General features: G+C 51.3%; 46 protein-coding genes (2 of these 46 only partly in view). 15 read left to right on the forward strand and 31 right to left on the reverse strand.

Going from position 1 to position 57,671, the window contains the following annotated elements; genetic code table 11:
* Positions 1-262 carry the final stretch of a Ger(x)C family spore germination protein gene (locus tag MAMMFC1_RS04885; RefSeq protein WP_126306974.1) on the forward strand. Its footprint begins 1,019 nt before the window's first position, so only the last 262 of its 1,281 coding nucleotides appear in the window; its start codon lies beyond the left edge, outside the window; the stop codon is at positions 260-262.
* A gap of 15 nt (positions 263-277) precedes the next feature.
* Positions 278-442, forward strand: a complete 165-nt coding sequence (locus tag MAMMFC1_RS22245) for a hypothetical protein (protein ID WP_232035671.1) — start codon at positions 278-280, stop codon at positions 440-442.
* Positions 443-460: 18 nt separating this feature from the next.
* On the opposite strand, the gene corA is transcribed toward MAMMFC1_RS22245, so the two are convergent.
* The 10 genes from corA to recQ all read right to left on the reverse strand — a co-directional run bounded on the left by corA (position 461) and on the right by recQ (position 13,955).
* Positions 461-1,540 carry a magnesium/cobalt transporter CorA gene (gene corA, locus MAMMFC1_RS04890; RefSeq protein WP_126306976.1) on the reverse strand — a complete coding sequence of 360 codons (1,080 nt, stop codon included), beginning with the start codon at positions 1,538-1,540 and terminating at the stop codon, positions 461-463.
* A 225-nt stretch (positions 1,541-1,765) separates the two neighbouring features.
* On the reverse strand, positions 1,766-2,929 hold the full coding sequence (locus MAMMFC1_RS04895; RefSeq protein ID WP_232035672.1) for a type III PLP-dependent enzyme: 1,164 nt from the start codon (positions 2,927-2,929) through the stop codon (positions 1,766-1,768).
* Between the two features lie 328 nt (positions 2,930-3,257).
* Positions 3,258-4,946 (reverse strand): methyl-accepting chemotaxis protein, encoded by a 1,689-nt coding sequence (locus MAMMFC1_RS04900; protein ID WP_126306980.1) that lies wholly within the window; start codon positions 4,944-4,946, stop codon positions 3,258-3,260.
* Between the two features lie 331 nt (positions 4,947-5,277).
* Positions 5,278-5,904, reverse strand: coding sequence for a DUF3793 family protein (locus MAMMFC1_RS04905; RefSeq protein ID WP_126306982.1), 627 nt, complete (start codon positions 5,902-5,904; stop codon positions 5,278-5,280).
* 74 nt (positions 5,905-5,978) lie between these two features.
* Positions 5,979-6,308, reverse strand: a complete 330-nt coding sequence (locus MAMMFC1_RS04910; RefSeq protein WP_126306983.1) for a YnfA family protein — start codon at positions 6,306-6,308, stop codon at positions 5,979-5,981.
* Between the two features lie 9 nt (positions 6,309-6,317).
* Positions 6,318-6,611, reverse strand: a complete 294-nt coding sequence (locus tag MAMMFC1_RS04915; protein ID WP_126306985.1) for a DUF2325 domain-containing protein — start codon at positions 6,609-6,611, stop codon at positions 6,318-6,320.
* 208 nt (positions 6,612-6,819) lie between these two features.
* Entirely contained in the window at positions 6,820-7,998 is a 1,179-nt protein-coding gene (locus tag MAMMFC1_RS04920; RefSeq protein WP_126306988.1) for a M20 metallopeptidase family protein, read from the reverse strand.
* Between the two features lie 219 nt (positions 7,999-8,217).
* Positions 8,218-10,014, reverse strand: a complete 1,797-nt coding sequence (locus MAMMFC1_RS04925) for a helicase-associated domain-containing protein (protein ID WP_126306990.1) — start codon at positions 10,012-10,014, stop codon at positions 8,218-8,220.
* Between the two features lie 33 nt (positions 10,015-10,047).
* The gene (locus tag MAMMFC1_RS04930; RefSeq protein ID WP_126306992.1) at positions 10,048-11,763 is read right to left on the reverse strand and encodes a DNA repair helicase XPB; all 1,716 of its coding nucleotides are present in this window, start codon (positions 11,761-11,763) and stop codon (positions 10,048-10,050) included.
* A 47-nt stretch (positions 11,764-11,810) separates the two neighbouring features.
* Complete coding sequence (gene recQ, locus MAMMFC1_RS04935; RefSeq protein WP_126306994.1) at positions 11,811-13,955, reverse strand: DNA helicase RecQ; 2,145 nt, start codon at positions 13,953-13,955, stop codon at positions 11,811-11,813.
* 263 nt (positions 13,956-14,218) lie between these two features.
* Between recQ and MAMMFC1_RS04940 the strand changes: the two genes are divergently transcribed.
* The gene (locus tag MAMMFC1_RS04940) at positions 14,219-14,722 is read left to right on the forward strand and encodes a flavin reductase family protein (protein ID WP_126306995.1); all 504 of its coding nucleotides are present in this window, start codon (positions 14,219-14,221) and stop codon (positions 14,720-14,722) included.
* A 279-nt stretch (positions 14,723-15,001) separates the two neighbouring features.
* Here MAMMFC1_RS04940 and MAMMFC1_RS04945 read toward each other — a convergent pair whose 3' ends face one another.
* The 3 genes from MAMMFC1_RS04945 to cydD form a co-directional block, all read right to left on the reverse strand.
* Complete coding sequence (locus MAMMFC1_RS04945; RefSeq protein WP_126306997.1) at positions 15,002-15,697, reverse strand: DUF2225 domain-containing protein; 696 nt, start codon at positions 15,695-15,697, stop codon at positions 15,002-15,004.
* 80 nt (positions 15,698-15,777) lie between these two features.
* Positions 15,778-17,553, reverse strand: a complete 1,776-nt coding sequence (cydC, locus tag MAMMFC1_RS04950; protein WP_126306999.1) for a thiol reductant ABC exporter subunit CydC — start codon at positions 17,551-17,553, stop codon at positions 15,778-15,780.
* A gap of 249 nt (positions 17,554-17,802) precedes the next feature.
* Positions 17,803-19,539, reverse strand: coding sequence for a thiol reductant ABC exporter subunit CydD (cydD, locus tag MAMMFC1_RS04955; protein WP_232035673.1), 1,737 nt, complete (start codon positions 19,537-19,539; stop codon positions 17,803-17,805).
* Positions 19,540-19,739: 200 nt separating this feature from the next.
* Between cydD and MAMMFC1_RS04960 the strand changes: the two genes are divergently transcribed.
* A complete protein-coding gene (locus MAMMFC1_RS04960; protein ID WP_232035785.1) occupies positions 19,740-20,093 on the forward strand; it encodes a hypothetical protein in 354 nt (117 codons plus the stop codon).
* Between the two features lie 159 nt (positions 20,094-20,252).
* Here the strand turns inward: MAMMFC1_RS04960 and MAMMFC1_RS04965 are convergent, their stop codons facing one another.
* From MAMMFC1_RS04965 to MAMMFC1_RS22590, 13 genes are all read right to left on the reverse strand, one after another.
* Complete coding sequence (locus tag MAMMFC1_RS04965; RefSeq protein ID WP_126307003.1) at positions 20,253-21,344, reverse strand: mechanosensitive ion channel family protein; 1,092 nt, start codon at positions 21,342-21,344, stop codon at positions 20,253-20,255.
* 80 nt (positions 21,345-21,424) lie between these two features.
* Positions 21,425-22,636 carry a Crp/Fnr family transcriptional regulator gene (locus MAMMFC1_RS04970; protein WP_232035674.1) on the reverse strand — a complete coding sequence of 404 codons (1,212 nt, stop codon included), beginning with the start codon at positions 22,634-22,636 and terminating at the stop codon, positions 21,425-21,427.
* Complete coding sequence (locus MAMMFC1_RS04975) at positions 22,605-24,281, reverse strand: PAS domain-containing sensor histidine kinase (protein ID WP_126307007.1); 1,677 nt, start codon at positions 24,279-24,281, stop codon at positions 22,605-22,607. The genes MAMMFC1_RS04970 and MAMMFC1_RS04975 overlap by 32 nt, the downstream gene beginning before the upstream one ends.
* 266 nt (positions 24,282-24,547) lie before the next feature.
* Complete coding sequence (locus MAMMFC1_RS04980; RefSeq protein ID WP_126307009.1) at positions 24,548-24,754, reverse strand: hypothetical protein; 207 nt, start codon at positions 24,752-24,754, stop codon at positions 24,548-24,550.
* A gap of 71 nt (positions 24,755-24,825) precedes the next feature.
* Entirely contained in the window at positions 24,826-25,437 is a 612-nt protein-coding gene (locus tag MAMMFC1_RS04985) for a 4Fe-4S single cluster domain-containing protein (RefSeq protein WP_126307011.1), read from the reverse strand.
* Positions 25,434-25,634 carry a DUF2997 domain-containing protein gene (locus MAMMFC1_RS04990; RefSeq protein WP_126307013.1) on the reverse strand — a complete coding sequence of 67 codons (201 nt, stop codon included), beginning with the start codon at positions 25,632-25,634 and terminating at the stop codon, positions 25,434-25,436. The genes MAMMFC1_RS04985 and MAMMFC1_RS04990 overlap by 4 nt, the downstream gene beginning before the upstream one ends.
* A gap of 295 nt (positions 25,635-25,929) precedes the next feature.
* A complete protein-coding gene (locus tag MAMMFC1_RS04995; protein WP_126307015.1) occupies positions 25,930-27,474 on the reverse strand; it encodes an AAA family ATPase in 1,545 nt (514 codons plus the stop codon).
* 25 nt (positions 27,475-27,499) lie between these two features.
* Positions 27,500-27,880 carry a DUF1257 domain-containing protein gene (locus MAMMFC1_RS05000; RefSeq protein ID WP_126307016.1) on the reverse strand — a complete coding sequence of 127 codons (381 nt, stop codon included), beginning with the start codon at positions 27,878-27,880 and terminating at the stop codon, positions 27,500-27,502.
* 17 nt (positions 27,881-27,897) lie between these two features.
* Positions 27,898-29,421 (reverse strand): Hsp70 family protein, encoded by a 1,524-nt coding sequence (locus MAMMFC1_RS05005; protein WP_126307018.1) that lies wholly within the window; start codon positions 29,419-29,421, stop codon positions 27,898-27,900.
* Positions 29,422-29,570: 149 nt separating this feature from the next.
* A complete protein-coding gene (locus MAMMFC1_RS05010; protein WP_158618648.1) occupies positions 29,571-31,709 on the reverse strand; it encodes a WD40 repeat domain-containing protein in 2,139 nt (712 codons plus the stop codon).
* Between the two features lie 201 nt (positions 31,710-31,910).
* Positions 31,911-32,915, reverse strand: coding sequence for a cytochrome d ubiquinol oxidase subunit II (gene cydB, locus MAMMFC1_RS05015; RefSeq protein WP_126307022.1), 1,005 nt, complete (start codon positions 32,913-32,915; stop codon positions 31,911-31,913).
* A complete protein-coding gene (locus MAMMFC1_RS05020; RefSeq protein ID WP_126307023.1) occupies positions 32,906-34,291 on the reverse strand; it encodes a cytochrome ubiquinol oxidase subunit I in 1,386 nt (461 codons plus the stop codon). The genes cydB and MAMMFC1_RS05020 overlap by 10 nt, the downstream gene beginning before the upstream one ends.
* Positions 34,288-34,422 (reverse strand): Rrf2 family transcriptional regulator, encoded by a 135-nt coding sequence (locus MAMMFC1_RS22590; protein WP_145987613.1) that lies wholly within the window; start codon positions 34,420-34,422, stop codon positions 34,288-34,290. The genes MAMMFC1_RS05020 and MAMMFC1_RS22590 overlap by 4 nt, the downstream gene beginning before the upstream one ends.
* Positions 34,423-34,767: 345 nt before the next feature.
* Here MAMMFC1_RS22590 and MAMMFC1_RS05025 point away from each other — a divergent pair, with 345 nt between their 5' ends.
* Positions 34,768-36,348: a bifunctional metallophosphatase/5'-nucleotidase gene (locus MAMMFC1_RS05025; protein ID WP_158618649.1), complete on the forward strand. Its 1,581-nt coding sequence runs from the start codon at positions 34,768-34,770 to the stop codon at positions 36,346-36,348.
* A gap of 30 nt (positions 36,349-36,378) precedes the next feature.
* Complete coding sequence (locus MAMMFC1_RS05030; RefSeq protein WP_126307027.1) at positions 36,379-37,113, forward strand: hypothetical protein; 735 nt, start codon at positions 36,379-36,381, stop codon at positions 37,111-37,113.
* 87 nt (positions 37,114-37,200) lie between these two features.
* Here MAMMFC1_RS05030 and MAMMFC1_RS05035 read toward each other — a convergent pair whose 3' ends face one another.
* Complete coding sequence (locus MAMMFC1_RS05035; RefSeq protein WP_126307029.1) at positions 37,201-37,683, reverse strand: hypothetical protein; 483 nt, start codon at positions 37,681-37,683, stop codon at positions 37,201-37,203.
* 599 nt (positions 37,684-38,282) lie between these two features.
* Between MAMMFC1_RS05035 and MAMMFC1_RS05040 the strand changes: the two genes are divergently transcribed.
* From MAMMFC1_RS05040 to MAMMFC1_RS05075, 9 genes are all read left to right on the forward strand, one after another.
* Entirely contained in the window at positions 38,283-39,989 is a 1,707-nt protein-coding gene (locus MAMMFC1_RS05040; protein ID WP_126307031.1) for a sensor histidine kinase, read from the forward strand.
* Entirely contained in the window at positions 39,986-40,648 is a 663-nt protein-coding gene (locus MAMMFC1_RS05045) for a response regulator (RefSeq protein ID WP_126307033.1), read from the forward strand. Before MAMMFC1_RS05040 ends, MAMMFC1_RS05045 begins: the two co-directional genes overlap by 4 nt.
* A 158-nt stretch (positions 40,649-40,806) precedes the next feature.
* The gene (locus MAMMFC1_RS05050) at positions 40,807-41,214 is read left to right on the forward strand and encodes a hypothetical protein (protein WP_145987614.1); all 408 of its coding nucleotides are present in this window, start codon (positions 40,807-40,809) and stop codon (positions 41,212-41,214) included.
* A complete protein-coding gene (locus MAMMFC1_RS21330; RefSeq protein ID WP_232035675.1) occupies positions 41,201-41,359 on the forward strand; it encodes a hypothetical protein in 159 nt (52 codons plus the stop codon). Before MAMMFC1_RS05050 ends, MAMMFC1_RS21330 begins: the two co-directional genes overlap by 14 nt.
* 276 nt (positions 41,360-41,635) lie before the next feature.
* Positions 41,636-42,115, forward strand: a complete 480-nt coding sequence (locus MAMMFC1_RS05055; protein WP_232035786.1) for a GNAT family N-acetyltransferase — start codon at positions 41,636-41,638, stop codon at positions 42,113-42,115.
* Positions 42,116-42,169: 54 nt separating this feature from the next.
* Entirely contained in the window at positions 42,170-46,888 is a 4,719-nt protein-coding gene (locus MAMMFC1_RS05060) for a carboxypeptidase regulatory-like domain-containing protein (RefSeq protein WP_126307037.1), read from the forward strand.
* A gap of 187 nt (positions 46,889-47,075) precedes the next feature.
* A complete protein-coding gene (locus MAMMFC1_RS05065; RefSeq protein ID WP_126307039.1) occupies positions 47,076-47,612 on the forward strand; it encodes a phage tail protein in 537 nt (178 codons plus the stop codon).
* A 45-nt stretch (positions 47,613-47,657) separates the two neighbouring features.
* A complete protein-coding gene (locus tag MAMMFC1_RS05070) occupies positions 47,658-48,188 on the forward strand; it encodes a phage tail protein (protein WP_126307041.1) in 531 nt (176 codons plus the stop codon).
* A 14-nt stretch (positions 48,189-48,202) separates the two neighbouring features.
* The gene (locus MAMMFC1_RS05075; protein WP_126307043.1) at positions 48,203-48,733 is read left to right on the forward strand and encodes a phage tail protein; all 531 of its coding nucleotides are present in this window, start codon (positions 48,203-48,205) and stop codon (positions 48,731-48,733) included.
* A gap of 610 nt (positions 48,734-49,343) precedes the next feature.
* Here the strand turns inward: MAMMFC1_RS05075 and MAMMFC1_RS05080 are convergent.
* The 4 genes from MAMMFC1_RS05080 to glgD form a co-directional block, all read right to left on the reverse strand.
* Complete coding sequence (locus tag MAMMFC1_RS05080) at positions 49,344-52,856, reverse strand: bifunctional glycogen debranching protein GlgX/4-alpha-glucanotransferase (RefSeq protein WP_126307045.1); 3,513 nt, start codon at positions 52,854-52,856, stop codon at positions 49,344-49,346.
* 34 nt (positions 52,857-52,890) lie between these two features.
* Positions 52,891-55,371, reverse strand: a complete 2,481-nt coding sequence (locus tag MAMMFC1_RS05085; RefSeq protein ID WP_126307047.1) for a glycogen/starch/alpha-glucan phosphorylase — start codon at positions 55,369-55,371, stop codon at positions 52,891-52,893.
* A gap of 76 nt (positions 55,372-55,447) precedes the next feature.
* On the reverse strand, positions 55,448-56,893 hold the full coding sequence (gene glgA / locus MAMMFC1_RS05090; protein WP_126307049.1) for a glycogen synthase GlgA: 1,446 nt from the start codon (positions 56,891-56,893) through the stop codon (positions 55,448-55,450).
* A gap of 1 nt (position 56,894) precedes the next feature.
* On the reverse strand, positions 56,895-57,671 hold the 3' portion of the coding sequence (glgD, locus tag MAMMFC1_RS05095; RefSeq protein WP_126307051.1) for a glucose-1-phosphate adenylyltransferase subunit GlgD. The gene runs 345 nt beyond the window's last position; the window shows 777 of its 1,122 coding nt (coding positions 346-1,122); its start codon lies off the right edge, out of view — the gene reads right to left on this strand; it ends in the stop codon at positions 56,895-56,897.

Genomic DNA, 57,671 nt, shown 5'->3' on the forward strand with positions numbered 1-57,671 from the left:
CTCCTACCGGGAATTGCTGGAGAGCCAGGTTTCCCAAATGCTTACCGGGCAAATCAGAAGCATGGTAAAGCACACCCAGGAACTGGGCAGCGATCCGGTGGGGTTCGGCATGCACCTGCGTCCGAAATTTCCCAACTACGACGCTTTGAAGCAGGCAGATCTGACAACACTGTATCAGGCGGCCGATATCCAAATAAGTGTCACAACCAAAATCCGCCGCACCGGCCTAATTTGGCGGACATCACCTGCACAACAAAATTAACGGAAGGGTGTTCATATGATTCGTATCATCTTCCTCGTCGCCGGCATTGTCGCCGGCATCCATGTCTATACCTACGGCCGCTGGCTGAAACAGCAGGGCAATATCCCCGGAGCCATCCTGGCCTTCATCTTCGCCGCTCTTGCCGCAGTCCTGCCGGCTTGGGACATGCTCACACAATGAAACAGCGGCTAAATCCCATCAAAGCCAGCCGCGGCGGTAAAAGTACCTTATCATATAAAGGCTGATCCCCAGCATGACTACCCACACCAAATAATAACCATATTCCCATTGGAGTTCCGGCATATTTACAAAATTCATGCCATACACCCCGGCGATGAAGGTTAGCGGAATAAAAATGGTGGATATAATGGTCAGCATTTTCATTATTTCACTCATCCGGTTGCTGATGCTCGACAAGTAAATATCCAGCATGCCGGAAAGCATATCCCGGTAGATCTCCACCGTCTCCAAGACCTGGATGGTATGGTCATAGACATCCCGCATATAAATATGGGTACTGTCTTGAATCAATGCCGCTTCCTCCCGGTCCAGCGAGCCGATTACTTCCCGCAGCGGCCACACTGCCCGGCGGATGGTCAGCATTTCATGTTTCAAATCATAAATACGCCGCAAAAGCTCAGGTCCGGGGGAATTTACGATTATTTCCTCCATTTCTTCTATGTTGTCTCCTATATGCTCCAAGACCACATAATAGTGGTCAACCACCGTATCCATCAGGGCGTATAACAAGTAGTCCGGACCGAAACGCCGGAGCCTCCCCCGCCCGCCGTCAATCCTTTCTTTGATGGAATTAAATATATCCGGTTGTTCCGGACCTGTTTCCTGAAAGGAAATGAGGAGATCTTTCCCGAGAATCAAACTAATTTGCGCGGACTGTAATACCCCCTGAGCGGTTACCCCGGTCAGGGATTGGAGAACAACGTACAGGTAATCACCATAGTCTTCCAGCTTGGGCCGCTGGTTGGTATTTACAATATCTTCCAATACGAGTGGATGAATGCAAAATACTTGCCCAATTTGTTCAATCATCTTCACATTACTAAGACCGTCGACTTTAATCCATTTTATTAAACCGCTGTCTGAATTCTTGATGCTTTCCAGATCTTTTACGGTGTGAATTGGGTAGTCTTTTACCTGATCTGCCGAGTACTCAATAACATGGATATGTACTTGTTCCGACCGGGTGTCACCGACATAGAGCATCGTCCCCGGCGGCAGCCCTACTTTTCGCGCTAACGGCTTTCTATTTCCGGCCATTTATCCAGCCTCCTTAAAGATTGCACATTAGGAATGAATTTTGGAATTTCTTAAGTGAACTCGTTTAGCTTCTGCTAAACTTCGGGGCTTCGGTGGGGGACTCTACCCCCACCGAAGTTTGGAAGTGGTAACACCCACTTATAGAAGTGGGTGTCTTCGAAATTGGATAAAAAGATGCTATTAAAGCAATAATTCGCTTTAATAGCATCTTTCCCTCCGACGCAATTATCCGGCAGTTGCCAATTCCAGTTTTGGTTTGATTGCTTCATATACCTCTTCCCACACTACTATGGGCGTTTTGGCAAAGCCGTTAAACTCAGTGGCGGATGCCGAAGTATAGGCCCCGCAGTTGGGCACCAGAATGAGGTCGTCGATATCTAGCGGCACTGTAAGTTTTTCCTTAAACATAATATCCAAAGAGTCGCAGCTTGGTCCGGCAAAAGTAGCCGACACCCGTTTTCCCGTCTTAAAGGTTTCCAGTTCATAGTCCCAGTGGTCAAATATCACCCCGGAGAAAGAGCCGTACAAGCCGTCATCCAGAAAGTACCATTGCTGATTATTGCGCAGCTTGGTCCCAATTACCCGCGTAATCAAATTTACAGCTGTGCCGCAAATATACCGGCCGGGCTCAGCCCAGATTTCTGTTGCGGGGAAGTATTCCTTAAAAGCAGCGTTGATAGCGTCAGCCATCGCCGCAACATCAGGCTTTTCGGTTCGGGTAGGCATGGGGAAACCGCCGCCGATGTCGAGAACGCTAAGATTCATTCCCGCTGCCGCCGCTTCCTTAAACAACTTGCGGCAAATCTTGAGAGCATTGAGATAAGCGCCCACATCGGTAGATTGACTGCCTACATGAAAACACAGCCCGACAACATTAAGGCCGGCAGCATGAGCCTTGTGCAAAAGGGCTAGAGCCTCGGCAGGATAGGCGCCGAATTTCTTATTCAGGTCAACCAAAGCCTTAGGATTATCCACCCGAATCCGGAGAAGGGCATTGCCGCCGGGAACAGCTGCTGCCATTTTGGCGATCTCGCTTTCGCTGTCAAAAGTAAATTTGTTGACCCCAACTTGGCCGGCCACTTTGAGACCGTTGGGAGTCTTAACGGGGTTGGCATAAACCATCCGCTCCGGCGCAATGCCAATGCGGCTCAGCAACCGCATTTCGCCGTCGGAGGCAACGTCAAAATACCCGCCTAAAGCGGCCAGTTTCCGAATAATCCGTTCATCAGGGTTGGCTTTAACCGCGTAGTATATTTTCGCCCCTGGCAAATGTTCCAGCAGCAGGTTATAGTTTCGTTCAATTTGCTCCAACGACACGACGAGCAGCGGTGTACCGTAGCAATCGGCCAGAGCCGCAACGGCTTCCTGGGATAATCTAAAATAATTCACCACAAGTCACCCCTTTCCCAAACATGATATGATTTTATCATAACTGTCACAAAGTGCAAGAAAATTTTTGTTAAATAACCATTAGCGTCTGTTTCCAGATACTTAATTATTGTTCACTGACGCCCGCCATTTTCATGCATAAGAAAAAAGGCCCCCTGAACGCCATCTATATATGCCGCATTAAAGAGTAACATCCGGGTATTAGGATAAGCTGAGGTTAAGCGACAGCGTCGAAGCGTTCCTAATACCCGGATATCATTTCAATTCTTTAATGCGCTCCATATATGCGGTTCAAGGGGGGGTTATCCTAGATTTATTCCAGTTTATTCTAGAAGCGGAAATTCCCAATTGCATTTTTTAGTTCTTCGGACATTTGGTGCAGCGTTTGACTGGATGAAGCGATTTGCTGCATGGAAGCCGACTGTTCCTGGGCAGCGGCGGAAATTGTTTGCGTGCCGACCGCCGTCCTCCCGGCCGCCTGTTTCACACTTTCCACCGCAACCAGGACACTGTCGCCGGAAGCCGACAGTTGTTCGGCCGCCGCGCTAATCTCCTGGATTTGGCGGTTGAGTTCCTGCACCAGATTGATAATGTGTTTAAATTGTTCTCCGGTGGATGCAATTACTTCCGTGCCCCGGGCTACATCCTGAGTTCCCTGGGTCATCACAGCCGCCGCGTCCCCTGACTCCTGCCGGATTTCCGCAACAATGCGGCCTATCTGTTCGGCGGCTTGCCTGGACTCTTCCGCCAGTTTACGGACTTCATCGGCGACCACGGCAAAACCCCGGCCCTGTTCGCCGGCCCGCGCCGCTTCTATCGCCGCATTTAAAGCCAACAGGTTGGTCTGTCCGGCAATGCCGCTGATAACACCTACGATCTCACCGATTTGACGGGAACTGTTTCCTAACTTTTCCACCACTTGCGCCGAATGCGCAACCGAACGATTGATGGCTTGCATTTGGGCCGTGGCTTCATTGCCGGCCAGTTCTCCCTCAGACGCCGCTTTGGCCGCCTCCTCCGACTTAAAAGACACCTGCCCGGCATTATCAGCAATGTGCCGCACGGCAGTTGTCATCTCCCGCACAGCGTTGACCGCTTCCTCCACTGCCGCCACTTGACGGGCAGTACCTGCGGCCACTTCCGCCACCGTCTCGGCTACCTGCACCGCTGCTTGCGCCGAATTGCCGGCGCCTGAAGTCAGTTCTTGCGCCGAACCGGCTACCTGGTCCGATGCGCCGGCAACCTGGGTAACCAGTTTTTTCAGGTTCTCCGCCATACGGCTGAAAGCTTTGGTAAGATCGCTGATTTCATCATTGCCATGGTAGCTGATACTTTTAAATCTGAGCCCGCCGTCGGCGATTTCATCCGCCGCCGCAACAGCTTCGGCCAGCGGCCGGGATAGCCTGCGTTCAAAGAAAACGGCTATTCCCACTACAATTACGAAAATAATTATATTGAGTAAAACAATTACTTTATTGGTATTTCCCACTGCCAAATCGTTTTCCTGCATCCGTTTGCGCATTTGATCATTAAGGAAATTAGCGTAATGATAAATCTGATTGTCGACAGCCGCCAGACTCTGCTGCTCTTCAGCCAGAACTTGCATCGCCGCCTCCAAACCTTTTTCGCCGCGGACGGCAATTACCCGGTCCATGGTACTGTAAAAGGAATTGACCACCTGTTTTAAATCGGCAAACTGTTTTTTCTCTTCTTCACCGGTCAGTTTTTGCTCCAGGCCGGCCAATTTGGCATTCATATTTTGCCGGGATATAATATAAGATTGCACATAACTGGGGTTAACTGCTATGAGATAGCTCCGCATCTGAGCGTTTTGTGTCTTAAGTTCGGCATTAATATCTTTGATGTCAAATACCAACGGCACATCCACCGAAATAATGGACTGGTAATTTTTTTCCACCGCTTGCATTTTGAAATGGGTATAAATGCTGATACCGGAAAACATTAAGGCCACCAATATGCAAATGGCAATGATCTGGCGGCCGATTGTAAAGCGCAATCCCTTACCCTTCTTAATTCCTGATCCCTGTTCCCTGCTGTCGCGGGCAGGCGTCAACAACGGGAATAATTGAGAAAAAAGAGAGCCGGGCTTTTTTATCGCTGGCAGTTTAAGCTTGAACTTAGAGTTGAACTTCAGGTTGACCCACTCCTATTAAGAAAACGTGAAGCATTTTCGAACTGTGAGGCTTAGAGGCTTTTAAAGGCTTAATTGATTATAATATACATTCACATTCGATTCGACAACGTTCCGCAAAATCCTTTCTACGCTACGAAAATTTAACAAAATGTTCCTGTTTACAGCTTTTGGGTTGTTGCCTGTGGACAAGACACTAGGCAGTTTGCTCATAATAACCCAAAAGAATATTATGTGGATTCACCCCGTTTTGCAATATTTCCGCCACTACCCGTTTACTGTCGTTAATTTTCCGCATCAAGGTCAGGGAAAGCTCCGGGTCGCCGTAGATACACCATAAACCCTTGCAGCTGCAATATTCTTTACTAATACCCATAAATCCCAGAACATCTTTCAACGGGATTCCCAGCCATAACCCAATTTCGTGGGGACATTCTCCCTGATAACGCTTTTTCAGGTAAGCCATATTCTCACTTAAAGAACATTCGGGTTTATAACCGTGAGCAGCTAAAAAGCGGCAGTTCTCACCTTTCTTTAGCCATTCCTCCAGCAATTGCGGCCGATAAAACAGGATTACCCTCTTGCGGGCGCATTCCCGCAAAACCACCCATTCAATTCCCGACCGACGAAGAAAACCGGGCCCATATTGCTGCCAAAAAGACAGCCGGGGAAAACTGAAACTATCAGACAGTGAAAGTAATGTTGCCGGTTTATAGCCGTGAATGGTCGGCGCCAATTCCACAACCAGCCACCGAAAGAAATAGGCGGGACACTTTCGGCTTTCGCCCTTTAATAACGTTTCACCGGTATGCATGTTCTTCATACTGAAACTAGGCCCCCTTTCCCCTATACTCTACTTCACTCTGTTATAGTCATATGTAAATAAATACCGATTGGTCACCCTCTGGGCCACCACATTATGATTACCACCCCGATAAGCGCTATTGCGCCTCCCAACAGGTCGTACCGGTCCGGGGTTACCTTATCTACCGCCCATCCCCAGAAGATGGACAGTACAATGAAAATACCGCCGTAAGCCGCGTACACTCTCCCAAAGCCGGGCGCCTGCAAGGTTGGAATTATTCCGTAGACCGCAAGAATTACAGCGCCGAGCAGGCCATAATACAAGTCCTTTCCTTCCCGCAGCCACAGCCAGATTAAATAACCGCCGCCGATTTCGCATAAACCGGCCAATATAAAATATAGGAGCGATTTTATTATTTCCATCACAATCTCCTACCTGCCGATAATCCCCTCGGACTTCAGTTTTTCCGCAACTGAAGTCCATGATCGCTTGGCGAAGATCAAGGGAATAGAGTGGGCTTTAGCCAAATTCTTCGCCATAGCTGCAGTATTATGATTTATATAGTCTGTCAAAACTAATACCGCGTCAGTTTTCTTGGAAATTGCCAATTTCGCTTTCGCCGGTGAATTGCGCCCGGAAATATGGGTCAACTCCTGGACCCCGACAGCATATAAATTTTTCTCAATGGAACCTAAATGATCACCGCCAATAACCACAATCGACATAATTAACCTCCACTACAATTAAGTAATTTTCCCTTGCCCATAAAACACGGTTGGTTATCGATATTGATAATTATTATCATTTATTTTTATTGTAACCCGGTGCGAGCCGGATTGTCAATACTGATACTATCAATTTCATCAAAGGAATTGCTTTGCAGCAGCTGAATCCGCCGAATCTCTGCCCCTTTTGGCGCAGGGGATGCACCTCCTAACCAGTCAGGTCAGCCAATATTTTAAGAGTCGTTCGCAGTAAGATCTCTGCGCCATGAATCATTGCTGTCTCGTCAAAGTCAAACTGCGGGTGGTGATGAGGACTGACAATACCCTTCGCGGCGTTGCCTGCGCCCACCAACCAGAATGCTCCCGGCACTGTTTCAAGGTAGTAGGAAAAATCCTCACCGGCCATTACCGGCTTGATCATCCAGACATTTTCCTCCCCCAGCGCCTCCTGTCCGGCGGCGGCGGCGATTGCCGCAATTTCCGGATGATTAATAACCGGCGGATATCCCCGGTAAAATTCCAACTTATGGTTAGCGCCATACGCCGCGCATATGCCTTTCACCATTTCCTCGATCCGGCAAAAAATTGTCTCTCGGAGCTCCAGGTCAAACACCCGTACAGTTCCTTTGATCACGGCGTTATCGGCTATAATATTGTAAACCTTCCCGGCTTGAAACACTCCCACCGACACAACGGCGGCTTCCTGCGGGTTAATATTCCGACTGACAATGGTGTTGAGAGCGTTGACAATCTGTGCCCCTACCAGAATTGCGTCCACTGTCTGCTGCGGCATGGAGGCATGACCGCCTTTGCCTAAAACGGTAATGCAAAATTCGTTGGCGGATGCCATAATGGGCCCGTAGGTTATGCCCATTACTCCTAACGGCAACGGCTGCCAAAGGTGTATTCCCAATATGGCGTCAACACCGCTAAGTCCGCCCGCATTAATCATATTTAGCGCTCCTCCGGGCAGATGCTCTTCACTGGGTTGAAACAGAAAACGGACGTTACCGCTAAGCTCCCCTTTTCGATCAGACAGTACCTTAGCTACCCCAAGCAATGTGGCCATGTGACCGTCGTGACCGCAGGCATGGCAAACACCGGGAACTTGAGAGCAGTATGGCTTATCCAGTTCATCATGCAAGGGGAGAGCGTCCATATCGGCCCGCAGCGCCACGGTTTTCCCCGGCCTGCCGCCGGTTAGTTCGGCGACAATGCCCGTGCCGCCGCATTTGCGGGGCTCAAGTTCCAGTTTCCGCAGTTCATCCATAATCTTCGCCTGGGTTTTTTCCTCCTGCCCGCTGAGTTCAGGATTGATATGAAAGTAGCGCCGCATTGCCACCATGTATTCAAATTGGTTGTTTATCTGCTGTAATAAATCTAACATTTTAACCCTCCCCCGAGGCTGGTTGAAAACGCCCATCTGCGTCGTTGCCTAAGCTTCCGCCGGTCTGTTAATGTCAGCTTATCTTATAGTAGGCAGCTAATTGGCACGATGAAGGCCGCATATGCAACGGTGGTCCTCACACGTACACAATTCGTACGCCTCCGGCCTCGGAATCCCAGGCGCCTAGCATCTGAACATTTTGAACCAGCCTCCCTAATTTTAGGATTTTTTGTCTCTATTTTGCAGCCACTCGATGATCTCGGCCCCGCCTGCCACTCCCGGCGGCGGCACTCGTCCCTTTCTCTCCAGCCATTTGCGCACCACCGCTTCACCCTCTTCCTTTATAAGAATGGTCCGCAGCCCGACCTGGCCCAGAATCACCCCGGCCAATCTGGTTTGAACAGCCAGTTCGGCCGCGTCTTCCGATGTGTCACAGGCAACTATCATACTCTTGCCGACTATTGCCCGGCCATAGGAGGCGCCCCATTCTTCCAGCATACTCAGGAGAATGCCCGGCGGCGGCGATTTGCTTTGAGCAGTGATGGCCTGTTGCAAATTATCCAGCTTAATGCCGGCTTTTAAGGCCCGAACCACGGTTTCTTTTTGAAACTTACCGATAATAACATACTGCTGATTTTCACCACTGCCAAAAACGGAAAGCAGCCAAATCAGTTCCGGCGGCGCATTTTGCGGAACAATAAAAGTCATATCGTTTTGCAAAATCAGTTCATTGTCAAGACACGGCGGCAATAAAGCTTCCCAACTGCTGACCAGCCCTTCGCCGGCATTTGTCAGTTTCCCTTCCATCACCTCGTCGATAACTCCGAAGTATTGACTGAAATGCTGTTCAACCGCTTTTTTGTCCCTGGCTTTAACTATCCGGCCCGCTACTTTCCCTAAATCGGTCAAGTACCACAACGATCGCAGCCTCTCCTGTTGTTTGGCCCAAGGGGTGGGCAGGCTAACCTCCCAGCTTGCATACAACCCCAAAGACCGTAACGGTTCCATAAACCAGGCCGACAAATACTGCTCCTGGCGGTCATAGTCGCCATAAGCCATATTTGACAGGTTATCGAGCTGGCTAATACGTTTATACAAGCTTACAGGCGATACACCGTGTCCCTTGATGTAAGTTGACTCCTGAATAAGCGCCAGCGCTAAACGAACCCCGCCGAAGCCCGCATAGCGGTGCACCACATTGAGATAGGCCAAAAAAGCCGCCAATAGCCTGAGATGAAAAGGTATTCGCAGAAAATCCAGCCATTTATCCACATTTAAGTTTAACCACCTGGCATTGCCGTCAACTTGTTCCGTCAAAGCGCCGACCGCCTGCAGCAAGTAAAGCAGCATCCACAAAGGTACGGGATAACGATTATTTAATAAAGCCGACTCCCATCCCTGGGCAGCTGCCGGATTCAAACGGGTTAGCAGCCGTTTTAAGGCTGATTTGTTCATAAGTCTTTGATTGGTTAATTTCGGTTTTTCTGTGAGAATAAAAGCTGCCGTCTCAATTAGATCTTGCTGCCAGACCGGAGCCGCCGCCGAAGTGCAGGATAAAACCGGCTGCTCTGCCAGAAAAAACCGCTCATAATCCGACAGCCACCTAATTTGCCTGGCTATTTCGGGCAAAAGCAGAACCACCTGCTCGCCCTCATCGGCTCCCTCAATTAACCAGCCTTTATTGATAAGAATACGAACGGCTTTTTCCACTTTGGCCGGCTGTTCCTCCCCCAGCTTGCCGGACAAATCTTTTACCTGGACAGCTTTGCCGGGTTGGGAGGATAAACTGGCCAGCACCGTTTTAGAAATTGGTTCCAAACGGCTAAACGGTGCGAAGAAGGCGGCATAATCATTTATGCCGGCCCGCAGGCACTCAATCAAATTGGGGGACCGGTACCAGTCAAAACCGCAAAATAGATAGGCTATATTCCCCAGAGCATTCATATTGGTTTTAGCAAGCATTTCGATGGTATAAATGCCGCCGGTTTTCAGCGCTACAACTTTCTTCGGTTGCACCGCTTTTCCGCCTCCTTCCGCAAGCACAGGCCCTTAACTTAAATCAATAATCTCATACCGGTATCCCTGCTCCGCCAGAAACAATTGACGATGATGGGCAAATTCCTGTTCCCGGGTATCCTTGGACACTACGCTGTAAAAATACGCGCCCCGGCCATTCGCTTTGGGCCGGAGGATACGTCCCAAGCGCTGGGCTTCTTCCTGCCGGGAGCCGAAAGCGCCGGAAACCTGAATGGCTACCCCGGCGTCCGGCAAATCGATGGCGAAATTAGCCACCTTGGATACAACCAGCACCGGAATTTGGCTCTGCCGGAACCTTTCATACAGTTCATCCCGTTTGGCGTTTTTGGTTTTACCTGTAATCAATGGCGCGTTCAGATGGGCGGCGATTGTCTCCAACTGCCTGATGTATTGGCCGATAATCAATACCCCTTCCGCCGGATGCCGGGCGAGGATGTCCTCGATGGCCCTCAGCTTGGCCGGGTTTTCGGCTTCCAGCCGGTAGGCGGTTTTTTCCGGTGACTGGGCGCATTCCATACGCAGGGCGAAATTCAACGGCACCCTTACTTCAGTGCAGACGGCTTCGGCTATCCAGCCGGCTGCTTCCAGTTCCCGCCAGGGTATATCCAGTTTTTTCGGTCCAATCAATGTAAAAACATCGGTTTCCCGCTTATCTTCCCGCACTAATGTGGCAGTAAGCCCCAAACGCCGCATGGTCTGAAGCTCGGCCGTAACCTGAAACACCGGCGCCGGTAAGGTGTGCACCTCGTCGTAGATAATCAGTCCCCAGGAACGGGCGTTAAAAAGCTCAAAGTGGGGAAAAGGTCCGTCGGAGCTGGGGCGGTAGGTGATCATTTGGTAGGTGGCAACAGTAACCGGCAGAATATTCTTCGTCTCGGACGAATACTCCCCCACCTGATCTTCCGTCAATCCAGTCTTATCAAGGATTTCCCGCACCCATTGACGCACCGCGGTAGTGGAAGTGGTCAGAATGAGGGTATTCATGTTAATCAAACTCATAATTCCCAGACCAATGATGGTTTTACCGGCGCCGCAGGGAAGAACCAAAACACCGCTGCCGCCTGTTTCCCGCCCGTTGGCGTAAAAAATATCCGCCGCCTGCCGCTGATAATCCCTAAGCGCAAAAGGACGTCCGGCAGAGGTTGTGCCGGCGAGGCGTATATGTAACGGCTCACCGTCGATATAACCGGCTAGGTCCTCCACCGGAAAACCAACCTTAACCAGCGCCTGCTTTACCATCCCCCGCCTGCCGGCAGCCACCAGCAGCGTATAGTCGTTAAATCGCGAAGCGAAAAGGTGTTTGGTCTCCTTGTGTCCGGCAATTGCGGTGATGGTAGGCAGGTCATGGGAATAAAGATATAAATAATCGCCGGGAACGAAAGACCTGCCCTTGCCGGCTGCCGACAGTTCCGGCGGCGCCGCCAGCAGTTTTACCAGGCCGTATCTCCCCATGTAGGATGCAATATCCCGTCGTACATTATCCGGTAAGGGAAACTTCACATACTCATCCAGAAAGGCTATCACCTGGCCGGCTTTCAGTCCAATCGCCGCCGCATTCCAAAGGGACAGCGGCGTAATACGGTAACTGTGAATATGCTCCGGACTTTTTTCCAGATCGGCAAATTGCGCCAGTTCAGCTCTGACTGTCTCAAACTTCGGATGATACGCCTCCAGCAGTACGGAAAAATCACCTTGCACAATTAACGGGTTGTCGGCTCGATATTGCATAACTACCTCTCTGTATGTTCTCTGTTTCTCTGTGGTTTCGTCATACCTTATTCTGTACTAGTCAATCTGTTGCGGTGCTTTATGATAACGGCTTTGATGTTCAAATAGCTGACTTCTTCCGGCAGAGCGTCTTTCAGCGGCCTGAGCCGGTCGGCGCCAAGCTCGTTAATTTTCGCCAGTATCATCGGCTCATACTGCAACGGAATAAAATCATCCCAGTTTAAACACTGGCCTTCCGCAGCACACCGCATGAGATGATCCTCAATCGTAACAGCTTTCAGCCCCCGCGATTTTGCGATTTCCGCCAGCGGGATCCCTTGCCGGTACATCTCTAATGTGACCAGGTGACTGGGGGTTTTATCCGCCTGTTTTTCGCTAATGTCATCCTCCCGGCTGACTTGCGGCCGGACCAGGCCGTGGCCGGCGGCGTAATCCCGGATAACAGCCAAAAACCGTTCGCCATAGCGGGCCGCTTTCATTTCCCCCACCCCTTTGACTTGCCGCAGAGCCGTCATATCCGCAGGCAGTTGCTCGCCCATCTCTCTTAAGGTGCTGTCGGGAAATACGATATAGGAAGGTATGCCTTCGCCGGCGGCAATCTCCCGCCGCAGGGCTTTGAGCTTGTCAAACAGGGTATTCTCGCTAACTGGTTTTACCCTCCGTCGCAAAATCTTTTGGGTCACCGCAGCCTGACCTTTCAGTACAGGTATTGCCTTGGCTTTGATCTTAACGACCGGGTATTCCCCCTCGGCCAGACCTAGATAGCCTTCGGCAATCAACAGATTAATCAGATCCTTAATCTCCTCAACTGAGCGATCCTTGAGCAAACCATAAGTTGACAAACTATCAAATTTCAATTGCAGCACCCGCTTATTTTTTGAGCCTTTTAAAACATCCGCGACCAGTGTTACGCCGTAACGCTCCTTCATTCTTATGATGCAGGAAAATATTTTTTGCGCGTCCACAGTAATATCCACTGCTTCCCGGTCGTCGCTGCAGGTGCCGCAATTGCCGCAATAAGCCGGAACGTCGGTCTCGCCAAAGTAATGCAGGATATATTGCCTGAGACAACGGGTAGTATGGCAGTAATCCATCATGTCATGCAGCCGCCGGTATTCATAAGTTTTCCTTTCCTCAGTGGCGTTTTGCGATTGCTCGATGAGGAATTTCTGTACTTGCACATCCTGCGCTGAATAGAGGAGGATACACTCCCCCGGCTCACCGTCCCGGCCGGCCCGGCCGGCTTCCTGATAATAGGCTTCCAAGTTCTTGGGCATATTATAATGCAGCACATAACGCACATTGGATTTGTCAATACCCATGCCGAAGGCGTTGGTGGCCACCATCACCTTGATATTGTCATACACGAATTCATCCTGCGCCCACGTTCGTTCCTCATCGGTCATGCCGGCATGATACCTGCCGGCAGCCAGCCCCTGGCTGCGCAAAAATGCGCACACACTGTCCACTTCCTTACGGGTGGCGGCATAAATGATACCGGACTGATCGACATGATCGGCCGCGTAATTTTTCACAAAAGCAAGCTTATTTTCGCCCCGCAGAACGGTAAAAGACAAGTTCTCCCGGTTAAAGCCGGTAATGAAGATGCTAGGATTGGCAAGTTCCAGCAGCGATACCATGTCGGCGCGGACAGTCCGGGTTGCCGTGGCCGTAAATGCCGCTACTACCGGCCGTTGGGGCAAAGAACTGATAAAAGGCCTGATCCCCCGGTAGCTTGGCCGGAAATCATGCCCCCAGGTCGAGACACAGTGGGCTTCATCAACCGCTACCAACGACAGCCGCAAAGGCGCCAACAGGCGGCAGAACTTCTCTGATTCCAGCCGCTCAGGCGCCACATAGATCAACTTAAAATCTCCCCGCCGGGCCCGGAAAATGCGTTCATCCGTCTCCCGCTGACTGAGGGAACTGTTGATAAATGCAGCCGGTATGCCCAGTCCGCTCAAATCATCCACCTGATCTTTCATCAGGGAAATAAGCGGTGAAATAACCAGGGTTATCCCCGGAAACATCAGGGCCGGGATTTGAAAACATACGGATTTGCCGGCCCCGGTAGGCATGATGGCCAAAGTATCCCTGCCGTTTAATATGCTGTCAATAATTTTCTCCTGACCACTGCGGAACTCAGGATAACCATAGTATTTTTGCAATAAATTTTGTGCTTGTTTCAACATATATAAATTCCCCTTGTGAAAGGATTTTTCCCTCAAAACGGGAATACCATTACTAATGAGTGGTATTTTGCTCAGATCTTGGATTGCCACGAACTGCTCAAAAATCGTCAGATGCTAGGCGTGACGAGAACCGGAGCGTAGGCGTACTGGCAAGTACGTTGGAGCGAGGATCGCAGGAACAACGACGCAGATGGCGGTTTTTCAGCAGTTCCCGCCTTTAAGGCTGAGTTACTATTATTTTAACACATTAGGAGGGTAATAGCATGTCCGAACAACTATCCTATGGGACTTACGCCGCTAAAGCGGCCGAATTGATGGCCAAAAATGCTTTTATGACCACATCCTATGGCGGCAAGCACAATACCATGACCATTGGCTGGGGTACGGTAGGCATCGTCTGGCAGAAACCCATTTTTATCGCCCTGGTGCGCCAGTCCCGGTTCACCAAGGGACTGGTGGAAAAAAGCGGCGAATACACCGTAACCTTTCCCCTTGCCGACATGAAGGAAGCTCTGGCCTTCTGCGGCGCCAATTCAGGACGGGATATGGATAAGCTGGCTGCCGCCAAGCTGTCGGTAAAACCCGGGCAAGCCCAAGGTACCCCCATCATTGATATCCCCGGGCTCCAGCTGGAGTGTAAGGTAGTTTACAGGCAGACCATGGACCCGGCCGCCCTTAACGCCGATTATAACGCCAAAATGTATCCGGGCGGGGATTATCATACTTTGTATTATGGTGAAATCGTTGCCGCATACATAACCAAATAGGCGGGAAAAAGGGCGGCCCGCAAAAACGGAAGCCGCCCTTTCATTCAGTATATCTATGGAAAAGACCAGCGCATTTTGAATTGCGTTGGTCTTTTCAGCTTGTCGACAAACCCCAGGCTGTTCAAAAACGAGCATAGCTAGGCGCACCGGAAGAGCCCGCCGCGCCACGTACTCAGGGGTACGCAAGCAAGGGCTCTGAGGAGCAACGACGCTAGGCGAAGTTTTTCAACAGCCTGAAAAGACCAACGCATTTGAATTGCGCTGGTCTTTTGCGTTCACTCACTTCGCCATAGTATTGACTTTTTCCCGGTCCGCCCGCATTTGCTGCCACGCCTCCCGGGCCAGAGCGGCAATGCGGGGTTCCTGCTTAACAGCCGGATTTCCCACCACTTTATTTAAATAGGCTGATGCTTTGCCGTATTGACCGGTCCTGTGGGCCAACTCCCCAATAAGATAAGTTACCGCCATTTCCGACAGCGTCCCGCCAATTGGCAGCCGCTCCCGGGCTAATGCCAGCTCATATAGTTCACAGGCCTTGGTGAGCGCCGCCATTTCTTCCGCTGCTTGTTCAGACTCGCGGTAAATCCAGCCTAGTTTCAAATACAAATCAGCTTGCCAGCTATACGGGCTGGCGATCAACTCGGCATAAAAAATTGCCAACTTGTAAGCGTTAATCGCCTGCTCGCGCGTACGCTCGCCGCAGAAGTTGACATTAACTTGCCTCGCCGCCAGAAATTTTTGAATTTGGTCTTTCGCCGCTGCGGACATCATCTCGCCGAAACGGGCTTCGCCGGCGGCGTAGCCACAGTGGGGGCAAACCCAAACAGTATAATAATAAGGGTTAATATCTTTAAAATGAGCGCAAAAATCAGCGTCCTGACTGACCATGACCTGTCTGCTTCGCACCTTGGTAACCCGGAAGTTCTTTTCACAAACCGGGCAGTTCTTTTCTGCTTCATAAGTTGGTGCTACCATGTATACCGCCTCCGTGCTAACATGCCTATCACTCCATAAATATACATTATCACAAAATTCGACAAGGTCAAGCTTTTATTTCAAGTTTTTCTGTCAAATTCAGCCTCGCTGACCCCGTCAGCCAATACGTTCTGTTGCAGCGACCACATACGATAGTAAATGCCTTTTGCCGCCATAAGCCGGTCCCATGTGCCCCGTTCAGCCACCTGTCCGCCGTCAAGCACCAATATCTCATCCATTGTTTCAAGGCCGGCCAAATGGTGGGTTATCAGCATTGTCGTCCGCCCAGCCATTACCTGCAGTATGTTATGCATCGCCTTTTGGGCTGTTGCGGCGTCAAGAGCGGCGGTGGGTTCATCCAAAAGAAGAATTGGACTGTTTTTTAGCAGCACCCGGGCCAGAGCTATGCGCTGCCGCTCGCCCCCTGACAGGGCCAGTCCGTTGCGCCCAACCATGGTATCCATATTTTTCGGGAGAGTGCGCAGCCAATCCGTTAATTCCGCCGCGCGAACGGCTGCAGCCAGTTCAGCAGGCTTAGCCGCCGGCCTGGCCAACAAAATATTATCGCCAATGCTGGCGTTAAATAAGTAGGTATCCTGTCCAACATAGCCAACCAGGTCGCGCACCGTCGCCGCCGGTATTGCGTTCAAAGACCGTCCGCCCAGCAATATTTCTCCCTGGCGATACTGCCACAATTTCAGCACCAACCCGGCCAGAGTGCTTTTACCCGCACCGCTTGCCCCCACAATCGCCAGCCGTCTTCCCGGCGGCAGGGAAAAAGAAACGTTGTTAAGAACACGCTTGGATTGCGGTTGATAAGAGAAAGCAAGGTTTCTCACTTCAATAGATGGGACCAGGTTCTCAACCGCTGCCATCTCCCGTGATTCAGTTACCGCCGCCTGAGTATCGGCTACCTCCAGCAGCCGCCTGGCAGCCGCCAGACTTTCTTCCAGGTGATAAACCACAGACGGCAGCGGTAATACAGCCTCAAAAGCACTCTGCACCGCCAGGGCCAGCGCCGCCAGCCATACACCGGGCAATTCGCCGCTCCGCACCAACTGAATACCCAGCACGACGGTAACAACCATGGTAATATTCATACCCAGAAAGCCGGCTGACTCTGCTAATACATTTGCCTGATTTGCTTTATCCTGCCTGCTTGCCAGGCGCTCGCTCAAAGCGGTTATTTTATTCATCTGGCCACTTATCCGGTCAAAGGCGGCCAAATCGCCCATTCCCTGGATGGTGTCAGCCAACGCCGCATTGAGAGCAGCCCTCGCCGCCACCGCTTCCTTGCCTGCCTGCCCGCCCCACCGGCTAATGATCGCCGGTCCCAGCAAACCGAAGAAAATCATCAGGGCAATAATCACCCCGGTTAGACCGGCGGCAATATACAGGGTAAAAAAAACAACCCCGGCCAGGGACAGGATGGCAACCAGCGGCGGATACAGGACCCGGAGAAAGAAGTATTTCAGGGTCTCTACATCGGCCACCATTCTGGTAAACAGATCACCCGACCTATAGCCTGCAAGACCTGCCGGCGCCAGCGGCTCGACCGCCTTATACAGCCAGACGCGGATACAAGTGAGCATCCGGAAAGTAGCGTCATGGGTCACCCATCTTTCCATATACCGGAAAACCGCCCGGGCTATACCGAAAAATCGTACGCCAACTATAGCTATGGACAACTCGGAAACTGCCGGCTGGAGGGCCGCCGCCGCAATCAGCCAGGCCGACACTGTCATTAAGCCGACATTAGACCAGATGGTCAGGCAGCCCAGCAAGGTCGAAACAATAACGAGGCTCACTATACTATGGCTGCTCGCAATTATTTTCAAAAGCCGCCATATACTCATAAACCCACCTCATTTTTTTCTCAATCTATAAAGATGCAGGTTATCAGCAGCCACGAACTGCTCAAAAATCGTCAGATACCGTTGCATATGAAAAAGACTTATTGTGATCATATTTGCTAATTACAGATCGACTATCATAGTCAGACCGCCGAGGCGACGAGTACTGGAACGCAAGCGTACTGGGATGTACGCTGGAGTGAAGCACGCAAGAACAACGACGCAGATGGCGGTTTTTCAGCAGTTCCCACCTTAATGTAAATCGTAATCCCCTTTAAAAGCTGTAACCAGTTGATAGTACAACCCCTTATACGCCATCAGCTCCCGGTGACTGCCGCTCTCGGCTATTTTTCCCTCTGACACCGCCAGAATGCGGTCAACCTGCCGCACCGTTGTCAGCCGGTGGGCGATAATAAGTGCCGTCCGACCGACCAGCAGCTTGTCCATTGCCGCCTGAACCGCGCTTTCGGTGGCTGGGTCAAGACTGCTTGCCGCTTCGTCCAAAATAATAACAGGCGCATCCTTTAAAAAAGCCCTGGCAATAGCCAAGCGCTGTCCTTCCCCGCCGCTTAAACCTCTGCCGCCTTCTCCCACCACGGTATCATACCCCTGGGGCAAATCAAGAACAAAGTCGTGAACTCCGGCCAGCCGGGCGGCTGCCATCACCTCATCCATGGCGGCCGCCGGCTTGCCAAGCCGGATGTTTTCCGCCACTGTTCCAAAAAACAAATGGGGCCGCTGGGGTACCACCGCCACGTTCTTTAACCAGTCGGACCGATTCATGTCACTCAGCCTGATATTGTTAACCGTAATCATGCCGGCATCCGGGACAATAAAGCCTAGCAACAGGCTAATCACCGTGCTTTTCCCCGCTCCGCTGGGCCCAACCAGGGCAACCTTCTCCCCCGGCTCCAGATGGAAAGACAGTCTTTCTATGGCCGGACGGTCTTTTCCCGGGTAGGTGAAACTAACCTCCCGGAAACCGATACTTACCTTTTCCCGTACCGGTAAAGACGCGCTGCCGCCTGTTAAGCCGCCACCCGTTAACGACAACAGGCGGAAAATATCCGCCGCTGAAGTTTTACCCGCCAGGCCGGCGTGGAAATGGGTTCCTAACTGCCGCAAAGGCAGGTAATATTCCGGCGCCAGCAGTAGTACAAAAAAGGCGCTGTAAAAGGTAATATCCCCGTAAAGCAGTCTGATTCCCATGGTCACCGCCACCAGCGCCGTACTGATGGTGGCCAGCAGCTCCAACGCCAGCGCCGACAAAAACGCCACTTTGAGAACCTCCATGGTGGCGTCCCGGAACTGGCCGCTCAGGCGGGCGATGACTTCGGCTTGCTCCCGGCTGCGGTTGAACACTTTCAAAGTCAGCAAACCGTTCAGCACATCCAAAAAATGAGCAGACAAATATTGCATGACCGCCCACTGCCTGACATTCATCCGCTCGGCCAGGCGGCCGATAAGGATCATAAAGACCGGAATCATCGGCGCTGTGACCAGCATAATCAAAGCGGAAGTAATGTCCAGCGGCCCAACTACCAGCAAAATCAGTGCCGGGATGATGGCCGCCCGGACCAGTTGCGGCAGGTAGCGGGAAAAATATGCCTCCAGGTTTTCCACTCCCTCGCCTAAAACATTGATCAGCTCACCGCCGGATTGGTGCGAAAGCGCCACCGGGCCAAGATGCAAAATATGGCTTGCCAGGCGCTGCCGCACCGCCACTTTTATCACCGTTGCCAGGCGGAAAGCCAGCACTCCCTCCAACCAGACCGATCCGGCCCTGATAAATATAATTGCCGCCAGTACAATCAGCAGTTGCCGGACAGCGGCCAGGTCTTTTGCCTCTAAAAAAACGCCGTTAATGATTTGGCTTAAAAATGCGGCCTGAAGCACAGCCAGTATGCCGCCGGCCATTCCCAACCCCGCCACAATGGCGGTCAACCGCCACTGTCCCATCGCTTCCCGTCCCAAATTCCGGTCAATCACAACGAACCTCCGAATTCGAATTACGTAAAAATCCGTAAAATCCTAAGCAATTCCTTGCCTTCCTTGCCTTATAGTATACTACAGTGCTGCCTGAATTTCGACATATCCCGGAATTAACGCAATTATTAAGATTCCGTGATAGTTTTGTAACAATCAGCAGCTAAAATTAAAAACAAAAGGAGGGGTTATCTGTGAGAAGTATGGTAAAGAAAATAATTATTTACTCAATGGTGGGTATTATGCAACTGGGGTTAGGCACAGCTATAGTGAAAGCAGCACCCGGACCGGGCGGCCCGCATCCGGAACAATATCAGCAAGGCCGGGATCGGGACCGGGATCAGGACCGTCGGATACAGGAAGAAAAAGCCCGGCGTGAACAGGAGCGGGAGCGTCGGATACAGGAGGAAAAACTCCGCCATGAGCGGGAAATGCGGCGACGTGATCATGAGAATGAGAAAGAATGGCATGAACGGCAGCAGCGGGAAAATGACCTGCATCAAAAGAGACTTAATGAGATTGACAAAGCGGTATTGCTATATCTGCTGCTGAAATAAATAATTTAAAAGAACCGTAAAGAACCAGTAGAAATAATAAATCTATATGGTTCTTTTATTTTTAGATATAATAAAACCATAAATAACACCGCCGGTGACTGATTGTTTAACCCCCATAGGAACGGCCCTTTGCCACCAGGCAAAGGGCCGTTTTTTCATTTATATCGGTTCTTTTTCCATATCTGTTGGTTCTTTTTCCCCATCAGCCAGATAAATATTGCGGACAGGGTAGGATATGACTATCCCTTCATCCCGGTAGCGCATATGCAGCCGCCGCACCAATTCATGCCGCAGGATAAACTGATCCGTATACTCTCTGGCCCGTATAATTATGTTAAAATTAATATTGGAATCACCAAAACCGGAAAAGCGGACTACAGGCTCATACTCAGGAATTCCGCCGTCCACTTCCCGCATAACCTGCGCGGCTACTTCCCTGGTTACTGTTTCCACATGGTCAAGGTCGCTGTCATAACTTACCCCGGCCGGTATAATCAGGCCAATTTCCTTGTCCGGCAAAGCATAATTGGCAATGATCGCGGAAGCGATTTTGGAATTGGGAACGACAATCACGTGGTTGCCCAAATTTCGCAGCGTAGTATCCCGCCAGGTAATATCCTCAACAACCCCTTCTTCGCCGGAACTGATACGGATGTAATCGCCGGGCCGCAATTTCTTGGACAATAGAATATGCAAACCGGAAAACAAATTGGATAACGTATCCTGCAGCGCCAGCGCCACCGCGACACCGCCCACGCCTAAAGCGGTAAGGATCGGGGTAACGGAAATGCCAATGGACTGGAGGATAATGAGCAAGCCGATTGCGTAGGTTACGAATTCAGCAACGTTGATAAAAATTGACGTAGAGGGAAAGACCCCGGCCGCCTTTTGGGCGTTGATGGCGACAAGGCCTACCACCGTCCGGGCGCACACCATGGTAAGGGAAAACAGTACCAGAACCAGCAGCGCTTTTTCCATCAACCCTAACAGGTTGGGCCCCAGCGGCACTGTATTGATGGCGGCATAAATGCCTATCATCGTGACCCAGAATACCGGTATCCCGTGCAGCGATTTGATGAACAACTCCGAGAGCGACCCGGGAGACTGGGATACGATGTGTTTTAATCTGCCGAAAACCATCCGGTTAACCGCCAGTCCGATAGCAAACGCTACTAAGATAAACAGCAGCGGCAATGCCAAATACTTTATTTGGTACCAAAGCTTCGCCATCTCAGACCATCCAGCGTACAAAAATGTCCCTCCTTCTGCTCCAAAGCCAGTTTATAATCATTATAACATAGTACCGTCATGGAGGCCGGTGCCAAAATACGTTAAGTAATTTTTATATCCCGCGTCAAACTCCTTATAACTTTATTGGCAATGGCCGGGTATGCTTTATGGAATTTTCTAAAATAATGAAAGGACAATACCAATATTTCCGCGTCGGTGGCGGCGAAAATACTCCCGCTATGCTTGGCGCGGTTCACCAAGCCGATTTCACCGCAATGCTGACCCGGCAAAATGTTGCGCGGCTGTAAAGACTGTACTTTTCCGGAAAGCAATATATTAAGTTCCTGGCTTACATCATCGCGGCTTGTAATATAATCGCCGGCGTCACACTGGACAATAACGCCGCAGCCGTGGAGAAATTTCCTGGCTTGCGCCTCAGATAATCCATGCAGTACAGATATATATTGATTGGGCTTATGCCCTAAACGGCCGCAGAGAAGGTTCCATAACTCCGCGCCGCTTACCAATTGGCTGTTGACGGTACTGTTTAGGGTGCCGGCAAATTCTTTATAAAACCATTCGACACTTTGACGGTTTAATGCTTTTCTTTTAACAGCCAGGTGAAATAAAGGCGAACCTACCGCCCGCAAATGCCGCACATCGTCTACCAGCAGGACGAAGCTGGCCATTGGGCCAAGGTTCGGGTCCAAGATATTCTTTCCTAACCGGCGGCTCCCGTAGTGCTCATGGAACGGAATTAAATGAAAATTACAATCGACAAAAGCAAATTGTACATTTTTATTACAGTAAAGTTCATAAATTTTCCCTATTAAAAGATTATGTACCGGTGAACTGCGATAGGCCGGCGCAATCATACCCTTGGAAGCAAATCCGAAATTGTAATGGTTTTGTCCGTTTTTTTCTTCATAAAACTTTTCAAATCTTTTCATAAAAAAAGCTTCGACCAAATCGGCGGGAAAATCTGTAAGCCGCCCCATGTTTACCCTGGCAGTGCCAATAAGTTCCTTACCTAATTTGGCATACAGCAGCGAACCCCAATCATCCAGTTCATCAGCTAAAAGCTTGTTGCCGTGATCGGCGGCCACAAGCTTAAAGCCTATTTCTTCGGCATAAATTTGATAACGGAAACGGTAGATTTCCTGTTTTTCTTTCTCAGTTGCAGCGATACCGATATTTATTTGTTTCGCCAATAGTTCTTTGGCGTAAGCCGGTGCTATGGCAGAAGTATTCTTATTCATGGATTCGTTTTCTCTTTTCTCCTTACGCGGCAGCGCCGGCCGCAAAGTAAACAAAAAATGTAGTGCCTTGCTTGCCGGTTTTAACATTAATCGTAGCATTGTGCCGGGTGGCAATTCGGTAACACATGGGCAAACCCAAACCTGTGCCGGTATTTTTCGTAGTCAAAAAGGGCGTGCCCAAATTTTCCAGTATATGGGCCGGAACTCCGCTGCCTTGATCTCCCACAGCTAGAACAACCTTATTTCCCCCCAGGCTTGTGCTGATAGTAAGCTCCCCTCCCTGGGGCATGGCTTCCACGCCATTCCTAACCAGATTAAGTATCAGCTGGCGGATTTCATTCTCATCCAGATTAAGCTGCGGGATATTTTGCAGGTCAAGACTTATAGCCACATTGGCAGTAGCAGCATCGGCCTGCATTAAAGGGAACAGTCTTTCAATGATAGTATTCAGGCAGCAGTTTTTCAGTTCGGCCCGCTTATCTTTGGCCAATAAAAGGTATTCGCTGACAATGGAGTTGGTTCTGTCCAGTTCTTCGATCATCAAATCGAAACGGCCTGTATAGTCGCTGAATTCAGCTTTTCCCTGCATCATCTGCAGGTAGCCGCGCACCGTTGTTAAAGGGTTGCGTATTTCATGGGCAACACTGGCCGCCATTTCGCCCACCAGATTCATTTGGTCGGCCCGGGCGGCAAGCTGCTCCAGTTCTTTACGGGCGGTAACATCCCGGATGATACCTTCCAGGCACAGCAAATTGCCTTTTTCGTCATAGGTTGGGATGCACTTTTTTTCAATCCATATGATCTTATTGTTCTTACGAATCAAACGCAGAGTAAGGGGTAAACGACTGTATTTCCAGGGGTTGGCAACAAAATCGTCATGCAGCGGCAGATCATCCGGATGGGTCAAATTGCGCATCAATTGAGCGTTCTCATAATATTCAGCCGGGGAATAGCCTGTGACCTCAAGCATGGAAGGACTGATATACTCAAATTCAGGCTCCGGCAGCAAATTATAGCGGTAAATTACATCAACAGCATTTTCCGTTAATAGCCGGTAGTAAGATTCTCTGCTAAGCAAATCCGCCCGGGTTTTCTCAAAATACACCAGTAAGGTGCCGGAAGCAATAATCAGCCGTATAATACCGGCAATGGTATAATGCAATGAAACTACCCAACCTATGCCTGCGCCAAGGGTATAAGGAGTAGCCGCGGTAAGAAGGCCCCAGAGGATAAAGGCATAGCCCGTAATGTAATTGCCTGCCCCTTTTATCTTTAAATCATAGATAAAAGATAAGCCTATATTTATAAGTATGCTAGTGGCAAACAATGCCGGCAGGATGTGTTGTAAAAGAAACGGCAATTCCACAAAAGCAGATGTAAGACTTAACATGAAAATGCTGCCGGCGCCATAAAGCCACCGGCGATTAAGCTTCCTGCCGATAAAAAGATAATGCCCCCATAAAAATAGGATAATTGTGCTATTGTACATCATTTGATAAATAACGAAGATTAACAGGGATTGCTTCCAGTCGAATAATCCGGAGTCAAAAAGGGCCAGCCGCAAAGAGAAGCTGAGCCAGCTTATTATCCAGACTCCCATATACCGCTCACGGTACAGACTGAAAAGATATATATAGAGGAGTATAATTGAAAGCGTACCGGCCATCGCACACAAAATAGACAGCGAAAAATAATCCATATTTATCCTCATCTTTTATTCCTGGTAAGAATTTATAGCTTTGCAGGAAGGTATAACCAGTTGCCGCGCCGTTTTTTACAATAACTCTAAAAAAATTCGATATGAACTGTCAAATTCCTCTTTTAAGTTAAATTTGTATTTCTAAAATATTGCCATCTTTATATAAAAACCAACCTGAAAAAGAAATAAAAAATATATAATATGATATATATAATATAAGAAAAAACTTGGCTTTTGCCAAGTCCCAATACCAACCATACGGCGTTTTAACGGCCGGCAAGTTTTTCCTCCAAATGACGCACACGGGCTTCCAAATCCTCCAGCCTTTTTATTACCCGGTTAGACTCGTTGTCTTTTTCCGTACAGTCTTTCCGGTCCTCTTCCTTAATCCGGTCATGCAGTTCCAGCGTCAGCAGACTTGATATAATGCTTAACCAAATGATGGTAATTTCAAGTTCGTCGGTCGAGGCCATACCAAATCCCCCTACAACACCCGCTTCATCCTATTTAATCTTATACATGGCGGCAAGGTTTCATGATTACATTAATACTTAGTAAGGCTTCGGCGCTGTTCTTTTACAATTCCCGTAACAATTATTCTTCCCTGCCCATCAATGGTAAACTCCACCAATGATCCCGCCAATTTTTCCACCTGCGGGTGAGCTTGCAGCCGGTCTGTCAAATAAACAGCTTCCTGATTGTCCGAACCGCACAGATACCGGTCGGACGGGCGATCCTGGAGATACGGTCCGGCAACCAGCAAGTCGGTAACCGCTAACAGTTGCGACCAGGCAGGATTGTCGCCGGCGGTCAGTTCAGCAAGAGTATAGCCGCTGAACGCCACCACCGTTAATCCCTTTGCGTGCAAAATCTTTCCCAGTTCCCCCAGTGCCGCCGCCTGTTCAAACGGCTCGCCGCCGGAGAAGGTCACCCCTTCAATGCCGTTGATGCCTAAAATCCTGTCGGCAAGTTCCCGGACACCAATCAATTCCCGTTCGGTGAAAGGCTGCATGTCCTGGTTGAAACAGCCCGGGCAGCGCCGGTCACACCCTTGCACCCATACAACCGCCCTTAAGCCGGGACCGTTAACCCGGGAACGGGGTAAAAAGGCGGCCATATTGATGATCCGGGCGCCTAAATCGCGTATCCGGCTCATCGCCGATTGGTCCGGATCTTATTGCCGTCAGCCGGGGCCTGGTAGTATTCGGGCGTAAACTCCCGCCGCTCCACTTCGCCCAGGGCTTCCTCCAGGTTTTTGGTGATATCAAGGCACTCACCGCCTTTGGCTCCGGCCACTTTTATCGATACTTTGCCATTGGCGTCAATGGTGATTTCAAGCTCCTGCTGATCCATTAACCTTTACCCTCCTTTTTCTTCGGTAATAGCTCAACTTAGACAATTTCTAAGCAGACTTCCATGCCAATATATTAGGCACCACAAGGAATGAAAATGGAAAACGTTTTACCGCAGAGGCGCAGAGGGCGCAGAGAAACGCAGAGGGATTCATTATTTATCGTTTTTCAACGCTCTTCGTTATCCTTTCTCTGTGTCCCTCTGTGTTCTCTGTGTCTCTGTGGTTCCGGTTCCTTTGTCTTACGGCGTTTTAGATTTCCAGGATAGTTCGAGCCAATCCAATATCCGTCGTAAATTATACTTCCTTGATTTCAAGCAGTACTTGACTGGCGCCTTCCTCGCCGGTCACTTCGCCGGGATAGGATGCCGACTGGGCCCGTCCTTCCTGCAGCCACTGGCGCAGATACTGGACAACTTCCCGCTGGGATACGGATAAAGGAACCTGGCGTTTGAGACACAAGGCAATATCATCCGTCGTAATTTCCCGCATGCTGTCACTAAAGGCGAGATACATGGCATCAATAATGGATTGTTCGATTTCCGCCCCCACATAACCGTCTGATTCCCGCGCCAGCCGGTTGAGGTCGAAATCCCGGGGGGAACGGTTGCGCCGCCGCAGGTGAGTGGCGAAGATCTCCCGCCGTTCAGACAGGTGGGGCAAATCCAGGAAAAAGATTTCGTCAAACCGTCCCTTGCGCATCAGTTCCGGCGGCAGGGCGGCAATATTGTTGGCGGTGGCGACGACAAAACAAGGGGCCTTCTTGTCCTGCATCCAGGTAAGTAAGGTAGCAAACACCCTTTGGCTCGTCCCGGCGTCGCCGGCGCCAAAAGCAAAGGCCTTTTCAATTTCATCAACCCATAAAATGCAGGGGGCGATAGTTTCAGCGATATGCAGCGCCCGCCGCGCCCGGTCCTCCGACTCGCCCACGTAACTGCCGAACAGCGCTCCCACATCCAGGCGGAGCAGCGGCAGCTGCCACAGACTGCTGATCATCTTGGCGGTAAGGCTTTTGCCGGTACCGGGAATACCAAAGAGAGCAATGCCCTTGGGCGCAGGCAGGCCATAATCCCGGGCATCCTTGGTAAAGGCCTTCTCCCGCAGCCTGAGCCAGTCTTTCAAGACCCCCAGTCCGCCTACATTTTCCGGCTGCTCGGCTCCGCTCAGAAATTCCAAAGCTTCGCTTTGGCGAACCATCTCCGCCTTTTCTTCCGTTATCATGGAAATGCTGCGGTCATCCAGACAGCCGCAGGTAACAATGGCTTTGGAAAACACGCGGCGAGCCTGTCCGGCAGTCATGCCCATAGCGGCCTGAACCACTTTTTCCCGCCCGGCTTCGGTTAAGTTAAGCTTGACATTTGCCCCTTTAATGAGGCCATCCAATACGTTATCCAGTTCTTCACTGCCGGGCCGGCGCAGACGGACCACCACCGCTTCGTCCTGAAGCTCATCGGGAAGCTGGGAGGTAGGAGTGGTGATAATGATGGAAGTCCGGGTCTGGGTCAAGCGCTGGGCAATACTTCTGAGTTTACGCCGGATAGGCGGATTGGTCCAAAAATCGTGAAAATCCTTGCATATAAAAATTACGCCGCTGTTCTCAAGGCCGGTCTTTTCCATGAGATCCAAAGCCACCAGCGGGTCTTTGCATTTTAAATCCAGGGAAGTCCGGCCGGTCAGCACAGTAAAGCCGTCAGCCATATCCCAGGACAAGCAGGTGCGGTTTTTTTCCTGGCACACTGTTTTTACATTCTCGATAGCCCGCTCCTCTTCCGGGGTAACGATGACGATTAAGGTAAACCGGGCCCGGATATAGGTATCAAATTGCTCGGTGAAGTTTTCCATATCCTACCTCTCCTCTCCTTTTCTGTCACACCCAGCGGCGGACAACCAGGCGAATGGCCCCGTTGGCATCCCGCTCTTGCTCCACCAGATTAAACCCCTGGCGATTTACCTGATCCATAACGGTAACCAAGGCATATTGCTGGTAAACCTTGGCGACAAAATCCTGTTCATTGGTTCCCTGGACTCCGAACCAGTCGGCAACAAAACTGTAGGTGCCGCCGGCGTCCAACACAAAACCCACGTCATACCCCTGGCGCATTCGTACAGCGATATCCACCCGGGTTTCCTGCCCCCGATACCCACGAATGGCTGCTTGTTCCTCAACCTCATAACCCAGGTCTTGTAAACACCGGATAAGCATTTCCTTATTGGCGATCTTGGTTGCCACCTGACTAAAATGCGACACAAACTTTCCCTCCTGTCTTAGATTAACTGTGCCAAGGGTACATTATCAGCCAGAATTTCCCGACTTAGGAAGTCCCTCGCCGTGATGGTAAGCCTCCTGGCCCCGTCCAGGCCGAACTCAACTTCCACCGCCGGCTGCCCTTGTTTAAACGGCTGGGAACCGATCAAAATCAAAGGTTCATCTTTGTTAATGCAACTGCCTCCCTGTTCTTCCAGACGGTACGCCAGCAGAGCAAACTCCTGCTGGCCGTTGTAGCTGGCTCTGATAATTGCTTTGGCAACCAGGCCGTCACTGGGAAAAAACGTACCGCCGGCGACTACGGGAAGGTATTCATATATATCTCCCTGTAAATATCTTAAACCATAATCATACCGGATATAACCGCAGGTGTCTACTCCCGCCGCCAGAGTTGCCGCCCCGCAGGCAACCGCATCCAGCGGCCGTTGGTCGTAAACCGGGATGCCGGCAAAATACTCCCTGACCCAGGAGCGAATGCAAGGTATCAGGGCGGTTCCCCCCACCATAACCACTCCGTCCAGGGAGGAAATACCATGCCCCAGATGCTCACAGCGGCGCAGAGCCTGCCTTATATTATCTTCAATACGACTGAAGAACCGGTTATCCTCCAATAATTTTAGCAGCATTTCCCGCCTGATTACCGCCTGTAACTCGAAATCAGGCAGTGAGATATTCACATCTGTTTCCGTTTGTACTGTCAGCCGCTCCTTGACCTTATTACAAATATCGACGATTTGACCGCGAACGGCTTCAACCGCCGCCGGGTTCAAACCCTGCGGTTTAATAAATTCGTCCGCCAGCCAATTGTCAATATCTTCTCCGCCCAGTTCGTCCTTAACCAAACCGATAATCCGGAAAAAGCGTTCTTCCCCTGTTTCCGACCTGGGTTCCGCCGTTACTACCGCGGTGTTAAGATTTCTACTCTCAATGTCAATAAACAGATAGGTACGGTACGGTTTCACCAGGCAGCCCGAGCCCCAGGCCGCCGCCAGCGGCTCCTCAACAAAGAATACCCGCCTTATACCGGCCTGCCTGGCCGCGCTTTCCAGCCACTGACGATATTTTTTTTCTAAAGCCGGATTGGCCAAAACCGTTACCGGCAGGGTAATTGTCATTCCCTTTTCCTGATTGGCCAGGCCCAAGGTGCTGGCGGCGTCGCCAATCACCCGGGTCAGGTAATCCATTGCTGCCTGAATCCGGCTGATCTGCCTGCCGCCAATTCGGCAATATACCTTTTTCCCAGTCGTCAAATCATACTTGAAATTGCGCAAAACCTGGCTTTGCGGCTCCAAATCCGCCAGGGAGTTATCAATTTCTTGCCCCACTTTGCAGCCGTCCGCGGCGTATTGAATGGTCGACGGGATGAGAAAAACTCCCGGCGAAGGGTCGGGTCCCTCGGTCCAATAGCGGGCCGGGTAGGAAATATCCGGTATAAATAAGGACTTAGCCCGCTGTTCTCCCTTATGCCAGTAGGCTACAACCGTATTTGCCGCCCCGAAATCCAAGGCAATTGTGCCAGTCACCGTCGCCACCGCCCTTTTTGAGAGTGTTGAAAAAGCGCATCTGCGTCGTTGACACTCCGGTTGCTTTGCTTGCGTACAAACCACGTACGCGGCGCGGCGCAATCCTCGCGTCGCCTAGCATATGCATCTTTTTGAACACTCTCAAGATATTAGAACATTATATCCCGCCGGAATTTGGCCGTCAGCACAGTATTAAGAAATTGACAGATTTGTCGCTGCTCATTATTTAACTCGCCAGACGCATCCATTGCCAATTGCTGCGCGTAATCCCAATCGGCATGGTTAGCTGCCGCCAGCGGTTTTGCCCAGCGGACTTGAAATAACGCAACCGTGTTATCAAGCCGGCTGCCGACTGCCGCTATATCCCCGTTCTGGCTTAAAGCCAAAAAATCACCTGCTGCCCCAGCCGGCTGTTGCCACATTTGTTGTTCATTCCACCAGATTTTCACGCAGCCGTCAGCTCCTGCGCTTGCCAGCAAGCTATCGGTTGCAGCCAATGCCGTCACCGGTCCGGCGTGAGCGCAGACTACGCCCCCGGGTTTTCCCGCTGCCAGCGGCCAGAAACGGATTCTGCCGTTCTTGCCGCCGCTATATAAGCCTTGTTGACCGGGATGAACGGCAGTTGCGCCTGACACCCCGGCAGGCATCTGGCTGCGGGTTGTCATAAATGCCCCATCCCACTGCCACAAACGAATCACCGGCGCCATGACCCTGTCTTTAGCCGCAGCCAGTATTTTTCCTTGATTATTAATAAATATACTCTCTACCAAGCCGGGCTGCCCTTTTACCGTCGCAGTCCATTTTATGTCCGGCATAGTCCAGATATGTGCCTTTCCGTCCGCCCCGGCTGTTGCCAAGTACCGCCCGTCAGGAGAAAAGGCCAGACAGGTAACTGCCGCCGCATGAAGATCTACCGTACGCCAAGGCAGTCCAAGTTCAAACTCCCGTTCATCCCCGATGCGCCAAAGCCGCACCCGGCCGTCGCCGCCCCCGCCTGCCAGTATCTTGCCGTCCGGATGAAAGGCCAGGCATTGTAAATTAGCGCCGCTATCCCTTAAGAAAAGCTTGCCAACGGATCTTCCGTCAGGTACAAAGACATCTTTGCCCTGACCGGGGCACAACTCCACCATAAGCCGCCATATGAGCCTGTCCCAGGGCGGCGGCTGCCAGGCAGCCCGCGCCAAAATAAGCGTCATCTCGGCGGCCCACTCCACCGGCGCGCGGAATATCATGCGGTACATATCCGCCCAAGCCTGCCGGTCCGCTAATATATTGACTACGCAAGACCAGTCATCCCAGGTGATTTGTTCATAATCCTGCGGACTGCCGCAACCAAGCAGCAGTTCCACAACCAGGCGACTGTTGCCGCTGCGGCGGGTGACCTTTAAAAATCTGTCTTTTTCTGCCGTTGTCGCCCGGGAGTAACCGGCGGCCAGCAGCGGCCGATGATCCTGCCAGTCAAGAGCAAAATACTTCTCCCATTGTTCAGTCAGGCAATAAAACAACGCTGCCCGGCTATCTTCCTGCGGTGTATAGCCGGCGGCAATCACCCAGGCGATAAGCCTTGGGTCGGCAGCCGGGTTGAGCGCCTCCTCACACAAAGCGTCAATGGCGGCGGCAGCAGTCAGTGTAAGCATAGCCTCCCTGGCCGCCCCGGCAATATCCCGGTCCGAATCACCGGCAGCGGCAATTAACTCCCTGACTGTTTCCCGCCCCCAAGACAGCATGGAAATAGCCGCGCCGGTTTTTAACACGGTAAGAACCCTGTTCCTGATTGGCCCGGCGGCAACATAACCGGCTTCGGCAATAATCGCCGCCAAGTCCTGCCGGCGGCTGTCCACCCATAAGGAACAAAAGGCGTCAATGGAACCCCCGTCGGTTAACCGCCCCAATGCCTTCCGGGCGTTTGCTGCCACAACAGCATCCGTGTTATTAAGGGCGTCAACCAAATGCGTTACTACCTCCGGTCCCATGCCGGCGGGAATCTCCGGTTTTCCCGCCGCCAGCGCAACCTGTACTTGGTTGGCAAAGGCGGCGGTGATAGCCGCCGCCTCTGCCTCTTTTTCCTTATTATCTTCCGTGCCGGCCAATACCGGATCACCATCACCGGCAGCCCGTATCCGCTCCATAACCGTCCAAATGATCTCGCGGATATTCTGCCGCTCCCCCTCCGTCATCTGCTCGGCAATCACCTGTTCCACAAGCCTGCGTAATTCCAACACATACTCAGCGGGAAAGATCCATCCCAACTGCCGCAAATACTCTTTGTCGTCATCCCGAAGAACCATGATAATCCCTCCCCCCGCTGAATAAAAACTACTACTCATCTAGCTACACGGTACTTGCTCAGCCCATCAACTGCCACGAACTGCTTAGAAATGGCCAGGTGCTAGGCACGACGAGGACCGGAACGGAAGCGTACTGGTCGTACGCTGGAGTGAGGACCACAGGAGTAACGACGCAGATGGCCGTTTATAAGCAGTTCCCCCCTAATACTGGAGATCCTTCACCGACACCCGTTTGCGGAAAATCCAGTACACCCATCCCTGATACACCAAAACCACCGGCACCAAGGCCAAAGCGGCGATTGTCATAATCGTAAGGGTATAAGGGGAGGACGATGAATTAGTAATCGTCAGGCTCCAGGCGGGATTAAGGCTGGATACCATGAGACGCGGGAAAAGGCCCCAGAAAAAGGCTGCCGTTGTAAGCAAAATTGTGGCGCAGCTTAAAATAAAGCCTAACCCGCAGCGTTTAACGTATACGGCGCCGAAGGAAGCCACAAAGACCACAACCGCTCCCCACAAGGACACGCCGGCGCCGGCACTGGCGAACAGGTCGGTATTGCCGTAAGTCATGGCCACCAGAATCAAACAGGCAATTGCCGCCAATACTCCTGTGCCCTGCGCCGCCTTGCGGGCTCTTTCCGCCATCTCCTCTTCGGTTTTAAGGGTAAGATAGACAGCGCCATGATAAGTAAATACCAGGAAGAAAGCCAGGCCGCCAATCAGAGTGTAAGGACTTAATAAGTCGAAAAAGGTTCCCACATACTGCATTTTGGCATCGATAGGGACGCCTTTAATCAGGTTGGCAACTGCCACACCCCATAACAGGGCCGGTACGGCGCTGCCAAAAAATATCAGCCAATCCCAGGTACGGCGCCAACCGGGATTATCGTCCTTGCTGCGAAACTCAAAAGCCACTCCCCGGCCGATAAGAGCCATCAAGATTAAGAACAGCGCCAGGTAAAAGCCGCTGAACAACGTGGCGTACACATGGGGGAAAGCGGCAAACATGGCGCCGCCGGCCGTAATCATCCACACTTCGTTGCCATCCCATACCGGACCGACGGTATTGATGATTACCCGCCTCTCGGTGTCATTTTTCCCTAAGAAAGGCAACAAAATACCCACCCCGTAATCAAAACCCTCCAGCAGGAAAAAGCCGGTGAAAAGAACGGTAAGGAGTATAAACCACAGAACTGTCAGTTCCATAATGTCGCCCCCTTTGTAATAGGTTGTACCGGAGTCAGAGGAGTATCAACAGGTCCTTGTTTGGCAAATTTTTGCACGAGATAAACGGCTGCAGCCGCCAACAGACCGTAAACCAGCGTAAAGCCGATAAGAGATATCCAAATGCTGCCGGCGCCCACGGCCGGGGAAACAGCCTGATCCACCCGCTGCAGCCCGAATACGATCCACGGCTGCCGTCCGGTTTCCGTCAAAAACCAGCCGGTTGAATTGGCAATATACGGCAGCGGCAGCATCCATATAAGCCCTTTCAATAGCCACGGCGTTGTGGCAAGAGTGCCTTTTTTCGCGAAATACGCCGCCAGCAGCAGCATTAGGATCATGATACCCCCGGCAGCTATCATAATCCGAAAGCTCCAGAATACCGGCGTTACCGGCGGAACGTAGTTGCCGGGACCATATTTAGCTATATATTCTTTTTCGATGTCTTTGATTCCTTTTACTTCACCTGCCGGCGAATTATACATCAACAATGATAGCGCGTTGGGTATTTTAATTTCAAAAGGATTGGTCTTTTTCGTCTCGTCAATCACGGCAGCCACCCCGAATGGCGCCGGGTTGGCCGTCTCCCACAAAGCTTCCGCGGCCGCCAGTTTCATCGGCTGAGCCTTGCCCATAAATTGAGCTTGCAAATGCCCGGTTCCCATGACCAGCAGCAAACCCGCCACAGCCCAGGCCAGGCCAAATTTCATTGAGGTGCGGAAGAAGTCCGGATAAGATTGCCGCAAGAGCTGCCAGGCGCTGATTGCCACCACAAATACCCCGGCGGTAACCATGCCGGAAAATAGGACGTGGGCAAATTGATGCCAGGCATACGGATTGGTCAACAGGGCCGCAAAGTTTGTCATTTCCGCCCGGCCGTTATTGATGGCGTATCCCACCGGCGACTGCATAAAGGAGTTGGCCACCAAAATCCAGAAAGCCGACAGGTTGCTGGCAAAAGCCACCATCCATATGCTTAGGGCATGGAGTGCCTTCGGCAAGCGGTCCCAGCCGAATATCCACAACCCCAGGAAAGTAGACTCCAGATAAAAAGCCGTGAGCGCTTCCATCGCCAGCGGCGCGCCGAAAATATCCCCCATGAAGCGGGAATATTCGGACCAGTTCATCCCAAAATGAAATTCCTGCACAATACCGGTAACAACACCCATGATGAAATTGATCAGGAACAGTTTTCCCCAAAACTTGGTCTGCTGTTTGTACAATTCATTACCTGTCCGGACATACATAGTTTCCAAAATGGCGATAAAAATAGTCAATCCCAATGTCATTGGCACAAATAAAAAGTGATAAACAGAAGTAATGCCAAATTGCCATCTGGCAAGCAACAGCTCACTCATTTTCCTATCCCTCCATGTTCATGTTTTTCGTCCGTCGCCGGTGAAGCGAAGGAAACACCCCTGCCGGGCGGCAACCTGGACAAATGCAGTACCACCCGGAACGCATAATCGGCGGCCTGATTCAATTGCACCCCATCTCACCTCCGCTTTCCATAAAATATATTATACTGAAACGGTATAGTATTAGTTCTATTTTACCTCTTTATTTTTTTAAATTCAAGATGTCTTTTAATAATTTTTATTTATTACTTATATTTCTTTTACCAGCCTGTTCTTCAACTTGTCTGCCGCATTTATCTTTCTTTTCCTTTTTATTTAAATACTTCAAATATAATTCCAATTTATTAAAGAAGTCTTAAAATTTACTTAACAAATAAGTAGAAAATTTCTCTATAATTTATACTATAGCTATTTCTAGATTAATGGGGAATTTTGTCGCACTGTTGCAAAATGTAAAAATCAGGAGGTTTCAAAAAATGTTTATTCCAAAGAAGCAAAAAGTATTTTCAGCCTTTATTCTATCCCTAATCATCTCTTTTGTCTTAGCCTTTAACGGCATTGCTTTCGCAGCCGTTAACGGCGACACAATCGCCCTTACTGTCCTTACGGTCAACGACTTCCATGGCGCTATCGCCGACAAGGGCACAGGCAAGGATCCCGGCGCCGCCAAACTGGCCGCCTTCCTAAAACAAGAAAAAGCAAAAGATCCGACAGGTACTCTTCTCCTGTCGGCAGGCGACATGTTCCAGGGATCGGCTGATTCCAATCTTGTCTACGGAAAATCGATAGTCGAAGTCATGAACTCGGTCGGTTTCGATGCCATGTCCCTTGGCAATCACGAATTCGACTGGGGTATCGACACCTTGATGAAAATGAAAGCCCAGGCCAATTTCCCCTGGGGCGCAGCCAACATTAAGAGCAGTAACGGCCAATTGCCGGCTTTCGCCCGTCCGTCGGTGCTGACTCCTGTTCCCTACATTTTTGTTACCCGGGAAAACCTCAAAATCGGGATTATTCCGCTGGCAACGCCGGAAACAGCCTTTAAAGCCAATCCAAAAATCGTTGGCCAGTATAGATTCGAGGAGCCATCGGCAACCGTGAAAGATCTGGCCCAAAAGCTTAGGTCCAAAGGCGCGCAAGTAATCATCGTTTTGTCTCACCTGGGTGCAGATCAAAACTCGACTACCCAACAAATTACCGGTGAAGCTGCCGACCTGGCCAACAAATTGCCTGTCGGCACTGTTGACGCCATTGTTACCGGTCATACTCATACGGCTGTAGCCGGGACGGTAAACAATATTCCCATGGTCCAGGCCTTAAACAACGGCCAGCGTGTGGGCAAGATCCTGCTTAATTATTCAAAGGCGCAAGGAAAGGTAATTAGCTCAACCCCTACCCTCATGAACTTGACGACCATGACCTTAACCGGTGATAGGACTGCCCAGGCTATCGTCGACAAATACGCCGCGCAAATCGCTCCTATCAAGAACACTGTCCTCGGCTCAACAAAATATGACCTAACCCATGATAGATATGGCAGCAATGTATCCCTCCTTGGAGAATGGGCCACCGATGTTATGCGCGCCGCTGTTGGCGCTGACTTTGCTTTCCAAAACGGCGGCGGCCTGCGCACTACCATCTACGCCGGCAACGTCACCGTCGGCAACATGTATGAAGTCATGCCCTTCGACAATACCTTAAATACCATGGACATGACCGGCGCCCAAATCATCCAGGTGCTGGATTACGGCATCAAGAACACAACCATCGGCATGCTGCAGTTCTCCGGGGCCAATGTTGTATACGACGGCTCCCGCCCCGCCGGCTCAAGAATCGTATCGGTTACTATGCCTGACGGCAGCCAAATCAACACCGCCAAAAAATATAAAGTTGTAACCAACGATTTCATGGCCACCGGCGGCGACGGCTATACCACGTTTAAACAGGCATCGAACATTGTTGAAACCGGTGTTCCCGTGCGGGATACGCTGTCGGATGCCGTAAAAAAAGCAGGCCAAATCGCTTTCACCGGCGACAATCGCTTGACAATCAAATAAAGCTATTAAACTGTCACTAGGAGGATAAACGTGAACAAAAAAGTAATTCTAGCCCTGGGCATGATGTGCTCCGCCACAATAGCGCTCAACGTTGGTTATGCGGCGCCGATGACCGATTATTCCCAGGGAAAGGTATCCATTGACCTTACCATCGCCAATTCTAATGATGTCAAGGTAAACACTTCAACAGACGGCTTTGGCTCATTCGACACCAGCTATGACGGCAAAAACTCCGTCCTTGATCTCGGTCTGACAATCGGACTGGGAAAGTTCGGCATCCAATACCGGGACTTCGCGCCGAAAACTAAGACTACTTATATTGACGAGTATCTTTCCAATGCCAATTATGAAGCTAAATTTAAGGAATTTAACGTGCTCTACAAACTTAACAATTACAGCGCCGCTTTCATTGGCTATCATCAAGCTAAAGGAAGTGTTCAACTCGATTATGGCGATCCGGTCATCAGCAACCCTACTTTTTCATCTGATACAAAAAATACCATGCAAATCGGTTTAATAGGAAAAACACCCCTGGCCAAAGATCTTGACCTATTCGGCATTGTTGCTTTCGGTGGCGATCTGTCCAATTACGAGATCGGACTTGCCCAGAGAATTAGCAAAGACATGGATTTTAATATCGGCTATCGGGAAAAACATGCCGACAACCTCAATTTTTATGATTCTGTGAGTGATAGTACCTTCCGCCATGATGTCAAAGTAAGCGGTTGGAATTATGGTCTAACCTTCCGCTTCGATACAAAATAAACTTTCGCCTGTGTTTGGGCTTAATGCCAAAGAGGCTGAGAGAAAAATTCTCTCAGCCTCTTTTTTGTATTCCTTATTCCTCTTTCTCTAACGCTGCCACCAGGACAAGAAGAAGGAATCATTATTCTCATAGGCGTCATGATCGGCGCGGAAATGGATAAACACACCATTCGCCATATAACCGACGCTTATCAATTGATCATCGCCGTCATAGAAGAAAACCGCATCGGTAACATAATGGCCATGGTGCCAGAATCCTTCATTATTATGCCACTTGTAAGCACGGTATCCGGGAAATCTATTGTTCCACTCCCGATCCTGAATGCGCTCAAGCTGATAGCGCCCTCTCATAGAATTGTACCTTTCATGCCATTTAAACGGTAATTTTTTATCCGCATCATAATCATTATGGTAGGTACGGTGCCACTTGCTGTTATTGTCATAATGTTGGTACTGCCCGCGGCCTTTATCGTTATAATGTCCCCTGTTATGCTGATCGCGAGCGCTCACTGTCACGGACATCAGCAAAAGAACTGACAAGGTTACAACGAAAAGTAACAGTTTTTTCATTTCATTAACCTCCCCCTAATTATTTACCCGCACAAGGAAAGACTAATATTTTCCAGCCTCATACTTACAGTTGTTTATTGCCGATCCAAAAATAGTTTAAAATTGATAACCAAATATTTGAAATTCCCGGCGATCACCTTCCCCCTTGGACTAAATAATCACCAAATAAAATAATACTTGATTCATTAGTATTAATTGGTGTAAATAATATAACTTGTTGTACCAAACTTTTCATTTAATCTCTCATTCTGGGTTTGCTTCTAGTATCTAGTATGAGGAAAGATTGTTACAAAATTGTTACAGAATTATTACAAAATCGAGACCCTTTCAGGCAAACGGAAGCACCTTATCGTCAATAGTAGGCGTAGCTGGTGTTGATTCTTTTCATGATTTTTGATATCTCATCGCTGCCTTCATTGATCAAAATTTGTATTTCCCCTTTTCTGCTTTATTTTGTTCCCGGCGGCCGGCGGCGGTTTTGCGGCCGGAGTGTCCCATTGATCGCGAAAATGACACATCCGCGGCGTAAAGGGTTATGCTTCCTTTTGTCGAAATAAATAATAAGTTGTTCTGTAAATTTTCAGGAAAGAAGTTGTCCTATGTCGGCTGTTACTACCTTTGCGCCTGTTGATAATATCATCCTGTATTTAGGCATCGCCGCTGTTTTCGAGGCTTTAGCCGTCTACCTCCTCCAGTTCCGCAAGACACCGGGCGCCATGATGCTGGTATATTGCCAGCTCTGCAAAGGTATCTGGATTGCGGCCAAAGTTTTCTGCGGTATGAGTCCCGACTTGCCTACAAAATTGTTCTGGGCCAGATTTACCGAATGGATGCCGCTGCTGCTTATCTATTTCTGGTTTGAGTTTATCTGGGAAGTCAGCCGGCCGCAGGAAAAATTCGCCGCGGCGGTGCGGTATGCCATCCGGGGAATAACTGCCGGCCTGGTGCTGGTGATCGGCTTTGACAGTCCGCTTGGTTGGTATTACGGACCTATAACCTTGGACGGTCAGTTGCTGACCATCGCGTTCGGACCGGCGGCCTGGGTGACTATGGTGTTTTGTTATGCCCTGAATCTGATCTCTCTTGGCCTATCGGTCCGCTGGATATACTCTACCCAAGGTCTCCGGCGTCAGCAGGCCGTTGTGCTTGCGGTGACGCCGCTATTCAATTTTATCGGCCACATTCTGAGCTATACCCTGAACCTGCAGGCGGTATCGCCGCAAATCGTCGGGCAGCTATTGTCGGCTTGTTACATAACCTGGGTCTTTTACCGCTGGCGGGTATACAGCATCCTGCCGCTGGCACAGGATGCCGTTACCCACGATATGATCGACGGCCTGGTGGTTGTGGATGAAAAAGGCTACATTGTCGACCTAAATCCGGCAGCGCAAGCCATCCTTACCGGCCTGCCGGCAGTTGTGGGCGAACCCTTTCAAAAAGTCGCCGCCGCCTGGCCGGCACTCTCTGGCATTGGTGACGGCGACCGGCCGGAAACACGCGAGGCATCCCGCGAATATAACACTGAGCACTTTTTTTATCAGCTACGGTCCCTGCCGCTCACAACGCCGCAGGGCAATCCACTCGGCAAAACCATCCTCTTGAAAGACATCACCAGACAAAAACAAGACGAAAAGAAAATGCTGGAAGCGGAAAAGGCCCTGTCCATCCTCACCGAGCGGGAACGGCTGGGCCGGGAACTGCACGACGGTCATGGCCAGCTATGGAGTTATTTCCAGGTGCAGGTGGAAGCCGTCCGGTCGCAGCTGGAAAAAAATAACCCCGTTCAGGCTGGAATGCTCCTGGATAAACTAGCCAATAACATGCAGGGCATGCATGTCGATATCAGGGAATCCATCACCGGCCTGCAGCTTGCAGGTACTGCCGAACAAGGCATCTGGCAGTCACTGGAGGAATACCTGCAGTGGTTTAAACAAAACTATGAAATTGCCGCCACCCTCACCATCAGCCAGGAGTTTATCCCCGGGCTGCTGCCGCCGACCACCGAAGTGCAGCTCTTGCGCATTATTCAGGAAGCACTGACCAATATCCGCAAACACGCCAACGCCCGCCAGGTCAGCATCACGATTACGGCGAGCGGCGGCCGGGTGGATATCGAGGTAGTAGATGACGGCAGCGGCTTTGACATGGCGGCGGCAATGGCGAAAAAGGGCCGCTTTGGCCTGAAAATCATGCAGGAGCGGGCCGATGAGATCGGCGCCACACTCCGCATCAAGACCAAACCGAAGGTCGGAACCTGGCTCAGCTTGCAAATCCCGGTGACAGACGGAAAGGAAATGGTGGTATGAGAATACTGTTAGTGGACGATCACCCCTTGTTTATGGATGGACTAAAAGATCTCCTGACCGCCAATGATATCGAGGTGACAGGCACGGCGACCAATATCCGGGACGCCGTCCTTAAGGCCAGGGCCACGCGGCCCGATGTCATTCTGATGGATGTACAGATGCCGGGCGGCGACGGAATTGAGGCTGCCCGGCTCGTTAAAGCCGAATTCCCGGAAATCAGAATCGTCATGCTCACCGTGTCACAGAATGACAAGCATTTATTCGAGGCGATTAAAGCCGGTGCCTCAGGCTATCTGTTAAAAGGCCTGCCCAAAGAACAATTCCTGGCCCTGCTGACCGGCTTAAGTCAGGGCGAGTCTCCTCTTTCCCCCGGTCTGGCGGCCAAGGTACTCACGGAATTCGCCCGGCTGCACCAAGAACGGGATCTGGCGGATAGGGCCGCCGACAAGACCTCGTTATTGAGTTCCCAGCAAGTTGAAATCTTAAAGCTGGTGGCGCAGGGATTAACCTATAAGAAAATTGGCGGCATCGTCTATCTCAGCGAGGCTACCGTCAAATACCATATGGGAGAAATCATGAACCGTCTGCACCTGGAAAATCGCAGTCAGGTCATCGCCTTTGCCGCCGAACTGGGGCTGGCCGCCAAGAGAAAAAAATAACGCTACCGAACGCCAAATAACATACAGGCTAAGAAAATTTACGAAAAAGTATAGAAAATCTATACTTTTTTTGTGCAAATTTATCCCTTCGTCTAATGTGTTCCCGGTAGGGTTCTGCTATTTTAGTAAAAAGAAATATTGAAGAATGCCATTTTGATTTGAAAGTGGGTGAAACCTTGGAAACGGTGGAGGTCGTTTTTTGCGGCAACTCCGTCTATCTTTGCGGTTTGGCCGCCGGACTGCGACTAAACAAAAAGCTGCGCATCCGCCTGGTGGATAATACGTTAGATAAAGCCATGCCTGAACTAAAAATACTCCATCCCCATGTGGTCATTGCGGAAAGTCCCGCTCCCAGAGAGGTAAACACCCTGCAAAACACCCATCCCGGCCTGCTTCTGATCGGCATTGACGCGGCAACTGATTCGCTCAGAATCTTTGCCGTTGAACAGCCAGTCTTCTCTGTGGAAAAGCTGGGACAAGTCATTTTCCAGTATACGAAAAGAAATGGCCATTTCGAACCAAATTGCGAATTTGCCAATAAGAGAGGAGAAAATGATGAAAAATAAAATTTCGCGCCATACAAAACGAATCGTCGCCAAGCTTACCCTGTTAGTCCTGGCGGCCGCTCCGGCGTACGCCGCCGTGCCGCCTGACAGCGGCGCGGCTCTCGGCAGCGTGAAGCCGCATCGTCAATCGAATATTATTGAATAATTATTGGGTAAATAATTACATCTTAGTAAATTTTGAAGATTTTTAGGCAATTTTGAAGATTTTTGTAATTTTATGAAGGAAAAAATTACAATGAGAAGAAAATTTATTAAATGGATTTATATTTGGTAAATTTATCAAACTTTTTCCGGAAGGTAATGCCTGGTTCCATTCCAAATATAAAGCTTTTCCTACCGCCTAAATCTGGCCGGCGGGCGACCGTCTCCTGAAGGCTTGGCGCTCTTTCCAAATTTATTATGGAAGAAGGTTGGTGATGTGATGCTGGAAATCAAACCGGTATTACCAGGTGAGGATGATATTTTTCTGTTTGAGGTTTATGCCAGTTCGCGTACCGAGGAAATGGCGGCATGGGGGTGGGATGAAAAGCAGCGACGGGAGTTTTTGCGGCAGCAGCATGCGGTGCAGCAGCTTTCTTACCGGCAGCGATACCCCGGACTGCAGTACCGGATTATTTTATCCGACGGCGCTAAAGCGGGACGGATGGCAATGGCGCAGAGCGATCAGGAACTGGTACTGGTGGATATCATACTGTTGCCGGAATTTCAGAATAAAGGTTTGGGGACGGCAGTGCTAACAGCTTTGCAGGCGCAGGCGGCAGCTAATCGCCTGCCGCTGCGGCTGAATGTGCTGAGCGCCAGCCGGGCAAGGCAACTGTATGAACGACTGGGGTTTCAGGCGGACGCCGCCGGCGAATTGTATACGGCAATGAAGTGGACGCCGCCGGCGAATTGTCAATGAGGGCGGCCGAGATTGATCATTGCCAATACTCGAAATAAAGGAGGGAAATAGTGTATGGGCTGGTTGCAACGACCAAATAATTGGGTGGCGATTATGTTATTATTACTAATGTTTTTGACCAATCCGGCATTTATCGGGCCATTGCATGCGGCAAGGGCCGACGCCGAGGCGACGGCGGACGGTGCGGAGCAAGCGGACTTGAAGATCAAAACAGAAGCGCCCGCCGGGGCGCTGCCAACCGCCGATCCGGATTCCAGCCATTTGGCGGATAACGAGAAGGCGCGGATGTTTTTCAACCGGTTGATTCCCTATTACATCAAGCAAGGGAAAAGGCAGGGGCCGGAGTGGCTGAAAACCACGGATATCAAATTTTCGTTTACGCAGGATAACAAACCGGTGTATTCCTTGGAAACCGTTCAGCCCTTCGCCCAGGCTGACAGCCGCGGCCAGCTGTGGTTCTGGCAGGGACGTTACGCTCATCAGGGCGATGGTGACAACACGGCCAACCTGGGGGTGGGCTGGCGCAAGCTGGCGCCGGACAAGACCCGGATGGTTGGACTGAATATGTTTTATGATCATGGTTTCAAGTATGATTTGTCGCGGGTGGGGTTCGGCGCGGAATACTTCAATAAACTGGCGGAATACCGCGCCAATGTATACATACCCACCTCCGGCGACCGGCAGACAGGGGTAAGTTATTGGGACGAGGGGGTGCTGTATTCCTATATCCGGGCCGTACAGGGGTTTGATTATGAAGTGGGAACTTCTCTGAAACATGCCCGGTGGCTGAGTTTTTATGCTTCAGGCTTTTATTATGACCAAAAATACAATCCGGATGAAGAAGGGTTTAGGTTGCGCAGTGTAATGCAGCTTACTCCCCGGTTTTCCGCCGAGCTGGGGTATGAAAAATCCAATTTGTCCAGGGGCAGCATCTATGCCCATGTGGCGTATAAGCTGGCGGACTGCCTGGGACCATCCCTATACGGCGACAGCGGGAAGAAAGATAAGCGAAACGATGACCTTACATACAAGCTGCTGCAAAAAGTAGAACGAAACAACACCATAAAAACTGAAACGTTTACCAAATTTGTGTCGTATAACGGCAGTGTAAGCGCTAACGTTACCAATGCCGCCGGCCAGCCCGTCCAGGGGGCAAGCCTGCAGGCCTATCAGAACGGCAGCCCGGCGGGAAATCCGGTGCTGACTGATACCGCCGGCACCGGCGTTATCAGCGGCCTGAATGTTGGCACATACACTGTAAAAGCCACCTATTTCCGCTATTCAGGCGACAGCAGCGCAGTAACCGTTCAAAAAGGCCAGACTGCCGATACGGCGATCCGCTTGCCTTTCACCGGCGGCAGCATAAAGGTTAATGTTGTTGATAGCCAGGGCAATCCGGTTAGTGGCGCAGCCGTTACCGCCCACCCTGTTGGCGGCGGACAATCGGCTCAGGCGGAGAGGACAATTTGGGACCGCATTTTGGGGGTAAAAACAGCTTTTGCGTCCGAAGGCGAATTTACCTTCACGATAACGACGGGACCTGACGGAACGGGGACTTTCAACTTGCCGCCAGGCAGCTATAGTTTTACCGTAAATGCCAACGCTCAAACCATGAATAGTATTAACGTCAATGTGCCGGCAAGCGGGGGCACAGTCAATGTCGTTGTTGCGTTAAACTCCGGCAACAATTCTAATGCCGGCACTGCGGCTGTCACCGTCACGGATGGAAGCGGGCCGCTGAGCGGCGCTACGGTAAGCGTCACCGTCAACGGTACGGCGCGAACAGCAACCACCAATGGGTCAGGCCTGGCGGTTTTCAGCGATTTGCCTCCAGGCACGTATGCCTTTTCGGCAAGCAAGAGCGGCTATACCGGTAATACCGCCACAATATTAACGATTGGCGTTAGTGCGTCGGTTTCGGGAACCATAGCATTGACCATACAACCGGGCAACGCCGACATAACGGTAACCGACGGCACTAATCCGCTCAGCGGCGCCACCGTCAGCGTCACCGTCAACGGCACGGCGCAGACAGCCTCCACCAACAGCGCCGGCGTGGCAAGCTTCACCAATATTCCCACCGGCACCTATGCCTTTACCGCTGCTATGGCCGGCTATACCAGCAACACAGCCGCCAACGTCGCCATTACCAACGGTGCTACAGCCAGCGCCGCCATTTCGTTGACCCGCCAAACCGGCAACGCCAGCATAACGGTAACCGACGGCACTAATCCGCTCAGCGGCGCCACTGTCAGCGTCACCGTCAACGGCACGGCGCAGACAGCCTCCACCAACAGCGCCGGCGTGGCAAGCTTCACCAATATTCCCACCGGCACCTATGCCTTTACCGCTGCTATGGCAGGCTATGCCAGCAATACAGCCGCCAACGTCGCCATTACCAACGGCGCTACAGCAACCGCCGCCATTTCCTTGACCCGCCAAACCGGCAACGCCAGCATAACGGTAACCGACGGCGCCAACCCGCTCAGCGGCGCCACTGTCAGCGTCACCGTCAACGGCTCGGTACAGACAGCCACCACCAACGGCTCGGGCGTGGCAAGCTTCGCCAATATTCCCAGCGGCACCTATACTTTCACCGCCAGTAAGAGCGAGTATAACGACAATACGGTCAGTGTAACCATAACCAGTGGCGGCACGGCAGCGGCGGCCGTGGCGTTAGCCAGGCAAACCGGCAACGTCAACATTACGGTAACCGACGGTGCCAATCCGCTCAGCAGTGTTACTGTCAGCGTCACCGTCAACGGTTCGCTGCAGACAGCCACCACCAACGGTTCGGGCGTGGCGAACTTTAGCAATATTCCCACCGGCACATATACCTTTACCGCCAGCAAGAGCGGCTACAACAGCAATACAGCCAGCGTTGCCGTAGCCAGCGGCAGCCCGGCGGCCGCTACCGTGGCTTTGACCAGGCAAACCGGCAACGTCACCGTAACCTTGAGCGGCACCATGTCGGCCTCGAATTATACCGTCACCGTTACCGACAGCGCCAGCGCAACCCACACCGGCACCGTCAGCAGCGGCAGCACCACCGCCACCATCAGCAACATACCCGTCGGCAACTGCACCGTCACGGTGTCAGCACCCAGCGGCTATACAGCCATCCCCAACCCCAACAGCTTTACCCTCACTACCGCCGGCCAGGCCGTGGCCGTAACCTCCAGCCAGCAAACCGGCAACGTCACCGTAACCTTGAGCGGCACCATGTCGGCCTCGAATTATACCGTCACCGTTACTGACAGCGCCAGCGCAACCCACACCGGCACCGTCAGCAGCGGCAGCACCACCGCCACCATCAGCAACATACCTGTCGGCAACTGCACCGTCACGGTGTCAGCACCCAGCGGCTATACAGCCATCCCCAACCCCAACAGCTTTACCCTCACTACCGCCGGCCAGGCCGTGGCCGTAACCTCCAGCCAGCAAACCGGCAACGTCACTATAACTTTGAGCGGCACCATGTCGGCCTCGAATTATACCGTTACCGTTACCGACAGCGCGAGCGGAACCCACACTGGCACCGTCAACAGCGGCAGTACCACCGCCACTATCAGCAACATACCGGTCGGCGACTGCACCGTGACGGTCACACCACCCAGCGGCTATTCGGCCAATCCCAGCCCCAACAGCTTTACCCTCACTACCGCCGGCAAGGCTGTGGCCGTCACCTCCAGCCTGCAAACCGCCAGCGTCACTATAACTTTGAGTGGCACCATGTCCGCCTCCAACTATACCGTTACCGTTACCGACAGCGCCAGCGGAACCCACACTGGCACCGTCAGCAGCGGCAGTACCACCGCCACTATCAGCAACATACCGGTCGGCAACTGCACCGTGGCGGTCACACCACCCAGCGGCTATACGGCCACCCCCACCCCCAGCAGCTTTACCCTCTCTACCGCCGGCCAGGCCGTGGCCGTAACATCCAGCCAGCAAACCGGCAACGTCACCGTAACCTTGAGCGGCACCATGTCGGCCTCGAATTATACCGTCACCGTTACCGACAGCGCCAGCGCAACCCACATTGGCACCGTCAACAGCGGCAGTACCACCGCCACTATCAGCAACATACCGGTCGGCGACTGCACCGTGACGGTCACACCACCCAGCGGCTATACGGCCACCCCCACCCCCAGCAGCTTTACCCTCTCTACCGCCGGCCAGGCCGTGGCCGTAACATCCAGCCAGCAAACCGGCAACGTCACTATAACTTTGGGCGGCACCATGTCCGTCTCCGGCTATACCGTTACCGTTACCGACAGCGCAGGCGGAACCCACTCCGTCTCAGGCCCGCAGACTCTCGGCGCTTCGGCCACAATCAGCAATATACCGGTCGGCAACTGCATCGTAACAGTGTCCGCGCCCAGCGGCTATACAGCCACTCTCAGCCTCAGCAACTTTAACCTCTCTACCGCCGGCCAGACCGTGATAATAACGTTTGACGCCAGCGGCAGTACAATTAATTTTACGATAGATCCATCCGTGTTTCCTACGAACAATGGTAGCCGGTGGACTATTGTAGCTTTCCCTGCTAGCGGTGGCTCTATAACAGATGATAGTATAGTTAAACAGGTTGAAGTTACCAATGCCTACTCGGCCAGTATGAGTATAGCGCCGGGAACGTATCAATTTTGGTTGTTTGAATGGTCTGGTACTCCTCCGCCGGTGGGGGGGTCTGCAGGTACTAGCTATTTATCCTATGGAACTGACTATTCAGATCATACCGTTCCTGGTACCACGTCCATTTTATTTTAGTAGATATTAAACTAACGGCGCCGCCGCGGGAAGAAAGCTTTTCCCGCGGTGTAAAGCCTCCGGCTTGCTTTTGTTTATATAGATGTACCGGCGGCTTGCAGACCAATAACGAGAGGAGGTGAACGGCGGGAAGGCATAACTGGATTTTCCGGCTAGCTATAATAATATCGGACAGGAGGAAAAGCATATGGCAGAATATTATCTGGGAGAAATACGAATGTGGGCCGGTCCCCGCATACCGGCGGGGTGGCGGCTGTGTGACGGCAGCCTGCTGGATGTGGCAACTTATCAAGCGCTTTATACGCTCATTGGAACAACCTACGGCAGCACCAGCGCAAATAACTTCGCCCTGCCGGATTTGCGGGGGCGGCTGGCTGTCGGCCAGGGGCAAGGACCCGGCTTGACGCCGCATAATTTAGGCGCTGCCGGCGGCAGGGAAAATGTTGTCTTAACTACCGCTCAGATTCCCGGCCATACCCACACGATTTATGCCACCTCGACGGCGGGCACAGCCAACATTCCCGGCCCTGCGGCGGTCTGGGCCCATTGTGAAACGCCCAAACCCTATTCAACCGTCACTGCCGCCGCGCCGCCGGACGCTGCCATGAGCGTGGCCGCGCTGACGTCTGACGGGGGGAATCAGCCGCATAATAATGTAATGCCGTCGCTGGTGATAAACTTTATCATCGCCGTACAAGGCGGCCTATATCCCACGCCGGCTTAAACGAAAGACTTTTTAAAAAACCAGGAAGACCGAAGGAGTGAAACTATGAGTGATTGGTTTATAGGTGAAATCAGGCTATTTTCGTATGGGCTGATACCACGCGGCTGGACGCCTTGCGACGGCAGGCTGCTGCAGGTTCAGCAAAATACGGCGCTGTTTAGCCTTATCGGCAATTATTTCGGCGGGGACGGCCGAACCACCTTTGCTTTGCCGGACTTGCGGGGGCGGGTCGCGGTGCATCCGCAAGTTGCCGATCCGACCAGAATTGCGTTCCAGAAAATGGGGATGACCGCCGGCGGCGAAACGCATCAGTTGACCATCAGTGAAGTTCCTGCCCATACCCATGCGGCCCAGGCCAATACGGAGGCGGGAACAGGTTACGCCGTGGCGGGAAATGTTTGGGCGGCCGGGGCCGCCGGCCAGAATTTATACGGTGCGCTCCCCGCTTCGCCGCCACAAATGAATGGCGGCGCAGTAAGCCCGCAGGGCGGCGGCCAGGGGCATGAAAATATGCAGCCCTTTCTGGCGCTGAGTTATTGTATCGCGACCACGGGGCTTTATCCCCAAAGACCATAAAGGAGGCTGACGAAATGGATTCGTATGTGGGAGAAATCCGGTTGTTCGCCGGTACCTATGCGCCGCTGGAGTGGCTGTTTTGTGAGGGGCAGGTGCTTCCCACCAACCAATACCAGGCTTTATACGCCGTGCTGGGAAATACGTACGGGGGGAACGCTTCGCAAGGCACATTCGCCCTGCCCGACTTGCGGGGCAGGGCGCCGATGGGGTCCGGTACAGGCACCGGTTTGACAGCAAGAAATCTCAATGATGCTCCCGGCAGCGTTACGGTGACATTAACCTCTGCGCAAATGCCCAGCCATACTCATACCGTAAAGGGTAAGGTCCCCACCCCCACTAGTATGAGCGCTGACCCGCAAAACAATGCTTGGACAAATGTTGCCAGGAGCACGCCGATTTATACGAATAATGCACCGAATACCGCGTTGGATCAAAAAGCGGTGAGTGCCTTTCCGGGCGGTGGTTTGCCGCATGACAATGTCCAGCCGTGTGTCGGCATAAACTATATTATTTCGCTATATGGCACATTCCCTCCGTCCGACTAGAAAGACTAAGAGGGTTGCAAATTAATCGCTAGTTCAAAACATCCAACCTAGGTTGGATGTTTTTTGAGGAGAGTCACGGGACGGTCCCTTGACTCTTTTGTCACTCGCCGGCACTCTGCAAGAGTCAAGGGGACGGTTCTCTGGCTCACTTCGTTCGCTGCACCATGTTTCGATTTATTCCAACAAATTCGCAATTTGACGTATTGATAAACTGGATTCTCTTTTCAGTTTGCTGACAAGGTCCCATCGCAGGTTCTCATTTTCTTTGGCTTTTAAGTCATTAAGGCCGATATTGTTTTGAACTATATAGTTTTCAAAAATGAGTTACAATCGTAATGCTAGGATAAGCGTAGGTTAAGCGGCAGCGTCGAAGCGTTCCTAGCATTACGATTAATAGAAAATCATTTTTGAATTCCATATAGATAACTCGCAATTAATTCCCCGGCCTGCTTTTCAGTTTGAACAGGCTTCTCCGCTATTTCTTCTTTTGCCAAATCTATGAATTGCTCATCGCTCTGTGTATTTGAATATTCTTCAAATAGCCGGGTTGCGCTTTCTATTCTGCAAATAGTTTTAGTGTCTTGACAACGGGGGGCATTACATTTTCCTTTTATCCCCGTCCGCCGAACTCGGTCCAGCCAGCCAGTCGTCCGGCTACTGCCGGCGTTAAATCTCCTTCGCGAAAGCGCCACCGCCAGTTGCCGCCGACAGTGCCCGGCCGGTTCATGCGGGCTTCACCGCCTAATAACAGCACGTCCTGCAGGGGTAGGATAACAGTGTCGGCACGGCTCATGCAGGCCAGACGGACCAGTTGCTCGCATACTCCCGTCTCACTGTTATCCTCGCCTAGGTGTAACTGTTTCAAATGATCCAGGACTATATTCTGAAGGCATAAATTATCTTTTTGCACTTCCCGCCACCAGCCGAGCAGGGTGTTGTTATCATGGGTGCCGGTATATACCACCGAATTCCGGCTATGATTATACGGCAGAGCCGGAGCCGCCGCGCCGTCGCCAAACCCAAACTGCAGCACCTGCATGCCGGGAAAGGCAAACTGGTTCTTGATGCGGTTCACTGCGGGCGTAATTACTCCCAAGTCCTCGGCTATCAGGGGCAGATTCTCGAAGTAACGGCCAATAACCCGGAAAAACTTTTCCCCCGGGCCGGATACCCAGCGACCCTTTACAGCTGTTTTTTCACCGGCCGGTATTTCCCAGTAGGACTCCAAGCCCCGGAAATGATCCATACGGGCAATGTCAACCACGGTGAAGATGACCTCCAGGCGTCGGCGCCACCAGGCGTAGTCGTCCCCGGCCATGACATCCCATCGGTACAGGGGATTGCCCCATAATTGACCGGTGGCGCTGAAATAATCGGGAGGAACCCCGGCTACCGCCGCCGGATTTCCCTGTTTATCCAGATTGAACAGTTCCGGCTTAGCCCAGACATCGGCGCTGTCGTGAGCTACAAACAGGGGTAGATCGCCCAACAGGCGGATACCTTTCCCGTTGGCGTATGTTTTCAGTTCGCCCCATTGCTGCCAAAAGGCATACTGGAGGAAGAAATGATACTCTATTTCCCCGGCCAGTTCCTGCTTATATTGCCGCCGGGCCTCAGCCTGCCGGCCGGCGATTGCGGCATCCCACAAATTCCACTTGCCCCCGGCAAAACGTTGCCTTAAGGCCATGAACAGGGCGTAGTCCTCCAGCCAGTCGCCATGGGTTGTGACAAAGCTTTGGTAGCTTTCCGGCTTTGGCTGCTGGCGGAAACGGGTGAAAGCCTGGCGGAACAGCCGCTCTTTCCAAGCTTTGACCCGAGCAAAATCTATATAACTGTCGGGAAACTTCTCCGCCGCAAAGGCAGCATCCACTTCCGGCCTGGTCAGCCAGCCCCGCTCAATCATCCGGTCAGGGGACAGGAGCAGCGGGTTGCCGGCAAAAGCCGACGGACACTGATAGGGGGATTCCCCAAAACCGGTGGGATTTAACGGCAGTACCTGCCACAACCGCTGTTTGGCAGTCTGGAGAAAATCAACAAATTGGAATGCCGCGTCCCCCAAGTCGCCGATCCCGTACCGTCCGGGCAGGGAAGTAGGATGAAGCAGCACGCCGCTCATTCTGTCTCCTGGCCGGGGATGCTCTTCCTTATCCGCCGCCAGCAGCATTCCCGCCAAGGGTTTCAGGTCAAGCACCAGATGCCCGTTTTCAGTAAAGGGGATTTTTTCATCATTATTTAGCAAATCATAGGCGTAAAGCTGATCGCCGATCAAATGGTTCAGGTCAAGGTCAATGTGCACCGTTTCAATTGGGTTCCGGTTTAGAAGCACTATGGCGGTGTTATCGGCAACCAGCCGGCCAAACACATCCCGGCCGCCGGTTAACCGGCGGGCGTAGCCGTACGCGTCGCCCTGGGCCAGCAGCGGCAGCCAGTGGCCGCTGCGCAGTACAGTATATTGATGGCGCAGGGCAATCATCTGCTTGTACCAGGCCACCAGCCGGGTATCCTCCCGCCCCCACGGGTAAGGCCGCCGGTTTAAGGGATCGCTGTAGCCTTCAAGTCCGGCCTCATCGCCATAGTAGACGCAGGGGGCGCCGGGAAAGGTCATCTGCCATAATACCGCCAGTTTCAATCTGGCTATTCCCTTGCTTCTCTGCTCCGGCGTCAATTTGTGCTTAAAGGCGGCTAGTTTCGTTTGCTGGACTTCGGCCGGAGCTTCCCCTAACAGGGTTAAAATCCGGGGAACGTCATGCGTGCCAATGACATTCATGGCCGCATAAAAGTTTTCCTGCGGGTAGTTTTCATATAAATTCATCAATACCCGCTGCACAGTTTCTCCATCCATGCACCCCAGCAAAAAATTCAATACCGTTTGACGAAAAGGATAATTCATCACACTGTCAAGATGATCGCCGCTGAAATACTGCCGTAGTTCGCCATAGGCCACTTTGCGGGAAGCATCTTCCCACACTTCGCCGATCAAAACGGCATCAGGATCCTGTTCTTTTAATGCTTGCCGGAACCTAGCAATAAACTCGGACGGCAGCTCGTCAGCCACATCCAGGCGCCAACCTTTGGCGCCCAAACGCAGCCAATGTTTAAGAACACTGTCTTCCGCCGCAATAATATAGCGGATGTACGACGGGTCCGTCTCGTTGACGTTAGGCAGGGTGTCAATGCCCCACCAGGATTCATAGCCGTCCGGGTAAGCGCTGAACCGGTACCAGCTGTAATAGGGAGACGCCGGGGACTGGTAAGCGCCCACCCCCGGGTAATTCCCTTCTTTATTGAAATAAAGGCTGTCGCTGCCGGTGTGACTGAATACCCCGTCCAGGATGACATAGATGCCCATGGCCTGGGCTTGGGCGCACAGCTCGGCGAAAAGAGCATTATCCCCAAACATGGGGTCAATGGTCTTGTAATCGCCGGTGTCATATTTATGATTGCTGGGCGCGTCGAACAAAGGATTGAAATAGATGGCGGTTATGCCTAATTCTTTTAGATACGGCAATTTCTTGATCACGCCGGCCAGGTTGCCGCCAAAAAAATCATAGGCCAGGATGGCGCCTGTCTCCACATCGCGGGTATATACGGGAGTATCCTGCCAGGATGCGTGCAGCAGGCTTCCCGGCTTTGGATTCATTACCCGGCCGTCGGGCGAGCCGTTATAGAACCGATCCGGGAATATCTGATAGATAACGGCGTCTTTCATCCACGCCGGCGTCTTGGCCTCCGGCCGGTAGACGGAAATTTGATACGACTGCGGCCGCGAATCGGTGATCAGCCCCAGGCCCCCCAGCTCTTCGCTGTTGTTCCCATAATAATAAGTCTGGCTGCCCTGCCTGATTATAAAGTAATACCAGAGGTGACCGGGTTCATCCGGCGCAGTAATGGAAGTTTCGTACCACTGGCGCCCGGATGCTTCTTCCCGGGTTACTACCATGACTTTTAAGCTCTCGCCGGTCCGGTCCCGCCATGTGCGCAATATAACGGCGTCAGCGGTTGCTGAAAACTCCTGTCTGTCTATACTTAGCCTTAAAGTAATGGTTGAACGACAAGAAGCAGCCCCAAAAGGGCTGCGGTAGCGTAAATCCTGAGAGTCATGCATTATTGCGTGGTATCCCATTGGTGACGACCTCCCAGAAGTAGAACTGCCTGGCCTAATCATCCAGTAAACAGGCGGGAGAGGAATATTGCCTGCCGCCTACCCGGACAACAAGAGGCTTAATTTTCCAGATACCGATAGCGTATTCGGATATCGTCCGGTCGGTGGAAAAGCGTCCGGAAAAAGCAATATTATTAATTGATAATTTTCTCCAGCTGCTCTGATTTTTATAAAACTCATTGATACGGTTCTGAGCACTGATATAGGTCCCGAAATCTTTCAGGACAAAGTATTCGTCATTGGTCCGGATCAGCGAGTGGTAGATGGCGTCAAACTCGTCGAAACCTACGGGGAAGAACCCGTTTGTCAGTTGGTCTACCAGCATCTTGATCCGCTTGTCGCTGTGGTAAAGATCAAGCACGTTATAGCCGCCCTGAGTATAGTAACGGATTACCTCGTCGGCCGTTAGCCCGAAAACAATGATATTTTCGGCGCCAACCTCATCCCGCATTTCAATGTTGGCGCCATCCAGCGTACAGATGGTAACCGCCCCGTTCATCATGAATTTCATATTGCCGGTACCTGACGCTTCTTTGCTGGCGGTGGAAATTTGCTCACTGACATCCGCCGCCGGTATAATCAGTTCCGCCAGGGATACGCTGTAGTTTTCCAGGAAGACTATCTTGATCTTATTCTTAACCAGCGGATCTTTGTTCACCATTCCGGCTAAAGTAGTAATAAGCTTTATTGTCCGTTTAGCCAAATGGTAGCCCGGAGCCGCCTTACCGCCAAAGATAAAGGTACGCGGCGCAATATCAAGATCGGGGCTTTCCTTCAGTCTGTTGTACAAATCCATAATATGCAGGACGTTGAGGGTTTGGCGCTTATAAGCATGAATGCGCTTTACATGCACGTCAAATATGGAGTCAACATCAACTGTGATGCCGTTATGATCCTTAATATACTTGGCAAGAACCTCCTTATTATGGCGCTTTACCTGGGCTATTTTCTCCTGGAAAACGGCATCCCCGGCATATTTGTGCAGATTGGTAAGGTCGGTAGGATGAGCCAGCCAGCTAAAACCGATCGTATCGGTAATTAAAGCGGCTAGCTGGGGATTGGCATTAGCCAGCCAGCGGCGGTGGGTTACCCCATTGGTTTTATTGTTAAACCGGTAAGGATAGAATTCGTGGAAATTGGCCATTACTTGCTTCTTCAATATCTCCGAATGAATTTTCGCCACGCCGTTAACGCTGTGACTGCCAACCACGGCCAAATGGGCCATATGCACATAGCCATCGGCAATAATGGCCATGCGCCGGATTTTTTCCCACTCACCGGGATACCGCTGCCAAAGAGCGGCGCAATAGCGTTTATTGATTTCCTCTACAATCATGTAGATACGCGGCAATAAACATTTGAACATATCTATGGGCCATTTTTCCATAGCTTCCGGCAGTATGGTATGATTTGTATAGGATACCGTATTCACGGTAATGTGCCAGGCTTCTTCCCAGGATAACCCCTCTTCATCAATGAAGACGCGCATTAGTTCCGGAATGGCCAGTGCCGGATGGGTATCATTAATATGGATGGAAATGTATTCATGGAATTTGGTTATGGAATTATATGCTTCACAGTGATTCTTCATGTAGCGCCGCACAATGCTGGCGATACCTGCCGCTACGAAGAAATACTGCTGTTTTAGCCTTAAGATCCGTCCTTCTTGATAGTTATCATCAGGATACAGTACTTGCGTGGTAGCTTCCACATTATATTTATACTCCACCGCTTTAAGGTAATCGCCTTTACTGAAGGAAGAAAAGTCGAATTCATCAGCTTCGGCGCTCCAAAGCCGCAGCGTGTTTACCGTTTCACAGTTATAGCCAACCACCGGGACATCATAAGGCACGGCCCGGACCGGTTCATAATTTTCATGATAAAAAATACATTGGCCCTCGTGAGTTTCCATCCGGACGTTGCCGCCAAATTTCACGGTAACGGCCCGGTCGGCCTTCCGTACCTCCCAGACGTATCCGTCCTCGAGCCAGTTGTCCGGAAGTTCCACCTGGTACCCATTGATGATTTTTTGTTCGAACAGACCATGACGGTAACGGATGCCGCAGCCATGACCGGGAAACTGCAGGGCAGCCAGCGAATCAAGAAAACATGCCGCCAACCGCCCTAAACCGCCATTGCCCAGGCCGGCATCCGGCTCCAGCGCCTCCAGTTCTTCCAGGCTGATTCCCATCTCGGCCAGTCCCTGGCGGCAGATATCTTTTATGCCCAAGTTGAAAAGATTATTGACCAGCAATTTTCCCAGCAGGAACTCCATAGAAAAGTAATAGACCTGCTTCTCCCCGCTATAGCGGTATTGCTTGTTGGTTTGGTACCAGCGCTTGCTGATGTGGTCCCGGATCAGACTGGCCAGGGCGATATATTTGTCTTTGGGGGACGAGTCGTCCAGACTTTGCCCAAACAAGGTTTGCAGTTTATCCACAAATTCCGTTTTGAACTCTTCGGTAGTTTTGAACATTAACTTTCTACCCCCTTTACACGTCTTTCCGGCTATTATCCGAAATAGGATCGAAACTGGATAAACTTGCACTTGGCTATTGCTGCTCCGGCCCTTTAAGTCCGGTATACAATTCTACATACTTAAGGGCGGAATTATGCCAGCTAAAATCGGCGCGCATGGCGTTTTTCATAATCTTGGCCCATGTTTTGTGGTCCTTATACAGTTCCACCGCCTGCTCAAGGGTATAAAGCATGTCGTGGGCATTATAATTGGCAAAGTTAAACCCGTTTCCTTCTCCTGTCTCTTTATCGTAAGCCAGCACCGTATCTTTCAGGCCCCCCACTTCCCTGACGACAGGCAGGCTGCCGTAACGCAGGGCGATAAGCTGGCCGATGCCGCACGGCTCAAAGCGGGACGGCATGAGGAATAAATCAGAGCCGGCGTAGATTTTGCGGGACAGCGAGTCGGTAAAGCCGATATTTGCCGACACCTGGCCGGGGTAACGCCAGGCGGCGTCCAGGAATATATGCTGATAATGCGCCTCCCCGCTTCCCAGTACCACCAGTTGAACATCCAGCGCCAGTATTTCGTCCAGCACCCGCGCCACCAGGTCAAAACCCTTGGGGCTGACCAGACGGGACACGATGCCGATGAGGGGAATATTCTTATTTACCGGCAAGCCCAGCGCCGCCTGCAGCTTTACCTTATTTTCCAGCCTTTTGGTGGTGCCGCGCCAGTTGTAGTTTACAAAAATTTCCCCATCAGCGGCCGGATCGTAAATCTCGTAATCAATACCGTTTACAATCCCATGGAGATCACGCTGCCGCTTGCGCAGAAAACCGTCCAGTTGTTCGCCAAAGTACGGTGTTTGTATTTCCTGAGCGTAGGAACAGCTTACAGTCGTGATCAGATCGCTAAATGCCAGCGCCCCTTTCAGGAAGTTTACACAGCCGTGGAATTCCAGCCCGTCATTGGTAAACACAGTATCTGTGAGGCCCATAAGGTCTTCCAGCACTTCCCGCGGGAATATTCCCTGATAGGCCAGATTATGAATGGTATGAATGGTGTATAGCCCTTCAACGCCAGGATATTGCTCATATTGAGTCTTAACCAGCGGTGCAATGACTCCCGTTTGCCAGTCATGGCAATGGAGAATGTCCGGCTGCCAGTCAAGGTGGGGTATGAGAGTCAAAACAGCGCGGCCAAAGTAGGCGAACCGCTCGGCCTCATCATAATAACCGTATACACCGGGCCGCTTAAAATATTGTTCATTGTCGATGAAATACCAGTGTATTCCCTCCTGCTCAAGCTCAAACAGGCCGCAGTACTGTTTGCGCCATCCGACCGGAACCGTCAGTGTGGTCACAAGTGTCATCTTTTCGCGAAAGTGTTCGGGAATATCACCATATCTGGGCAGGATTACCCTGACGTCAACTCCATGCTTTACAAGTTCCTTGGGTAGTGAGCCGACTACATCCCCTAAACCGCCGGTTTTTACAAAAGGTGCTGCCTCAGAGGCTACAAACAATACTTTCACCATACTAAATCACTGTCCCCTTTTCAATTACAATCGGATGATTCAGTTCCCCTTTCAGTTTCTTCCCTTCGGTTATGTGTACATCTTTGTCGCAAATAACGTTCTCCAGCACCACACCGGGTCCGATTTCCCCTTTTTGCATAATGATGCTGTTGATAACCTTAGCATTTTTATGAATCTGTACACCCCGGAATAAAATACTGTTCTTTACCGTACCGGCCACTACCGAACCGTTGGCAATGAGGGCTGCCTGCACGTTGGCGCTTTGCTGGTATTTGGCCGGAGCTTCATCCTTTACCTTGGTATAAATAGTCCCGTACTCAAAAAATAATTCCTGGTAAACTTCCGGTTTCAATAAATCCATGCTATGGCGGAAATAACTCTGGATAGAATGAATTCTGGCCACATTGCCCGGAAAAGGATAACCATAAATTTGGAAATTGCCAAGGTTGTTTTGAAAACAATCCCTTACCAGGTTGGTCCCGCCCCGGGATATGGCCGCGTCGATTAATTCCACCAGCAGCTCCCTTTCCATAAAATACATATCTAAAGCCAGTTTGTTAAAACGGGGTTTTACCGGGTAGATCTCCATATCGGTAATACGCCCCTCGCTGTCTGTTTCCACTACTGTCGCGTTGGCCAAATCCTTATCGGGGTGGTTGTGGCAGTCTTTGTACAGAACGGTAATGTCGGCTTTTTTCTCCTGGTGAAAATCGTAAACCAGCCGGTAATCCATGTTGCATACGGTACCGGTGCCGGACAAAAGCACATATTGTTGCCG

The organism is Methylomusa anaerophila (assembly GCF_003966895.1).
Classification (GTDB): domain Bacteria; phylum Bacillota; class Negativicutes; order Sporomusales; family Sporomusaceae; genus Methylomusa; species Methylomusa anaerophila.

Bases quoted from the DNA above. Each gene is read 5' to 3' on its own strand.
- MAMMFC1_RS22245 (WP_232035671.1), top strand. From the start codon at position 278: ATGATTCGTATCATCTTCCTCGTCGCCGGCATTGTCGCCGGCATCCAT.
- corA (WP_126306976.1), bottom strand. From the start codon at position 1,540: ATGGCCGGAAATAGAAAGCCGTTAGCGCGAAAAGTAGGGCTGCCGCCG.
- MAMMFC1_RS04905 (WP_126306982.1), bottom strand. From the start codon at position 5,904: ATGAAGAACATGCATACCGGTGAAACGTTATTAAAGGGCGAAAGCCGA.
- MAMMFC1_RS04910 (WP_126306983.1), bottom strand. From the start codon at position 6,308: ATGGAAATAATAAAATCGCTCCTATATTTTATATTGGCCGGTTTATGC.
- MAMMFC1_RS04915 (WP_126306985.1), bottom strand. From the start codon at position 6,611: ATGTCGATTGTGGTTATTGGCGGTGATCATTTAGGTTCCATTGAGAAA.
- MAMMFC1_RS04920 (WP_126306988.1), bottom strand. From the start codon at position 7,998: ATGTTAGATTTATTACAGCAGATAAACAACCAATTTGAATACATGGTG.
- MAMMFC1_RS04930 (WP_126306992.1), bottom strand. From the start codon at position 11,763: ATGCAATATCGAGCCGACAACCCGTTAATTGTGCAAGGTGATTTTTCC.
- recQ (WP_126306994.1), bottom strand. From the start codon at position 13,955: ATGTTGAAACAAGCACAAAATTTATTGCAAAAATACTATGGTTATCCT.
- MAMMFC1_RS04940 (WP_126306995.1), top strand. From the start codon at position 14,219: ATGTCCGAACAACTATCCTATGGGACTTACGCCGCTAAAGCGGCCGAA.
- MAMMFC1_RS04945 (WP_126306997.1), bottom strand. From the start codon at position 15,697: ATGGTAGCACCAACTTATGAAGCAGAAAAGAACTGCCCGGTTTGTGAA.
- cydC (WP_126306999.1), bottom strand. From the start codon at position 17,553: ATGAGTATATGGCGGCTTTTGAAAATAATTGCGAGCAGCCATAGTATA.
- MAMMFC1_RS04960 (WP_232035785.1), top strand. From the start codon at position 19,740: ATGGTAAAGAAAATAATTATTTACTCAATGGTGGGTATTATGCAACTG.
- MAMMFC1_RS04975 (WP_126307007.1), bottom strand. From the start codon at position 24,281: ATGGATTATTTTTCGCTGTCTATTTTGTGTGCGATGGCCGGTACGCTT.
- MAMMFC1_RS04980 (WP_126307009.1), bottom strand. From the start codon at position 24,754: ATGGCCTCGACCGACGAACTTGAAATTACCATCATTTGGTTAAGCATT.
- MAMMFC1_RS04985 (WP_126307011.1), bottom strand. From the start codon at position 25,437: ATGAGCCGGATACGCGATTTAGGCGCCCGGATCATCAATATGGCCGCC.
- MAMMFC1_RS04990 (WP_126307013.1), bottom strand. From the start codon at position 25,634: ATGGATCAGCAGGAGCTTGAAATCACCATTGACGCCAATGGCAAAGTA.
- MAMMFC1_RS04995 (WP_126307015.1), bottom strand. From the start codon at position 27,474: ATGGAAAACTTCACCGAGCAATTTGATACCTATATCCGGGCCCGGTTT.
- MAMMFC1_RS05010 (WP_158618648.1), bottom strand. From the start codon at position 31,709: ATGGTTCTTCGGGATGACGACAAAGAGTATTTGCGGCAGTTGGGATGG.
- cydB (WP_126307022.1), bottom strand. From the start codon at position 32,915: ATGGAACTGACAGTTCTGTGGTTTATACTCCTTACCGTTCTTTTCACC.
- MAMMFC1_RS05020 (WP_126307023.1), bottom strand. From the start codon at position 34,291: ATGAGTGAGCTGTTGCTTGCCAGATGGCAATTTGGCATTACTTCTGTT.
- MAMMFC1_RS05025 (WP_158618649.1), top strand. From the start codon at position 34,768: ATGTTTATTCCAAAGAAGCAAAAAGTATTTTCAGCCTTTATTCTATCC.
- MAMMFC1_RS05035 (WP_126307029.1), bottom strand. From the start codon at position 37,683: ATGAAAAAACTGTTACTTTTCGTTGTAACCTTGTCAGTTCTTTTGCTG.
- MAMMFC1_RS05040 (WP_126307031.1), top strand. From the start codon at position 38,283: ATGTCGGCTGTTACTACCTTTGCGCCTGTTGATAATATCATCCTGTAT.
- MAMMFC1_RS05045 (WP_126307033.1), top strand. From the start codon at position 39,986: ATGAGAATACTGTTAGTGGACGATCACCCCTTGTTTATGGATGGACTA.
- MAMMFC1_RS21330 (WP_232035675.1), top strand. From the start codon at position 41,201: ATGATGAAAAATAAAATTTCGCGCCATACAAAACGAATCGTCGCCAAG.
- MAMMFC1_RS05055 (WP_232035786.1), top strand. From the start codon at position 41,636: ATGCTGGAAATCAAACCGGTATTACCAGGTGAGGATGATATTTTTCTG.
- MAMMFC1_RS05060 (WP_126307037.1), top strand. From the start codon at position 42,170: ATGGGCTGGTTGCAACGACCAAATAATTGGGTGGCGATTATGTTATTA.
- MAMMFC1_RS05065 (WP_126307039.1), top strand. From the start codon at position 47,076: ATGGCAGAATATTATCTGGGAGAAATACGAATGTGGGCCGGTCCCCGC.
- MAMMFC1_RS05070 (WP_126307041.1), top strand. From the start codon at position 47,658: ATGAGTGATTGGTTTATAGGTGAAATCAGGCTATTTTCGTATGGGCTG.
- MAMMFC1_RS05075 (WP_126307043.1), top strand. From the start codon at position 48,203: ATGGATTCGTATGTGGGAGAAATCCGGTTGTTCGCCGGTACCTATGCG.
- MAMMFC1_RS05080 (WP_126307045.1), bottom strand. From the start codon at position 52,856: ATGGGATACCACGCAATAATGCATGACTCTCAGGATTTACGCTACCGC.
- MAMMFC1_RS05085 (WP_126307047.1), bottom strand. From the start codon at position 55,371: ATGTTCAAAACTACCGAAGAGTTCAAAACGGAATTTGTGGATAAACTG.
- glgA (WP_126307049.1), bottom strand. From the start codon at position 56,893: ATGGTGAAAGTATTGTTTGTAGCCTCTGAGGCAGCACCTTTTGTAAAA.